Source organism: Bacteroides sp. DH3716P (genome assembly GCF_025914115.1).
GTDB lineage: Bacteria > Bacteroidota > Bacteroidia > Bacteroidales > Bacteroidaceae > Bacteroides > Bacteroides ovatus.
Genome location: NZ_CP083673.1, coordinates 5,709,415 through 5,767,085 on the forward strand (window position 1 = coordinate 5,709,415; position 57,671 = coordinate 5,767,085).

The 57,671-nt window shown below is 40.9% G+C and carries 43 protein-coding genes and 3 pseudogenes (1 of these 46 running past the window's edge); 29 read left to right on the plus strand and 17 right to left on the minus strand.

The window, feature by feature from the left end:
* Positions 1-424: 424 nt before the first annotated feature.
* The 5 genes from KQP79_RS21875 to KQP79_RS21895 all read left to right on the plus strand — a co-directional run bounded on the left by KQP79_RS21875 (position 425) and on the right by KQP79_RS21895 (position 4,276).
* Entirely contained in the window at positions 425-1,441 is a 1,017-nt protein-coding gene (locus KQP79_RS21875; protein ID WP_008646582.1) for a DUF3871 family protein, read from the plus strand.
* Positions 1,442-1,741: 300 nt separating this feature from the next.
* Positions 1,742-2,014 carry a hypothetical protein gene (locus tag KQP79_RS21880; RefSeq protein WP_008646583.1) on the plus strand — a complete coding sequence of 91 codons (273 nt, stop codon included), beginning with the start codon at positions 1,742-1,744 and terminating at the stop codon, positions 2,012-2,014.
* Positions 2,015-2,168: 154 nt separating this feature from the next.
* Positions 2,169-2,819: a tyrosine-type recombinase/integrase gene (locus tag KQP79_RS21885; RefSeq protein WP_264386563.1), complete on the plus strand. Its 651-nt coding sequence runs from the start codon at positions 2,169-2,171 to the stop codon at positions 2,817-2,819.
* A 468-nt stretch (positions 2,820-3,287) separates the two neighbouring features.
* Entirely contained in the window at positions 3,288-3,746 is a 459-nt protein-coding gene (locus KQP79_RS21890) for a lipocalin family protein (RefSeq protein WP_008646585.1), read from the plus strand.
* A 92-nt stretch (positions 3,747-3,838) separates the two neighbouring features.
* Positions 3,839-4,276, plus strand: a complete 438-nt coding sequence (locus KQP79_RS21895; RefSeq protein WP_229093013.1) for a hypothetical protein — start codon at positions 3,839-3,841, stop codon at positions 4,274-4,276.
* A gap of 730 nt (positions 4,277-5,006) precedes the next feature.
* Here the strand turns inward: KQP79_RS21895 and KQP79_RS21900 are convergent.
* On the minus strand, positions 5,007-5,960 hold the full coding sequence (locus KQP79_RS21900) for a hypothetical protein (protein WP_061448464.1): 954 nt from the start codon (positions 5,958-5,960) through the stop codon (positions 5,007-5,009).
* Positions 5,961-6,066: 106 nt separating this feature from the next.
* Between KQP79_RS21900 and KQP79_RS21905 the strand changes: the two genes are divergently transcribed.
* Genes KQP79_RS21905 through KQP79_RS21930 form a run of 6 tightly spaced genes read left to right on the plus strand, consistent with a single transcriptional unit; the run spans position 6,067 to position 13,229 of the window.
* On the plus strand, positions 6,067-6,294 hold the full coding sequence (locus KQP79_RS21905; protein WP_021980359.1) for a helix-turn-helix transcriptional regulator: 228 nt from the start codon (positions 6,067-6,069) through the stop codon (positions 6,292-6,294).
* Entirely contained in the window at positions 6,291-9,521 is a 3,231-nt protein-coding gene (locus KQP79_RS21910) for a type I restriction endonuclease subunit R (protein WP_032856133.1), read from the plus strand. Before KQP79_RS21905 ends, KQP79_RS21910 begins: the two co-directional genes overlap by 4 nt.
* Positions 9,522-9,533: 12 nt before the next feature.
* Positions 9,534-11,195 carry an N-6 DNA methylase gene (locus KQP79_RS21915; RefSeq protein ID WP_061448465.1) on the plus strand — a complete coding sequence of 554 codons (1,662 nt, stop codon included), beginning with the start codon at positions 9,534-9,536 and terminating at the stop codon, positions 11,193-11,195.
* Positions 11,188-12,321, plus strand: a complete 1,134-nt coding sequence (locus KQP79_RS21920; protein WP_032844358.1) for a PDDEXK nuclease domain-containing protein — start codon at positions 11,188-11,190, stop codon at positions 12,319-12,321. The genes KQP79_RS21915 and KQP79_RS21920 overlap by 8 nt, the downstream gene beginning before the upstream one ends.
* A 9-nt stretch (positions 12,322-12,330) precedes the next feature.
* The gene (locus KQP79_RS21925; RefSeq protein ID WP_061448466.1) at positions 12,331-12,630 is read left to right on the plus strand and encodes a hypothetical protein; all 300 of its coding nucleotides are present in this window, start codon (positions 12,331-12,333) and stop codon (positions 12,628-12,630) included.
* Entirely contained in the window at positions 12,627-13,229 is a 603-nt protein-coding gene (locus KQP79_RS21930; RefSeq protein WP_149963524.1) for a restriction endonuclease subunit S, read from the plus strand. The genes KQP79_RS21925 and KQP79_RS21930 overlap by 4 nt, the downstream gene beginning before the upstream one ends.
* Here KQP79_RS21930 and KQP79_RS21935 read toward each other — a convergent pair.
* Positions 13,153-14,427: a restriction endonuclease subunit S gene (locus KQP79_RS21935; RefSeq protein ID WP_225483800.1), complete on the minus strand. Its 1,275-nt coding sequence runs from the start codon at positions 14,425-14,427 to the stop codon at positions 13,153-13,155. The genes KQP79_RS21930 and KQP79_RS21935 overlap by 77 nt on opposite strands.
* Positions 14,428-14,484: 57 nt before the next feature.
* A complete protein-coding gene (gene xerA, locus KQP79_RS21940; RefSeq protein WP_061448467.1) occupies positions 14,485-15,477 on the minus strand; it encodes a site-specific tyrosine recombinase/integron integrase in 993 nt (330 codons plus the stop codon).
* A 283-nt stretch (positions 15,478-15,760) separates the two neighbouring features.
* On the opposite strand from xerA, the pseudogene KQP79_RS26050 reads away from it, so the two are divergent.
* Together KQP79_RS26050 and KQP79_RS26055 are read left to right on the plus strand one after the other, a co-directional pair.
* Positions 15,761-15,917: pseudogene (locus tag KQP79_RS26050) on the plus strand (restriction endonuclease subunit S); the annotation flags it as partial.
* Positions 15,890-16,252 (plus strand): annotated as a pseudogene (locus KQP79_RS26055) (restriction endonuclease subunit S); the annotation flags it as partial. The pseudogenes KQP79_RS26050 and KQP79_RS26055, both read left to right, overlap by 28 nt.
* A gap of 343 nt (positions 16,253-16,595) precedes the next feature.
* On the opposite strand, the gene KQP79_RS21950 reads toward KQP79_RS26055, so the two are convergent.
* From KQP79_RS21950 to KQP79_RS22005, 12 genes are all read right to left on the minus strand, one after another.
* Entirely contained in the window at positions 16,596-17,144 is a 549-nt protein-coding gene (locus tag KQP79_RS21950) for a hypothetical protein (protein WP_032844353.1), read from the minus strand.
* A gap of 24 nt (positions 17,145-17,168) precedes the next feature.
* The gene (locus tag KQP79_RS21955; RefSeq protein ID WP_061448468.1) at positions 17,169-18,362 is read right to left on the minus strand and encodes a relaxase/mobilization nuclease domain-containing protein; all 1,194 of its coding nucleotides are present in this window, start codon (positions 18,360-18,362) and stop codon (positions 17,169-17,171) included.
* 15 nt (positions 18,363-18,377) lie between these two features.
* Entirely contained in the window at positions 18,378-18,773 is a 396-nt protein-coding gene (locus KQP79_RS21960) for a plasmid mobilization protein (protein WP_055255791.1), read from the minus strand.
* Between the two features lie 173 nt (positions 18,774-18,946).
* Positions 18,947-19,621, minus strand: coding sequence for a hypothetical protein (locus KQP79_RS21965; RefSeq protein ID WP_061448469.1), 675 nt, complete (start codon positions 19,619-19,621; stop codon positions 18,947-18,949).
* 50 nt (positions 19,622-19,671) lie between these two features.
* Positions 19,672-20,019, minus strand: a complete 348-nt coding sequence (locus KQP79_RS21970) for a hypothetical protein (RefSeq protein ID WP_061448470.1) — start codon at positions 20,017-20,019, stop codon at positions 19,672-19,674.
* A 136-nt stretch (positions 20,020-20,155) separates the two neighbouring features.
* A complete protein-coding gene (locus tag KQP79_RS21975; RefSeq protein WP_061448471.1) occupies positions 20,156-21,541 on the minus strand; it encodes a virulence-associated E family protein in 1,386 nt (461 codons plus the stop codon).
* Positions 21,542-21,545: 4 nt separating this feature from the next.
* Entirely contained in the window at positions 21,546-21,863 is a 318-nt protein-coding gene (locus KQP79_RS21980) for a DUF3853 family protein (RefSeq protein ID WP_061448472.1), read from the minus strand.
* 178 nt (positions 21,864-22,041) lie between these two features.
* A complete protein-coding gene (locus KQP79_RS21985) occupies positions 22,042-23,286 on the minus strand; it encodes a DUF6043 family protein (RefSeq protein ID WP_061448473.1) in 1,245 nt (414 codons plus the stop codon).
* Between the two features lie 17 nt (positions 23,287-23,303).
* Positions 23,304-24,794: a tyrosine-type recombinase/integrase gene (locus KQP79_RS21990; protein WP_170267829.1), complete on the minus strand. Its 1,491-nt coding sequence runs from the start codon at positions 24,792-24,794 to the stop codon at positions 23,304-23,306.
* A gap of 436 nt (positions 24,795-25,230) precedes the next feature.
* On the minus strand, positions 25,231-26,271 hold the full coding sequence (locus tag KQP79_RS21995; protein WP_134978719.1) for an SIR2 family protein: 1,041 nt from the start codon (positions 26,269-26,271) through the stop codon (positions 25,231-25,233).
* A 539-nt stretch (positions 26,272-26,810) separates the two neighbouring features.
* Complete coding sequence (locus KQP79_RS22000) at positions 26,811-27,587, minus strand: Cof-type HAD-IIB family hydrolase (protein ID WP_004311110.1); 777 nt, start codon at positions 27,585-27,587, stop codon at positions 26,811-26,813.
* Between the two features lie 217 nt (positions 27,588-27,804).
* Positions 27,805-28,308 carry an RNA polymerase sigma factor gene (locus KQP79_RS22005; protein WP_004302598.1) on the minus strand — a complete coding sequence of 168 codons (504 nt, stop codon included), beginning with the start codon at positions 28,306-28,308 and terminating at the stop codon, positions 27,805-27,807.
* Positions 28,309-28,902: 594 nt separating this feature from the next.
* Here KQP79_RS22005 and KQP79_RS22010 point away from each other — a divergent pair.
* The 7 genes from KQP79_RS22010 (at position 28,903) to KQP79_RS22040 (ending at position 39,257) form a co-directional block, all read left to right on the plus strand.
* Positions 28,903-30,258 (plus strand): SWIM zinc finger family protein, encoded by a 1,356-nt coding sequence (locus KQP79_RS22010; protein WP_008775245.1) that lies wholly within the window; start codon positions 28,903-28,905, stop codon positions 30,256-30,258.
* Positions 30,246-33,107, plus strand: a complete 2,862-nt coding sequence (locus KQP79_RS22015) for a DUF6493 family protein (protein ID WP_061448476.1) — start codon at positions 30,246-30,248, stop codon at positions 33,105-33,107. Before KQP79_RS22010 ends, KQP79_RS22015 begins: the two co-directional genes overlap by 13 nt.
* A gap of 13 nt (positions 33,108-33,120) precedes the next feature.
* Positions 33,121-35,970: a DUF6493 family protein gene (locus KQP79_RS22020; RefSeq protein ID WP_022199458.1), complete on the plus strand. Its 2,850-nt coding sequence runs from the start codon at positions 33,121-33,123 to the stop codon at positions 35,968-35,970.
* A gap of 67 nt (positions 35,971-36,037) precedes the next feature.
* Positions 36,038-36,811, plus strand: a complete 774-nt coding sequence (locus tag KQP79_RS22025) for a M15 family metallopeptidase (RefSeq protein WP_008646623.1) — start codon at positions 36,038-36,040, stop codon at positions 36,809-36,811.
* Between the two features lie 68 nt (positions 36,812-36,879).
* Positions 36,880-38,070 carry a THUMP-like domain-containing protein gene (locus KQP79_RS22030; protein WP_008646625.1) on the plus strand — a complete coding sequence of 397 codons (1,191 nt, stop codon included), beginning with the start codon at positions 36,880-36,882 and terminating at the stop codon, positions 38,068-38,070.
* Between the two features lie 48 nt (positions 38,071-38,118).
* Positions 38,119-38,772 (plus strand): hypothetical protein, encoded by a 654-nt coding sequence (locus tag KQP79_RS22035; RefSeq protein WP_008775247.1) that lies wholly within the window; start codon positions 38,119-38,121, stop codon positions 38,770-38,772.
* 20 nt (positions 38,773-38,792) lie between these two features.
* The gene (locus KQP79_RS22040) at positions 38,793-39,257 is read left to right on the plus strand and encodes a hypothetical protein (RefSeq protein ID WP_008775248.1); all 465 of its coding nucleotides are present in this window, start codon (positions 38,793-38,795) and stop codon (positions 39,255-39,257) included.
* Positions 39,258-39,278: 21 nt separating this feature from the next.
* On the opposite strand, the gene KQP79_RS22045 is transcribed toward KQP79_RS22040, so the two are convergent.
* Positions 39,279-41,129 (minus strand): mechanosensitive ion channel family protein, encoded by a 1,851-nt coding sequence (locus KQP79_RS22045; protein ID WP_061448477.1) that lies wholly within the window; start codon positions 41,127-41,129, stop codon positions 39,279-39,281.
* A gap of 127 nt (positions 41,130-41,256) precedes the next feature.
* Between KQP79_RS22045 and KQP79_RS22050 the strand changes: the two genes are divergently transcribed.
* A complete protein-coding gene (locus KQP79_RS22050; protein WP_061448478.1) occupies positions 41,257-42,246 on the plus strand; it encodes a calcium/sodium antiporter in 990 nt (329 codons plus the stop codon).
* Between the two features lie 63 nt (positions 42,247-42,309).
* Here the strand turns inward: KQP79_RS22050 and KQP79_RS22055 are convergent, their stop codons facing one another.
* Positions 42,310-43,878, minus strand: a complete 1,569-nt coding sequence (locus KQP79_RS22055) for a DUF4832 domain-containing protein (protein ID WP_004311101.1) — start codon at positions 43,876-43,878, stop codon at positions 42,310-42,312.
* A 221-nt stretch (positions 43,879-44,099) separates the two neighbouring features.
* On the opposite strand from KQP79_RS22055, the gene KQP79_RS22060 reads away from it, so the two are divergent.
* From KQP79_RS22060 to KQP79_RS25930, 8 genes and pseudogenes are all read left to right on the plus strand, one after another.
* A complete protein-coding gene (locus tag KQP79_RS22060; protein ID WP_008775250.1) occupies positions 44,100-45,353 on the plus strand; it encodes a DUF2264 domain-containing protein in 1,254 nt (417 codons plus the stop codon).
* Between the two features lie 215 nt (positions 45,354-45,568).
* Positions 45,569-46,486: an alkaline phosphatase gene (locus KQP79_RS22065; protein ID WP_004311099.1), complete on the plus strand. Its 918-nt coding sequence runs from the start codon at positions 45,569-45,571 to the stop codon at positions 46,484-46,486.
* A 1,240-nt stretch (positions 46,487-47,726) separates the two neighbouring features.
* Positions 47,727-50,792: a SusC/RagA family TonB-linked outer membrane protein gene (locus tag KQP79_RS22070; RefSeq protein ID WP_008775253.1), complete on the plus strand. Its 3,066-nt coding sequence runs from the start codon at positions 47,727-47,729 to the stop codon at positions 50,790-50,792.
* A gap of 34 nt (positions 50,793-50,826) precedes the next feature.
* Positions 50,827-52,458, plus strand: a complete 1,632-nt coding sequence (locus KQP79_RS22075) for a RagB/SusD family nutrient uptake outer membrane protein (RefSeq protein WP_022200021.1) — start codon at positions 50,827-50,829, stop codon at positions 52,456-52,458.
* A 31-nt stretch (positions 52,459-52,489) separates the two neighbouring features.
* On the plus strand, positions 52,490-54,052 hold the full coding sequence (locus KQP79_RS22080) for a glycoside hydrolase (RefSeq protein ID WP_032856135.1): 1,563 nt from the start codon (positions 52,490-52,492) through the stop codon (positions 54,050-54,052).
* 23 nt (positions 54,053-54,075) lie between these two features.
* On the plus strand, positions 54,076-55,260 hold the full coding sequence (locus tag KQP79_RS22085) for a hypothetical protein (protein WP_004311095.1): 1,185 nt from the start codon (positions 54,076-54,078) through the stop codon (positions 55,258-55,260).
* A gap of 192 nt (positions 55,261-55,452) precedes the next feature.
* Positions 55,453-56,640 (plus strand): glycosidase, encoded by a 1,188-nt coding sequence (locus KQP79_RS22090; protein ID WP_032856131.1) that lies wholly within the window; start codon positions 55,453-55,455, stop codon positions 56,638-56,640.
* 635 nt (positions 56,641-57,275) lie between these two features.
* A pseudogene (locus KQP79_RS25930) lies at positions 57,276-57,671 on the plus strand (SusC/RagA family TonB-linked outer membrane protein); its annotated part runs 913 nt beyond the window's last position; the annotation flags it as partial.

A 57,671-nucleotide genomic window follows, 5' to 3' on the forward strand; every position in this document is an offset into this window, starting at 1 on the left:
ACCACTAATACGGTTTGGAGTTTCTTATTATATACCCCAACCCAAGAATAGGGTATCTAAAATCATACCCCCGCCCTTTAGATTTAGGTTGTGTTTCTATTTAGACTTTATGCAGTGATAGGGTGAAATATTTGATTCGTCAGTGAGCGTATCAGATGTATATCGTGCATAAGCCCCCTCTATTACCCCTAATACCCCTCACCAATCATTAGGAGAAATGAAAGGATAACATGAATCGCTATTCAGTCAACAAACGCTTTGAACTTCTGAAATATGCGGACTTATCAACGATTTGTATATGTCTACATATAAAGATGCACAAAGATAAGTGAATGAATAGAACTTCATGTTAAGCCCTCATTTNCTCATTTTGTCCTCAAATGCAGTATTTACTAATCATATTAACTTAATAATTTATCAGATTATGGAATCAACATTACAGATTATGCCAGTGCAGAGAATTAGTAGAAACTTTGGTGAATATGCAGAAGAAGCGGTAATAATTGAAGAGCCAATTATTAAGCAGAAACGCCCGTTATTTATTGAAGCCAATACGATTGAAGCCAGTTTGGAACATCTAAGGAATGATTGTATTATCCCTGTATTTGCCAAAGATAACGAAGCTACATTATCTCATGTGGCTTTTATCGAAGCGGTACAGGATGCAACCAATACATTCTTTAGCGGTGAACAAATTGAATCGCCAGATATTCGTGTTTCTCATGTAATCAAAGGCAGGATTCCCGAAGCAATTCATAAGCCAGCCAATCAGTTATTAGAGAGTGACAAGACTATCTACTATGAGAGGTGCGCTTTTGTTATTGAAGTTCCTACTATCTATGAGACAGTACACGGTAACAGGCTAACACTTACTATTGGTGGTGTCAGAGCTTATAACCACACCAATCTTTATTCAAAGAAGGGTGCGGAGCGGTTTAAAGTGTTTATTGGCTTCACCTGTAAGGTTTGCACAAATCTATGTGTATCTACAGACGGTTATCTTAGTTGTTTGGAAGTTACCAATACAAGGGATTTATATCAAGCGGTATTGGAAATGTTCCACAAATACGATGCAGCCAAACACATACATTTGATGCAGTCTTTAGGCAATACCTGTATGACAGAGCATCAATTCTGCCAACTATTAGGCAGAATGAGACTTTATCAATCATTACCACAGGGGTATCAAAAGGATATTCCTAAAATGTTGCTTACTGATACACAGGTTAACAATGTGGCTAAAGCGTATATCAATGACGAGAACTTTGGCAGCTTGGGAAATGACTTGTCTATGTGGAAGTTCTACAACTTGCTCACAGGCGCTAATAAGAGTAGCTATATAGATTCATTCTTGGATAGAGCCTATAATGCTACAGAACTTGCAACAGGTATATGTTCCGCTTTACACGGTGATGACAAATACCAATGGTTTCTTAGTTAGTGGTATTACACAGTATTTAACAGGGGCATCCATATAATAAGGGTGTCCCTTAATTTATTCATTACTTAATTAATAATTAAAGATTTATGTTACTAGCATTATTCGCTGTTATATTTTGGACTATTATGTTCTTTATTGCATGTGCAGTTTCGCCTATTGTATTCTTCTTCATGATTATTTGGGCTATATATCAATATTTCAAATTATTATGTTGAAGTAGTACATGAAGTACTAATAAGGGTATCTATATACTATATATAGGTACTCTTGCTATTTATAAACCTCTTAAATATTATAAATATGGTAATAGAAGGCAGTCGCGAATACAAGGCAGCGCAAGAACTTGAAAGAGCCTTGAATGATTATAGTTGGAATCCTAGAAGGTTTGCAGAGAGTACAAGGTGTTATCACCGTACACTACAGCAGGAATTAATAAAGACCATTGTGGAGATTATTCGCATGGTTGGCAGTAAGGACTATGGTACAGACCTTAGGAATCAGGCATCGCACGAACTTTGTCAACGGATAGTTGACAGTGGCGTGTTGGATGAAGCTCACCTACCTTTTATATAGGTTGAATGAAGTAAGGACATTATTTACTTAGTGTCCTTGCTTTATAATATTCACTTCTGTTATTAGTGAATGTTTAGCTAATAATCAGCAAGTTAGATATTCCAGTTTAAAATTAATATTCACTTATATTAGTTTCACTATAAAACAGAACGTTATGTCACTTAAATATTCAAGTACAACAGCAGATTATCTGCAATGGAGCGAAGCGATGAACTTAATAAGAAAATTGGCAAGGGATAGTAATTATAAGATGTCACTTCTTATTGCTTTAGGTTGCTTCACAGGTCTAAGAATTTCTGATATTCTTGCTTTGAGGTGGAATCAGATACTAGATGCAGAAGAGTTTACCATTACAGAGATTAAGACAGGGAAGCAAAGGACAATTAGGATTAACATGCAGCTACAACAACATATCAGAGATTGTTATGAGCATATAAATCCAGTTGGCATAAANAACATGCAGCTACAACAACATATCAGAGATTGTTATGAGCATATAAATCCAGTTGGCATAAATGCTCCTGTATTGATAAGTCAGAAGGGGACAGTGTATACAGTTCAGAGAATCAATGTCATGTTGAAGGAGATTAAGAAGAAGTACAGGTTACATATAGGCAATTTCAGTTGCCATTCTCTTAGGAAGACCTTTGGCAGACAGGTCTACAACATGAATAACGATAATTCGGAGCTTGCACTTGTCAAGCTCATGGAGCTATTCAATCATTCCAGTGTATCAATTACTAAGAGATACTTGGGATTAAGGCAAGAGGAACTACTTAATACCTATGATTGTCTTAGCTTCTGATAATTAGGTTGGTATGGAAGCTCAGAATTTCTACTTATATGGGGATTTGGCAAGTTTCATACCAACCTTGAATTATTGAGTAGAGACAGCTCTCAATGATTAATGAACAATAGTTCTTGCAAATATAAACATCTTTCGTAACTTTGTGGCAGTTTCAGCCTTTAGCGTTAAGGTTGACTTGTATTTATTACGAAAGGTGTTATTGATATTATCTTCTATTGACAAATTCTCGCAAGATTTGGAAGTAGTATGAAGATGATAGCAATAGCACCCATATCTGTTTGATTATGTTTCCCTTTATGGGATTTCATAGCTCTAAATAGGTGTGGGGTTGCTGTTGCTTTATCCATACTACAGGCAATGCGAGAAGCCAGTCAATAGGATGAAGTTAATAGTTCCCTGCACCTTCTTTATTTAATAATGCCTACCGTAGGGGAACAGGTTGGCAGAATTAAATTTATATCAATTATGAGAACATTGAGATTTATTGGAACGACCTTGTTAATGGTTGTGTTGTGTTTGAACTTTACCGCTTGTGGTGATGATGACGATGATGATACTCCTACTTCCGAGAAACTTGTAGGTCAGTGGATATTGGTTTATGAAGAAGGATATGAGAAGAATCCTGCATATCCCGAATATGATGAAGAGTGGTCGAGAGTCCCCGAAGGAGAATGTTATGATTATGGACATTTGACATTTAGAGCAGACGGAACATTCACTGAATATGAATTAGATAACTCTGTTATTGGTAATGGTAAATGGACATTAAGTAATGGTCTTCTATCTTTACGCTATGGTTCAGATACAGATGTGTATGATTTGAAAGTTACAGAGTTGACTTCTACCAAGTTGGTACTTGAATGTTATGAAGAGAAGTCAGATGGTGACAAGGAATATTCTAAAATGACATATCAGAGGAAATAACTACTATGAGAATCAGACTATTCACTATATTATTAACCTTCACTCTCTGTATTAGTAATGTGTACAGTGTTAATCCCGAAAGACAGAGAGGTATGAGGTACGCAGTAGAAGGACATTTCGCAGTCGGTGCATCAAGCGTAGAGAGTGCCATGAACTTTGGTTTCACAGCTTCCATAGGCTATCAACTTAATTCAAACATCTTCCTTGGTATAGGTGGAGGGTATATCAATTATCCGCAATACGCAGACGGCTATGTAGATAACGCCTTCCCTATTTATGCAGATGCCAAGTACAACTTCAATGACAAGAAGGTTTCACCGTTTGTACAGTTGAAAGCAGGATATGATGTTTCATGTAATAATGGCTTCTACACCAATCCAACCGTGGGAACAAGCTTTGCATTGGGACGTAATATGTTTCTTAATGTAGGACTTGGATATATCATAGACATAAACGAGGGGTATACAGGTTCAACCAAAGAGAACAAGACATGTGGTTCTGTCAATCTCAAGATTGGGTTTGAGTTTTAACAACAAAGAGAGGTCGTAGGTTTATTAACTTACTACCTCTCTTTACCTTCTAATTGCTGCCTTATTAATTACCTCCTTCTCTTCTTAACTAATTTATGCTTATCCTTCTTAGCTGAATTTGAGAATAGTTGTTCTAACATTTCCCTTGTAATAGGTAAATATGTAACCTCTGTTAATCTAGTCTCTCTAATCTCTTGTGGTAAATAATGAATTGTGTTAGTCTTCTTGGGTGTTACTTGCATATTTGTGTAGCAATAAATAGGTTGGTAATTGATTTATCTACAGTAAAGATACTAAGAAGCAGTGGAAGAATATAATACATGGAGCGAAGTTTTAAATATAGCATAGCAGGTACACATATATAAAAAATTCTGCATTTGGGTATAATAAGAAACAGTGATTTAATTCTTGATATGAGGAATTATTGCTAACTTTGCAGAGTAAGTTCAATGTTGACCTATTGTTGACCTCTGAACTTACATAGAGATAATTAATGTGTTGACAATCTGCCTTATACAAGGTTAGTATTAGAGTCTCATAATCTGGAGGTCCCTGGTTCAAGCCCAGGCTGGTCCACTTTAGAAATCAGCGACTTACGTTTGTGCGTAAATCGCTGATTTTCGTTTTGCGAAAACAATGCGAAAACAAAAGGTTTGAGTTTCACATTATTACAAATAGAATATTAGTTAATCTCTGTGATATTTTATTTGTTATTGGGTAGAATTTGATGTTATTCAAGTCCAAGTCGCTTTTCTAATTCTTGAATGTGATCATTCACTCTGCGTTTTCGTGTATCTTCCGAAACAAATTTATCACAATATACTTTTATGTTGCCACAAACAGAAAAGCAAACAGATGAAATGAAGAGTGTTATTGGTTTTACCAATTCTTGCTTTTCTTCATAAACAGCTCTTTTCGTTGCGTGTGACAATTCTCCGCGATAACAATACATTATGTCAATAAGAGAATCAAAATTCAGTTCTTTGTGTTTATCGGTGCATTCCTGTTTAATCTCTAAATACAAATCATAGTTCCGCTCTTTAATCATGCTTATTGTCGATAATACAGCATATTTAAGCATGTTAGATTTCTTAAAATTCTGTTTTTGCTCTCCAGAAAATTTACCCTTTGCAAAACAATATTCTAAAATCATGTAAAAATGAATATAAGCAGAAATATAATCTAGTTTGTCTAGATAGCTATTAGCTTCTCGAAAGAAATTATATGGAACTTTGGCTTCTGGTATAAATGTCTTATCAAGCATTAGTTTAGAGAAATTGTCACTAGTAATTAATACCTTTTTCTGTTTGTTTAATGATTTTCTCATAGAAAACAATAACTCGTTTTTAGCCTTGTCTGTCCATGATAAGTCTAAGTATTCATTATAATAGACTTTCATTATGCCATGTTGAAATCCACCATAAACTTCTATATTACGAAATATATCAAGCACCCTACTGTCAAGGTATTTGTCCACATTCATGGTAAATGATTTGTTTTCTCCATTTTTAGACAATTCGACTAAATCTGAATGCTCAATACTAATCTCTTTGGAAACAGATAACATGTACATTCCGCCCTCAAGATATAAACTAATTTTATGTAAACAATATAATATCTGTACTGGCTCTTTCAGTGCAAAGTTTCCATCAATAATTGTTTTGGCAGTAAATATAATATTCATATAGCCTATCTGATTTAAATATTCGAGTGTAAAGTTAATAAATTTATTTCCAAACAATAACGAAAATGAAAAATAATCATTATTTTTGCAATCAAAAGATGCAATAATGGAAGACGTAAACAGAATTAAACTCGTTTTAGTAGAGAAAAAACGTACCAGCAAATGGCTTTCAGAACAAATGGGGGTTAATCCATCAACTGTGTCAAAATGGTGTACAAACACATCGCAGCCAGATATAACCAGTTTGCTAAGGATTGCAGATTTGTTGGAAGTAGATATTAAAGAATTGATAGTTCGCGAGTATAAATCATATATATTGTCTCAAAAGGCATGAAGCAGTTTTCTGAAGCGACTCGGGTACAGATGCCTGCAATGGTTCATCTTACCCGAATAGGATATACTTACTTTGGTAAGCTGAGTGAAGATAAGAACGGCACAGTCTATGACGGTGACACGAATATTCTTTTACCTGTTTTTGAGCAACAGTTCAAAAAACTGAACCCTGGTCATGAGGGTGAATGGATGCAAGTGCTGAAAGACATCCGCAAAGAACTGAACGATGATGACCTTGGACGTGGCTTTTACAACCGCCTTAAAGTCGTATCTCCTGTAAAACTGATTGACTTTGACAATATCGAAAACAATACTTTCCATTTTACAGCTGAGTTTACTTGCAAGAATGGTCAGGATGAGTTCCGGCCAGACATCACCCTGTTTGTAAACGGACTGCCGCTTTGCTTCGTAGAAGTAAAGAAACCAAATAATCATGGTGGTATGCTGGCAGAAAGCGCACGGATGAACAAAGAGCGTTTCCCGAATAAGAAGTTCCGTCGCTTCATCAATATAACCCAACTGATGATTTTCAGTAATAATATGGAATACGATGCGTTGGGTGGTATCGTACCCATACAAGGGGCTTTCTATTGTACAGGCGCACGCACTTATTCTCCATTCAATTGCTTTCGTGAGGAAAACCCAAGCGGCCAGAAAATTGCTCCATACCATCATGATTATCCATATAAGGAGATTGACAGGGTAGCGGAAAAGAAAATACTGTCTGATTACAACTGTCAGGTAATCCATACCAGTCCCGAATATCAAACGAACCTCGATTTCAATACGCCCACCAACCGTATATTGACTTCCATGTGTTCGCCAGAACGCTTATTGTACATCATTAGATATGGTATCGCTTACGTCCGCATGGAGCGAGAGGTGGACGGCAAGATTGAATCTACCGACCAAAAGCATATCATGCGTTACCAGCAATTGTTTGCATCATTGGCTATTCGTAAGAAACTTGCCGAGGGAATAAAATCAGGAGTTGTTTGGCATACACAAGGTAGTGGAAAGACAGCTTTGTCTTATTATCTGACCTATATTCTCAATGACTTCTATTCTAAGCAGAACAAGGTCGCCAAATTCTATTTCATTGTTGACCGCCTTGATTTGTTGGAGCAAGCCACACAGGAATTTGAAGCCCGTGGACTGGTGGTTTCAACTGCTAACACAAGGGCGGAACTGATGGAGCAGTTCCGCAGCAACCAAGCACAACAAGGAACAAGCGGCCAAGCTGAGATTACAGTCGTGAATATACAACGCTTTGCAGAGGATAAGGAAAAAGTACGCATCAATGACTATGCTACAAATCTGCAACGTATCTTCATTCTCGATGAAGCACACCGTGGCTATAAACCCGGTGGATGTTTTCTTGCCAACCTTTTTGATGCGGACACTGATTCGATAAAGATAGCTCTCACGGGTACTCCGCTGTTAAAAGAGGAACGTGCAAGTTGCAAGGTCTTCGGCACTTACCTGCATACCTATTATTATGACAAGTCCATTGCAGACGGTTATACGCTGAAAATCATTCGTGAGGATATAGAAACATCCTACAAAGAGCGACTTTCGGACGTGTACGACAAGCTGGACACATTGGTGCAAAAGAAAGACATCCGCAAATCGGAAATCATAGAGCACCCCAGCTATGTGAACGAGCTGGCTCACTATATCATGCAGGACTTGAAAGAGTTCCGTAAGATACAAGGAGACGATACATTAGGCGGTATGGTCATCTGCGAAACCAGTGAACAAGCAAGACGGCTTTATGATGTATTCCAAGAGGAGTGGCAGAAATACCAACCAAAGCCTATCAAGATTAAGCTCCCTGACGGGACGTTTGTGGTAGGTGAACCCGAAGTGGATTACAAATCAAAGTATAGACCACTGAAAGCCGGAATCATTCTCCACGACACAGACGACAAGGAAACAAGAAAACAGACAGTCAAGGATTTCAAAAAGAATATGACCGTAGATATTCTTATTGTCTTCAACATGCTATTGACTGGTTTTGATGCACCTCGTTTGAAGCGTTTGTATTTCGGTCGTAAGCTGAAAGACCATAATCTACTTCAAGCCATTACCCGTGTAAATCGTCCATATCCGGGAATGCGTTACGGATTTGTCATTGACTTTGCCGACATTAAACGTAACTTCAAAGAAACAAACGAGGCTTATCTGCAAGAGTTGAATCGTTTTAACGATGTGGAAGAGACTGGTGACGGCAATGCCACAGACACTTTCACTCAAGTGATTGAGGACAAGGACGAGATTGTGGCACAAATGAAAAAAGTACGCCAGACCCTCTTCGATTATTCCTACGATAATGCGGAAGAGTTTTCTTCGGAGATTTCCACGGAAGAAGACAAGGCTGTTCTGCTTGACCTAAAACAGGCTTTGGAATCTGCGAAAAATATGGCAAACCTCGTGCGTACTTTCGGCGATGAGGACATGAAGGAACAATTCGCCAAACTTGAAATCACGAAGTTGCCTCAGTTGCTTTCCGAAGTACAAAGGCGTATTGGCATCATCAACCAAAAGGAAGCTTTTAGCATCGGTGATGAAACAAAGACACTAATCAATGAGGCGATGATGGATATAGAGTTCACCTTCTCTAAGATTGGACAGGAAGAAATGCGCCTTATTTCGGGTGGAGCGGAGCTGAAAGAGAAATGGCAACGCACCATTGCCTCGTTTACCCAGAACTTCGACCAAGACGATCCTGAATTTATGTCGCTGCGTGATGCTTTTATGGAACGCTTCAAGGAGCATGGCTTTGTGATTGACAGCATAGCCAAGTTCAACGAAGAGACTCAGGCTTTGGATGAAATCATAACCCGTTTGCAGGACTTGCAAAAACGAAATAATGCTTTGGTAAAGAAATATAAAGGGGATGAGAAGTTTGCCCGAGTACACAAGCGCATCCGTGAGGTCAACAAACAAAGAGAAGAGAAAGGGCAGAAGCCGATGTTCTCATTCCTTGATGATGAGATTGTAGCCATTCTCAATATTATCAAAGAGGATGTGGATGCCAAAGTATATGACCGTAACGATATTTTGAAAAAAGATGCATACTTCGGGCGCACGGTAATGGCTCTTATCAATGGGTGTTTGTATCATTTTCCACAAATAAGGCCGGAAATGGACGATTATAAGTTCATCCAGCAACGAATTTCACAACAATATATCAACCAATACAATGCCACATACGGCATGGCTTAAAAAGAAGGAATTATGTCAGATATAAAAGAAAAAACATTAAAGCTCATTGACGGACTGAAAGCGACATGCCAGTCTTACGGTATGGGCAACGATGGCAACGAATATAAGATAATCACTCAGGTGTTTCTCTATAAATTCTTGAACGACAAGTTTGGCTATGAGTTGAAAAACGCCAAAAGCGATATTGCCAAGAAACTGATAGGGGATGTGAAATGGGAAACGGCATACGAGAACCTTTCGGATGATGAGCGTATGCTTATCCAAAGTGCCATTTCGCCCGATGTTCCTATGCTTGAGCCTTATCACCTGATAGCTAACCTTTGGAACCAGCAAAGTAAAGGGGATTTCGATACAATCTTTGATTCCACGATGACAGACATTGCGGAGCAAAATGCGGATATTTTCTCTACGCAAACAACTGCCAACACAAAGATTCCTTTGTTTGAGGCTTTAACACCGTTTGTGACTGACACGGCACAACGTGCGCCATTCGCTCGTGCTTTGGTGGACAAGCTTGTGAACTTCTCTTTTGAAGAGGCATTTGCTCAAAACTACGATTTCTTCTCCAGTATATTTGAGTACCTGATAAAGGACTACAATACAGCCGGAGGTGGTAAGTACGCGGAATACTATACTCCTCATGCTATTGCCACGATTATGGCCCGTCTTTTGGTGGGTGACAATGCTGACCTTCATAGTATGGAATGTTATGATCCATCAGCAGGAACAGGAACCCTTCTTATGGCACTTAGTCACCAGATTGGTGAAGACCGTTGTACCATCTTCTCGCAAGATATTTCTCAACGAAGCAACAAGATGCTGAAGCTGAATCTGCTGCTTAATGGGCTTGTCTCTTCACTTGACAATGCTATTCAAGGTGATACCCTTGTTAATCCTTATCATAAGAGCGATGGCGGACAGCAACTGCGCCAATTCGACTTTGTTGTCAGCAATCCGCCCTTCAAGATGGATTTCTCAGATACAAGAGAAAAGATAGCTGCCATGCCTGCACGTTTCTGGGCAGGAGTGCCTAATGTGCCTGCTAAGAAAAAAGAATCAATGGCAATCTATACTTGCTTTATCCAGCATGTTATCAACTCGCTGAAAAAGACAGGCAAGGGTGCGATTGTTATCCCAACCGGATTTATCACAGCTAAAAGTGGTATTGAGAACAAGATACTTCATAAAATAGTAGATGATAAGATTGTATATGGCTGTGTTTCCATGCCAAGCAATGTATTTGCCAATACGGGTACGAATGTAAGTGTGTTATTCTTCGACAAGTCGGCAACCACAGATAAGGTAATTCTGATTGATGCCAGCAAATTGGGTGAGGAATACAAGGATGCCAACGGATTGAAGAAAGTACGTCTAAACGATGAGGAGATAGAAAAGATTGTCGGCACATTCCAACGCAAGGAGGCCGTAGATGATTTTTCTGTAGCCGTTACCTACGATGAGATTAAGGAAAAAGGATATTCGCTCTCAGCCGGACAATATTTCGACATCAAGATTGATTATGTAGATATTACCGAGGAGGAATTTAACCAACGTATGGCTAACTATAAGCAAACCCTTTCCGAACAATTTGCAGAAAGCCATCGGTTGGAAGAAGAAATCATGAAACAGTTGAATGCTTTGCAATTCAACGTAAATGTAGGCGACAATGAGTAAAGGATTGACCATCATAGACAAGGACTATACCCAGTGGGTAGAAAATCTTAGTGTGCGTTATCGGCAAAGTCAAATCAAAGCCGCCGTAAGAGTAAACCGAGAATTGCTCAAGTATTATTGGGAACTTGGTCGAGACATAGAAGAAATGCACGTTGAAGAGCGTTGGGGACAGAGTGTCATTAAGAATCTCTCTGTGGATTTACAACTCAAGAATCCGAATTCAACGGGGCTTTCTCGTACTAACATCTATTATGCAAAAAAATTCTATTTGCTTTATTCTCAACACCTAAAGGTTGTCCCACAAACTGTGGGACAATTAGAGGATGAAAATGGGCCACAATCTGCGGAAGACTCTTCTGAAGTTGTCCCACAGCCTGTGGGACAATTGAAAGAGATGCTTTTTTCAATACCTTGGGGACACCATCGTTATTTGATTGACAGATATGGAACTGAACCAGAAAAGGCTTTCTTTTATGTAAAAAAGACAATGAAAGAGGGGTGGAGTCGTGATGTGCTTCTCAACTTTATGGACTCAGGACTATATGAACGAGAGGGCAAGGCCCTGACAAACTTCACACGTACATTGCCAGACGAGGCAAGCGACCTCGCACAAGAACTGACGAAAGACCCTTACAATTTTGCCTTTACAGGAATAACGAAACCCTACAATGAGCAAATTCTCAAAGATGCATTGCTCGCCAACATATCCCAATTCCTGCTGGAACTCGGTACGGGATTTGCATACGTTGGCAAAGAATACCGACTTCAGATAGGACAAAAGGAAAAATTTATTGACTTGCTTTTCTACAACATAAATTTATCATGCTATGTGGTAATTGAGGTTAAGATTGGTGAGTTTGATTTTCAAGACTTGGGTCAGTTAAGTGGTTATGTGGTTGCATGCAATCATATCCTCAAGAAAGAGGGAAGAGATAATCCTACAATCGGTTTACTCATCTGTCGTCAAAAGGATTCATTACTTGCGCAATACGCATTGGAGGGAAGTAATCTTCCTTTAGGAATATCTGAATATGAGTTATCTAAACTCTATCCTAAAAAGGTGGATGGAACAATACCAACGATTGAAGAGATAGAAGCAAAATTGGGCAATAAAGATAAAAGTTGAAAGAAAAATATGATAGATTATGATAAAATAACCGAATATATGACCACTATGGGATTGAATGCGAATGGTGGTTTTCAGTTGTCTGCATTTGCGATAAATGAAATGTTAGACAATCATTACTCTATATCCGAAAAAGACTTGCACGATGGTGTAGAATGGCTAAAAGCTAAGATGAAAAAAGAAGTTGAAGAAAATCCATATTGGACTACAGAGCATAAAGAAGATGTAAAAAATGGACAAGAATACTTTTTGAATTGCTTTGAACATGAAGCCAAATCATATCTAAAAAATCAAAATAGATTATTATGATTTTGACGAAATATAAATTGGGAGAAATCCTTGATGTTACAAGAGGTGCAAGTCTCAGTGGCGAGTATTACGCCACTGAGGGTGAATATATCCGTCTGACTTGTGGCAATTTCGACTATCAGAACAACTGTTTTAAGGAGAACAAGTCCAAGGACAATCTTTATTATGTCGGAGACTTCAAATCTGAGTTTCTAATGGAAGAGGGAGATATTATTACCCCTTTGACAGAACAGGCAATAGGCTTGCTTGGTTCTACTGCCATTATTCCTGAAAGCGGCAAATACATACAAAGTCAAGATGTAGCAAAGATTATCTGCAAGGAAGACTTGTTAGATAAGGATTTCGCATTTTATCTCATATCCTCCGCCCTCGTTAAGCAACAGCTAAGTGCTGCTGCCCAACAGACTAAAATTCGTCACACTTCACCTGATAAAATCAAGGATTGCACAGTGTGGATTCCCGAATTATCTGAGCAAAAACGCATCGGTAAGTTATTGCGCTCCATTGACCGCAAGATAGAACTTAACCGAGCGATAAATCAGAATTTACCGATACTTGACCGTTCATCAGAAGTGGTAGAAGTTCGTCACGCTGCTTAATTAAATATGATATTTCCTCATGCAACTTCACTACCTGCTCAAAGATTGGTGATATCAGTTCCTCAAATCTAACCGCAATATCTTTATTATCAGGTATGGCAATTGTGCTTTGTTGTAAATGATCTTGCGTAATATGTCCCATCGTTGTTTTCCTTGCTTCTGCCACTTTCTTAAATACATCAATATAATCCAAAAGTTGAAAATAGTAAAATGACTTCGGGAAATCATTTGCAGAAGTAACCTTAAAGATATGCTGATTAAGTCCTCCAAGTCCATAAGCCCAAAGCATAACTTCCAGTGATGCCGACCATGAAAATAGCACATCACCATTATACACCTTTACTGACTCTGGTATATTTGACGTTACCTCTTCTGTGTCATCGGAAATACCATCGTGCATTTCTCGTATCTTAATAACAGGCAATGACTCTTCATCATCCTTTGGTCTGAATTTCTGACAAGCCAAACCATTTGTAAAAACAGCAATTTCAAAGAGGTTTCCACAATGCCAACCAACAGGAATGTTGCGTTTTAGTTTCTCATTCCAAACCATCTTACCACCACTTGATTTATAAGGTTTGCCCTCCTCATTCGGGAAGTCAAACTGCACGAACCAGTAATCGTAGAACTGCTTTGCCATTGCTTCTAAATTCTGATTTATCCGACGGTTGAGTTCAATTTTCTTGTCCAATGCAGAGAATATTTCGCCAATTCGCTCTTGATTACGTAATGGAATCATTGGAACTGGAAACGAATTGAGCGCTTCAACGGATAACGCATAGCGTTGTCCGCTTCCAGAAGCATTACAAGCGAAATATTTCTTTGCATAGTCAGTATGCAGAAGGGCGTTTAGGTAACGTCCATCTAAAATATCTTTGTTTGGAGTAATCAGGGCGCAATGGTACCCCAAGATAACATCATCAAAATCATCGGCAATATAAGTGGGAACACCAATGTCATCACGAGTCTCACTATCCTTGGTTAAAGCTACTTGACCTTTCTTTAATTGGAACTTGGAAATCTCATTGGGACGGGCAGTCGCAAACATAAAGCCATCATGCTGAGCTGTGGTTATAGCCCAGTTATAATAGACATCAACAAAGTTGCAAAGCCGGATTTCTTGTTCGCCGTCTTTTGTTTTCTTGTCAACCCCACTAATTTCTACAGTGGCAATATCTCCCAGTTTCTGTTTATCCATTTGCATCCTATTTGGATGCAAAGTTACACATTTTCAAGCAGAATCCAGCATGATTACTTATCCCAAGTATTTCTTATGGGCTAACTTTACATTGTTTTGGTTCACAATGGCATAATGCAAGGTAGTATCTATACGCACATGACCGAGCAGACGTTGCACCTGTTCAATGGGCATACCTTTGTCAATAGCCATTGTTGCAAGTGTACGACGAAACTTATGCGGATGAACCTTAGGCATAGAAAGGGACTTTCCTAATTCCCGGATTCTTACTTCTACACCGCTAATTGTTAGGCGAGTATGAGGTGAGTGGAGGGAAACGAATAAAGCAGGATTGTCATCTGTGCGTTCATCAAGGTATTGCTGCAAATGTAGTTTAGTTCGGGCATTGAAGTAAACAACACGTTCTTTGTTGCCCTTGCCAAATACCACGCACTGGCGTTCATGGAAGTCAATATCTTCACGATTCAACTTAACCAATTCACCCACACGAATGCCCGTGGAAGAAAGAATGTCTATAAGGGCAAGGTCTCGTTTGTTGGTGCAACTATCCCGCAGTTGCTCCAGCTGCTCGTCAGAAAGCACCTCCTTAACAAGCGAATCTGTCTTAACCTTGTGGATACGTCTAACGGGACTTTTGGCAATATAATCTTCATCTTCCAACCATGCAAAGAAGCTGGAGAAGATGCGTCTCATGTTGTCTATGGTCACTTTACTGGATTGGTGCTCTTCCTGATAACCGGATAGATAGGCTCGAATATCTGATGTTGTTATATGACAAATCGCTACTGAAAGCGTAAGTAATAATCGCTCAATAGTATTACGGTAATATGCCAATGTCTTCTCTGAGCACCCCTCTATCTTCTTTGCCGAAATAAACGAGCTTAGAAGATGCTCATTCTCTTGCGCTTGTTGTTTGGAACAATCTTCTTTTTCGACTATTTCTACATTATGTAACTCTGATGCAAGCACAGTTTTAAGCCGTGCCATTTGTCGGCAGTCCAAGTCACGCTGCATCTCCGCAACTATTGCCTGAATGATGTTTTCTTTCATAATTCTATAAAAATGATGTATTATAATATAGAATATAAGCAAGAGAGACCTGATAGCCTCTCTTGTGCATTTTTAATTAGTCTTCGTTCCAATGCCTTTCACATTCAGGACAGCAATTGACGCTAGATTCTGCATAGAACTCATGTCCACAACATTCACAAACGATTCTAAGGAATCTCTTTCGAATAATTCTATACCTCATAATGTAATTATTAAAGGTCATGTGGGAATATGCCCATGTATATATGAATAGTAATTTAGCAGCACAACGGGTTAAAAAGAGTCGATAAATCAGAATTTAGAGGCGATGGCAAAACAGCTTTACGATTACTGGTTTGTGCAATTTGACTTTCCGAATGAGGAGGGCAAACCATACAAGTCGAGCGGTGGTGAAATGGTTTGGAATGAAAAGTTGAAACGTAAGATACCAAATGAATGGGACAATTGCAAGCTAAAAGATTTTATCAATCTTTTTGATTCAAAACGCATTCCTTTATCAAGTAAAGATAGAGAGGAAAGAAAAGGCAACTATCCGTACTATGGTGCAACAGGTATTATGGACTATGTAAATGAATATATCTTTGATGGAGATTATATTCTGTTGGCAGAAGATGGTTCAACTTCTGATTCAAAAGGATTCCCTATCGTACAATATATATGGGGTAAGAATTGGGTGAACAATCACGCACATATAATTCTTCCCAAAAACGAACAATATTTAATGTTTACCTATCAAATGCTTAGGAGCATTCCTGCAAAGCAGATAGAAACTGGTTCTATTCAGAAAAAAATCAGTCAAGAAAACCTCTGTGAGTATAATATGGTATTACCTAATTCAATTTTGATTGAGAAATATGAAAGTATCATATCTCCATTATGGGAGAAACGCAAACTATGTATTGAAGAAATCAACGCTTTGATTAAGCAGCGAGACGAACTTCTTCCACTCTTGATGAACGGTCAGGCATCGGTAAATTCTGATTTATTGGCATGCATCTTATCCTATATCTTGATTTCGGTATACAGAAACTTAGGCATAATTTCATTTGCCGGCAATTTGCCGATAAACACAAAAACCACAATAAGTAGACTATAACAGGGGCGGAACACCGTCCCTGTTAGTTGTATGTTACATAATATACAACCAGCCCTAATCCCAACGTATAAACGAGTAAGAATATCACCAAGCCTCTCATCCAAAAATCCGAGAACCAAACGCCTTCATTCCGTCTGAGGATTTTACGCATGTTGGATTCATGTTCAGTAATAAGTTTCGATTGTTCGGCACGGTGATTTGCCAATACCGAAATCCAACTTTCTACAGAATGGTCTATCAGTTGCTTAAGCTTTGCAAGTTGGTCAGGGGTAATTGTTGTTTTGAATTTCGTGTCTCGTTCAGCTTTCACAATGGCATTGCAGATGCCATTGACAATATTATCGCAACTGCCAACTGCCGCTTTGAGCGCACCCTCAATGTGACATTCGGCAGCGATAGCTTTCTCCAAATCCTCATTGAACTTTATCAGCGTTTCTTTTGCCTCTCTGATTTCTACGAGAAGTTTATCAATTTCTTGCTTTTCTGACTCAATTTGTTGGTTCATTTCAACCTTCTCCAGCATGTCATTGACATTTATAGGCGATGTGCCTCTTGATTTTCCTATACCCATGTTCTTGTATTTATAAAAAGTGAATTATCTGTGCAGCCCTTTCCTGCGTTTGCACATGCTGTTTGCCATTCGTGCGCAACGGCGTGCCCATTCAAGTTCATCCTCATCCTTGTCTTTTCCCCAACCTCCAGTGTCAGAACCGCCACCGCCACTTGAAACAGCTATACTGGTAGCAGCATCCATATATCCTGCAAAGAGTAAAAGAGCCGTGTGTTGTATCTCTTTAATCTTAGCTAACGGATGAGCTTCCTTCAAAGAACAATCTTGCCGGATGATATTGTCAGCGGCTTCGGGTATCTCTACATGGTAGCTGTGATATTCGTCTGTCGCAATATCGTAATGCTTTATAACAGGCAGTAAAATAGGAGTCAAATCTGCTGTCCGTGTTTGTTGAGGAATAGATTTTGTTGGCTCGGATTTCCTTTCCTGCTGATGCAGTTTTGCCCAAGTAGCCTCTATCTTTGATGGAGTCAGATTTCTCCCGATACCCAACACGGATGATTTATAATTTGAGTTACCCCGTTTGATGGAATAACCATAAACTTTTCCCTTATCATTTTCTTGTATGTGTACTTTGTAACCTCGTTTTGTCAGTTCCATTTCATATTGTCGCCAACTGAATTTGTCCATTGTACGAAGTATCTCCATACAACAGTTTGAGATTTCCTGCTTGTGCCGTATACCTATTTCTTCAGACTGCACCCAGCCACGTCTCTCGTTGATGATATTCGCAGCCATGACTGCCCTCTCACCAATCTTATGGCTATCATTTATTTTCCCATTCATATCCACACGGTTGGCATCAATGTGCAGGTGTAGAATGCCACTCTTAGAATCACGATGCAGGGCGGCTATGTACTGCGAACCTTTGAGATTGGTTTGTTTTGAGGAAGCCCGTTTGGTCTTTTGGGAAAGGTCTATGGAATCGAATACCCGGATGAACTCATCTGCCCAACGAGCCCAGTCATCCATTGTCCAGTTTCGGCTCTCTTTTTCGGACGGGGAAATTTCAATTCTTATCACGTTTCTGCCAAGAGGTCTGCCCTTGTTGATTTTCTCGGTAAACATCTTCTGCACGAGCATCATCCGACCGTACATCGCTTCCGGTGAAATATCATCGGGCAACAGGTTGGCTTTGACTATATCCGCTCTGTCTTTATTGACGGAATATCTTATGGCATTTGCACCATGTGGAATGGTACTGGCTTTTGCTATCATAATAGGTAAGGATTTTTATTCTGTTAGGTAATTCTTTATCTGGCCCCAGCGGTTAATAAGCTGTGTAGCTGCTATCATCCATCGCTCTACAAAGCGTGTGTCGCGGAAGTATATGGCTCGTTTGTCCGCTTGGATGGATTTCACGGCTGCCGCAATACGGATAAGGTCGCCCCTTGCATCCGTCAGACTGCATAAGGCTTCTACCTCACGCTCAGACAACCGTTGCCGTGGATGCTGCCCTAAAGCAGTGCGGCGCACATAGTTGCTCATGGATAAACCGCAGGTCTTGGCAAGTTCTTTCGCTTTGGCGTATTCCTGTTCCGTTACTCTGGCTTCAAGTCGCAGGGTACGCTTTATAACTTTCTTGTCGTTTTCTTCGTCAGCTTCATTGTTGATATTCTTTTTCTTCATGTTTTGTTATGTTATGGGTGAGACATCAATCTAAAAAGGGACAGCAGGGTGGGAGCTTGCGACTGCCGGAATACGCCTATGTAGTACGGATGAGTGTAACGAATTTGTGCGACATAGGAACTTCTTGCAAGACCCCGCACAAAATATAGGCTCTACCGCCATATCCAATATGATTATGTCTGACCATCTGCTGAAACATCCTCGTTAGATTCTTCCTCTCTCGCAGGCGGTGGAGAAACCGAAGCAGAAGGGAAAGAAAAAGAGGACGAGAGTAGTTCCCCTTTGTCTGATATAACAGGTAATTTGTCTTCAAAGGAAAAATCAGTGTCAGAAATACAGCCCTCATTCATTACTTCTGATTGACTGTAATCATTAGAATTGGAAACGTTTTCCTCCAGCGGGGGTGTTGGTAAAAGAGGCTTCGCATCATTGGATAGTGCGCCTGTATTCTCTCCTTCCTCTTGTCGGTTTTTGATTCGAACATAGAAAGGATTGTCTATACGATTGCCATTTTCCATCCATGCCGATATACATTTCAGGGTATGAACGCTTGTTCGGTTGTTCTGCGTAGATGCGACAATTCCCAACTGGTTCATCTTGTTAAGTACGCGGGATATGGTCTTTTTGTCATAGCCTAACTTGCAGGACAAATCCACTTCCGAAAGGATGGCTTGCCCCACTTGTAAGGTTGTGGAAAATCCTTTTATGGCATAGTCGGTTTCTTCCAACACAGCCGCTTCAATAAGTCGGTGCAATATCTTCATACGGTCAATGCCGTATTTGCTTCCTGCCAGATACGCAAGTTGCTCTGACGAAAGCACTATACAATAGTTCAAATCTGTTTTCATCGTCTGTATAATTTGAGATGGTTTATAAATGGTGCAGCCAAAAGAGAAAGTCAGCGGTGCATACCGTAACCTCTCTCCGGCACATAATACTCCTTGTCGTATGCGATGTGGTCAAGCACGTCTTGAAGCCTGTCAAGTTGACGGCTGTCTAATATACGGATGGCGGCAATGGTAATGTTCTGTGAAGCGATACGGCGGTGTTCACAATTCCGTTCTGATATACTTCCGTCTCCATCGGCATGGACACTTCGTAGGTAATTGTTCACCGCCTCGGTCTGTTCCTTGCTTGGAAAGGTGGAGGGATAACGGTCTTGAACATACGTAACCATGTGGCTGACCGCATTTGCCAACAACGGGTCACATTCTTGTAGCTGTTTGATAAGTTCTTCTTTCCTCATATTGTTGGTTTATATTGTCCCGTGTCCCAAGCGTTTTTTATAATTTTCTATTTTGCTTACTTCCTGTTTTTATTCTTTTTCGAGGGCAAAAGGGGGACAAGGGGACATTGGTTTTTTCTTTTCCCTTATTTTGAAATTAAAATGGTAATTCCAGTTCACTTGGCAGCGTTGCGCAGGACTCTTCACTTGGAGCGTCCACCCTCACCCATGGGTATTTCGTCCGTCCCGTCTTATCGCAGTAGGCTGGATGCAGCCCCTTGACCTTCTCCTGTTCACTCCGTTTCCAATTGGGAAACATGGACATCAGGCGGTTGAGGTATTGCGAAGTGTATTTGGACGGATTTCGTCTGACTAAATCATTGGGCAGTTCCTCTATAATCTGCCGGGCACAAACCATATTGAGTGAGGTCATTGTGGAATTTGGTTCTGAGTATGCTCCTTTCTGATAAGCCAGTCGTGTCGGAATCATCCAATTTGCATACTGCACGGGAACCTCACGTTCCAGATACATTTCTATGTCCTCCATGATTGGGTCAACAAGAATGTTGGAATGTTGCATCTGCACCTCGTTGGCCTCATTCTCCATGTCCGGTGACAAGTAGAGTTTCATTCCTTGTCGATAATATGCGTATGCCTCTGCCCAAAGTTGAGGAACGGAACACTGCAAATCATCCAACCAATCTGACACATGACCGCTGCCTTTGACAGGGATAATCCACCATCGGCGGTTTCCATTGTCTCCTTGTAGGAAGTTCATTTCATTAGTAGTCGCAGCAAAAACATTATGCCGCATGAACTCCACCACCTTATGCCCATAAGCCGGACGCATATAATCACTGCAACGGCTTAGAAAAGCCTTGGCTGCTTCCGCGTCATTCGCCCGTTTTAAACCATTCAACTCACTGATTTCAATAATCCAACCGTTGGTTATGGTCTCCACTTTCTCCTTGTCACCACTGGCGAAAGAGAATGAATCGTTGAACCATCTCCCACTGATGGCTTTGAAGAAGGTGCTTTTACCAATACCTTGGGGACCGGGCAAGGTCAGTACGTTGTCAAACTTGCAACCTGGATTGAATACTCTTGCTACAGCCGCCACGAACCAAAGTTTTGTCTGTTCCCTAACAAGCGGAGTGTCATCCGCTCCAAGATAATCTATGATGGTTGTGGCTATGCGAGGTTGTCCGTCCCATGTCTCTTGTGCGATGAATCCCTGTACAGGATTGAAACTCCGTTCAGAAGAAGTGGTCTTCAATATCTCAAATACCTTATTCTGCGTCAGACGTATTCTGTATGTCCTTTCCAAATAATCCTGTATCTTTCCTGCCGACTCTTCATCTATCTTGTTTCCGTTGACATTGCGGAACAAAGGGCAGAAACATACATCGTCCTGACAGAAGGTATCGTACCTTATCTGACTAAGATTCTCATCCAGTGTGAAAATAAGCCGGAGATTACTGATGGAACGAGCAGGATTTCCGTAACTGTCTGTTGCCAGATTCTTTTTCCAATCATCTTCCATACACCTATTCTTTGATGCGAATGCCACCTGATTCCTTTGCCAAAGCCAACGCAAGGTCTGCATCCACTACGATTTTTCGTCCTATCTGTGTGATAGCTTTATCTATGATACCGCTTTTCTTAATGCGGTTGGCGGTGGGTACGCTACAACCGAATACACGGGCGATACCCTCTATACCATAGTAGTTGCCTTTGGATGCCACTTGGGGAATGGCCACTTCTGTACTTTCCACACTTTTAGTGATGAGAAAGCAAAGCTCCTCACCCGTCATCATGGCGATGGGCTTTTGGAGTAGTTGGGTAAAATTGAGTTTTTCTTCCATATCTTTACTTGTTTGATGATTAAATACTTTAAGCCTCGGTTCAACTCTGTGAAACCGATTTCGCAAGCAAAGGTAGTGTATGAAACTCTGTGTGTTGGTCGGTTTATTTATACCTTAATTTTACCGACCGAATTACAACAGATGTTTGCTGTAAAAAACGGATAGCTGGATTTCCCAACTACCCGTTATTGGCAAAATAGTCCGTCCATCGGTCTATTATCCGTTTTGCTTTGGTGTAACTGCTTCCTCTTTGAGGTGAGTTCAACGTAAGTTCTTTGATTTCCCAGTACCGCTTCTGTGGAATGTCGTGCCCGTAATGTCGTTGAGAGAACTGTTCTATGGCACGGTGGAATGTCATGTATCTTGTGGACGCTTTTATCTTGCCAGACTTTACCAATGATTTCAACAGATAGGCAAGACTTATGTCCTCTGTATTCTCTTCAAGAAACAAAAGGATACCCAGCTTGATACGTTCCTTGTCGCCCAAAAGAATATCATCCAATGATTGTATCACCTTTCTATTGCCTCGCCTGCCTTTTACTTTTCGTAAGGCAAACATCACCTCCTTCCAGATTTCTGGGTTACACTTCTCAACGGTGTTTTCCCAATCCGCTTTGGTTTCTGCGCCCATCTCTATACTTCCATTTACAAGCAGGGTAACGCATGACTTTACAAGAAGTATATCGCCATGGTCAACCTCTTCACTGTTCAACAGACGGTTAAGTAATTTGGCCATACGTGAAAGACCGTGGTCAAATACCACGAAATAATACATACAATAAGCCAAATCCTCTTTCTTTTCCATTACACGGTCATACAGGTTAGCCATGAACCCACCAATGAATACTGCATGAAAGAGGAAAACAATTTGAGAGATATAGGTCAGGAACTGATAAACCATTTTTCTTTCCAGTTTGCTCAACAGATAACATCCTTTGCTGTTTCTCATGAACATATCTAATTGCCCAATCAAGTAGGACCTTAACTCCTGCGGCAGACGATTCCATATTTCAATAGGTGTTTCAGAATGAACCATCAGTAGCCCTGACTTTGGAGAAGTGAGCAGTTCTACCGTACCTGTTTTCACATTGATGCCTATCCACAAACGCATGTTGGTGATACATCTGGCGATGGTCTCGGTATATTGGCCAGCCCATTGTTGGTTTGCAATGTCTGACACATCCTTGCCGTTTACAAAATCAGAGAGCCAGTTATACATCATCAGGGCTTCAGGTGGTACGCAATCCCGCATCATCAGATACATGTCCATCATAACTGATATGTTACCTTTAGCCACAGCATCTATGCGCTTACAAAAGTTGGCATACGCTTCCTCATTGGCCGATTTCCACGCACGAATAGCCATATCAGCAGTATCCTTTCTTTTGGAATAGGATTTTATCCTCTCTATGAAGTTTATCATTGTATTACTGATTAAGGTTATCTGAATAGTTTGAGCAATTCTTCTGTGGACATGCTTGCCAGCTTCGCTAACAGAGCATCCCTTTCAGAAGTGTTATCCAAGTTTAGCAGTTTTGAATTGTTTTGCATCTGTATATCGAGAGGATAATGCTCAATGTAGATTTGAGTAATGGCATGATCAGAAGTTGAATGCCCCATGCTTTCAGAGATATAATCCATATCCACTCCGGCATTATGCAGATTAGTAGCAAACGAGTGTCGGCACCATGTGCCGGACGGACAGATGGACTTATCCCAATTCAATGCCTCATGGCAAATCTTGATGACTCGGTCTTTCACGTTTGAGTTTTCTTGTACCGTGTATTTGCGGCGCAGTTCTTCTGTCTCCGATCCCTTTAATATGTCGGGGAACACCAAGCCATCACGAGTCGGAGGCGCAGCAATCTCATCCAAGATATATTGTAAGGGAGGGATAATAGGAACTATCACCTCGGAACCATCGGGGCATCTTCGGGAAGTCTTTTTGCGATTGAAGCGGAACGCCTTGCCTTCTGTCTGGTAATAATAACTGTTGTAAGTCAGACGTCCGGCATCAGCCATGTTGAAACCATTACACAGGTATTGCGCAAGGAACAGCCCTAATGAATAATGGGCACGTTTCATATAATCTTCCGTCCAATGTTCGGGGTATTGCTTTGAAACGAAAAGGTTATAAAGCTCTGTCATCTGGTTTACGTTCAGGAAACTCTGCTTGCGCTTTGCGCTCTTGGGAATGCTTACCAAGCCTTTCTCTTTCTTGTTAGAAAAGGGATAAGGAACATCTTTGAGGTAGCCCTCATGCACACACCTGTTCCATACGGCACGGCAACAACGCAAATAAATACCGGCCGTAGTGTCGCTGATTTTCCCGACAATCGCACCATTTTCATCTTTTACCCCATTGTGCATACCATCCTTCCACTTCTGAAGTTCTGCCGCACTGATACAAAAGCCTTTTATGGCATTCTCTCCAAGAATCTTTCTGAATGATTTGAGAGAACACTCGTAACTTTCGGCTGTGGTAAAGCGTACTCCGCCATCTTCTGTTCGGAGGTCATGGATGACTTGCTCCCAAATGCCAACAAAAGATTGAGAGACAGTAGCGTTGTCATCTATGGATGTTGCTTCTTCACCGTCTATTATACATCGACGTACCATTTCGTATGTGAGGATGCCTCCCTTGTTCAGATTCATCAAGATTTCCTTGTACTTGGGAATAAACGTGTCCTTCCATTCCTTTTGCAACTTGTAGTTCTCGCTCCTACATTTTACAGCACTACAAATGTCCGAAAACTCTTTTGCAGTATAAGACCCACCAACGGGATAATAAAAAGCTCTACGTTCTAATGTAAAACGCACAGATAAAGGGTACTCACTTGATTTCCTCCTGTTGGTTCGAATATCAAGGGCAAGTGAAACGGTACAACCACGCTCTTTGAAAAGAGATAAGGACTTAGTCAATTTTTCCATTGCATTCATTGTTTATGTTCAACATAACCTCTGAATACAGCCGCTTTGCGATGTGAGGCGTACATACACAAAACGCTGCATATAACCACAGAGTTCCTATCCTTAGAAGGATAAAAACATTGTCGTTATATGCAGCGGTGCAATCTCGTTGTCTCCTGTCGCTGACTGGTAACCGGGCTTCTGCTAATCGATCTCAACCCCTGAAGCAACTCTCGCGTTTCGTTTGTCATAGAGTGCCCTCCGACTAGCACTCCCTCTACGCTTCGATTCATCGGAATGGAATAACCTTCCCACGAAGGTTAGGCAAACTCACTTTTCCTTTCTAGGGAAAGAGCACATTTTGTGTCATGGCTCACCTTATATAATGATGCAAAGGTAATAAATTATTTTCACTATTGTACAATAAGAAGATTAAAAACTATAACTTATTACAATATCATGTACGTAAATTTTCAACCGATGTTCTAATTATAGAAGCAACCTCTGTCCACTCTGTTATCCAGATTAATCTTATACCTAGATGCGCAACCGAAGCTTCATACCATTTTTTCAATTGAGAAGATTCTGGAGATTTTTCAATCCAATAATGAGTGGTACTTTCATTTGCGCCGCCATATTTATTGATAGTATCAACTTTGGCCTTATGCAACCAGGAAAGCCACCTTCTGACATTTGCATCTCGAAATGACAAACCTATAAAAAAAACGGTATTAGTAGATAAGATATTATAAAAACTTATTGCCTGCCAGGAAAAAGCATTATTTGCAAGTTGTAAATACTCATTTTCTAGGAAAACCTGTTTATCAGAAGCATTCATCCATTTTTGCTTACTTCCTGGCAAAGGAACTAATCCATGACAAAAATAAAAAGGTATCCTACCGCGATAATGAGAAGTTGTAGGTTCTGTTATATAATCCAATATTTTGTCATTTTTCTTCAAGCTAATTTGGGCATAAGCATTTATAAGTGTAGGGAAAAGAGTTTCTGCATTAAAAGTAATTATACTATTTAAACCAGCATCTTTCTTATAGGCTTCTATAACTAATTGAGCTAAATCTATTGAGCTTACAGGTGATAGTTGTTTTATAAGTGTAAGAAATCTATTCCAATCCAAATTAGGGGAAGGTACTTGTGTTGATAAACATTTACACAACAAATCTCTATCTCTTTGGTTGACTGATTTTAATAAATCTTTATAAAGTAGTTCTGCTAGTATTTCAGGGAATTTTATATCTTTATTTTCCGATCTTAATTGTTCATAACAGGATTGTATTATGACTTCAGATGAAAAATAGCTATTTATCTCATTTATGATGTTAATAGAATTTGGAGAACTGTGTAAAATAATTCTTTCCGCTAAAGTATTCCATGATGGAAAAATCGGGAATGATATGCCAGCACCAACACATAATGCCCATGTTTTACCCGCAGGAACGAGCTGAGATATTGTTTTTTTATTTAATCCTTCTTTTGCCATATATTTTTGATATAGGTCGATATGTTGTCGCCTAATTATAATAGACAACTAATATAATTTACTTTTAAAATTCAAAGTTATAGATTTTTATTGTATAGTAGGATGTTTCTTGTGATTTTTTGTTACTAGAAAACAGCATTGTCTTGCCTATTTTATGTATTTCTCTACCATTTCTGCGAAAACAATGCGAAAACAAACGGTTCCAGTTAGGGGGATTTAGTGAGTTTTATAGGAAGTGGAGAAAATCGAACTAATTGATACACAATAGAATTTGATAAAATGGACTATCGCTGAATATCACTTTGCCGTTCTCATAATCTGGAGGTCCCTGGTTCAAGCCCAGGCTGGTCCACTGAAAATTCCTGTAAGTGCTTCACTTGCAGGAATTTTTCCTTTTTATAGCCATCCTCCAACTAGAATAAAAGATAACTAATTGTTCCCAAACAGGTAAAAACAACAGCAACGGACAAAGCAGAAATGGCGAAGAATAAGCAATAGGGGAATAACACCTATAATATTAAGCTATAGAGTACCCAATATTAAATAATTCCAAAATGTTTCAGCGCTTTACAAAGCCCGTCATTCTCCACCGTATCAGTAACAAAATTGGCTGAAGCCTTGACTATCTCCGATGCATTTCCCATAGCCACTCCGATTCCGGCAACTTTCAACATAGGAATATCATTACCACCATCGCCGCAAGCCATTATTTCCGTCATTCCGATCCCATAATAATCAGCAAATACCGAAAGGCCGGTTGCTTTACTTATTCCTGCCACATTTACGTCAGCAAATAAAGGATGCCAGCGCGACAAGGAAAGATTAGGCAGAAACGACATCACTTTTTGTTCCATCTCATCATCGATATAAAAACAAAGCTGACAACACTCTTTCTTTTCAAACAGGTTTTCAATGTCTACAACGGTCGGGATAGGGTGTTCCACGATTTTAGCAATCTGTTCGACAGTCGGAGTCAGACGATTAACAAACACACCTTCATCCAATTCAATAGCGACTGCAAAATCAAAGGTCTTTGCTATTTCCATGGCTTTCTTAAAATCATCTTTCGGAATAAGGTGCTTTCTTATCACGGTGCCATCCCGCAAAACACAGTCGGCACCATTCAATGCAATAATTCCGTCATACGGAACATCAGCTATTTCATGAAGGTCGCCTGCCGCTCTACCGGTAGCAATGACTATTCGAATTCCACCGTCATGAATCTTCCTAAGGGCATCAACAGAGGATGGCAACACTTTATGAGTTTCAAAACTTACCAATGTTCCATCCACATCGAGCATGATCGCTTTTATCATAACATTTATATCTTTATTCATTCTTCGACAATTTAGAGAAGCAAATCGACTATCCTTGACTGATAAGTCAGAGCAGTCAATTAAATAGTGACAAAGTTACTGAAAAAATTCCCATAACAAATACAAACCTCCAACACATAAAATAAAAAAGGCAAAAGGAAACGAGATCCTTTTGCCCTATACCTATTGATACCAACTGAAAATTGATAGTAAACGTTTAGCGGAAGTCCTTTAATTCTTCCTGCAATTTCTGACGGGTAAAGAATATGCGGCTCTTTACAGTACCTAACGGAAGATTCAGCTTTTCTGCAATCTCACGGTACTTGAATCCTGAAACATGCATAGCAAACGGAACTCTGTATTCTTTCGGCAGAGCATTGACTACGCGATGCATTTCTTTTAAATCGTAAGCTCTTTCCGTACTTTCAAAACCTGAATCTTGTGGCAGGTTAAGGTGATAGAGGTTTTCAGTCTGATCGACAAATGTCTGATCGCGCACTATTTTGCGGTAATTATTAATAAAGATGTTCCGCATTATAGTATACATCCATCCTTTGAAATTTGTGTCGGGGGTATATTTATCTTCGTTATCCAATGCTTTTAATGAGGTTTCCTGTAACAAATCGTTTGCTTCTTCACGATCGGTTGTCAGTTTATATGCAAAACGGAGTAATTCATCCTGTACTCCTATCAGATCTTTCCTGAAGCTTAAACTTTTCATATACGTTATTTTTAAATTGTGAGTATTCGTTATCATCATTTCGATGTTGCAAGTTTACGCGTTTTCAACAAATGTGGCAGGTGAAGAACAAACATTGTTTAGGGGAAAATCTATCAGTTGATAGAATTTAGGTCATTTCTGATAGTATTCAGGTGGTTTTGAGACTGTCCTTATAGCGAAAATCCCATTTTGAAGTCACACCTGACTCAAAATGGGATAACACAAACAAAACAAACAATATTAGCGATTTTCACAAACAGCTGTCTTTTTCATCTTTAAAAATTCATAAGACTTAATTTAGAATCTGTTACTAAAACATTCTAATTATGGGAACAAAAGTATTATTTTCCGGCAAAAAGGAACGTAGAAATTAAGAATAGTTATAAATAATAGTTGTTTTATGTATAAAAAATTGTGCCTGACTATAAAGAATTGTATTTAATATTTGCTGCCAAAAGAGGCATAAATGCTTCATTTGACGATATTTTATAATATCAGTATTCCAAAGCGATGTAAATTCTCCTACTTCTTTTTTTCACTAAGAATTAATTTCTATATTTGGAGAATATACAACCAAATTCAGATTTACTATCTATGACTGATACCATCTCTTACCAATATGCAGCTCCTTCCGCACTGCAACGGTCAGCCGATCAGGACGAACTGTTTCTTGCCAAATACAGCGAAATAGAAAAGAAAGAAGCACCCTGTTTCTTTTGGGGAAAGTTGACACAACCCTACATGACAGCACGCTGCCTCATCGCATTATCCAATGTTGTGCAGTCCAGTTTTAATCTGACACCGTCACAGCTTTCCATGCTGAAAGATCCGATTGTAACCGCAGGAAATGACCGCCTGCGTTTTGAAGGATTCTCTAATTGTGCAGGTGTATATGCCAGAGTCGACGTGCTTCCTGACGGACACGACGGAGAATTTCTGGAAAACGGGACAACAAACGTAGATTTTAATCCCGGAATGATTTCTGCCTTAGGAGGAATAGGCAGACAGGAGAATATGGTAATGTCGGTCGGTTCCAAAGAGGTGGGACTTTATCATAAAGGTGAGAAAGTGATAGAACGAAAAGTACCTCTTCCCGTGAAATGGATAAAAGGGCTGACTACAGTACAGATTTATCAATCCGTTGCGGAACAGCTCTACTCCTTCAATCGCATACAAACCTTGCAACTCTTCCAGACTCTTCCGAAAAGTAGTGTGAAATGCGACTATTATTTAGTGATGCGCGGTCAAAAACCCGCCTTTTCACCGGTGAAAAGCATGAATGCCGTCTGCATTGGAGGACTTCATCGCTTACGTCTACTCGAGCCCTTGCTTCCATTTGCCGATGAGCTGAAAGTCTTTGCGCATCCCACCATGCAATCTACCATTTGGCAACTTTATTTCGGTCCGGTACGCTTCAGCCTTTCTCTTTCCCGCGAATGTTGGAGAGGATTTTCCGGAGAAGGCGCCGCACTGGAATCTCTGCTCGAAGATGTCCCCGAAAGATGGATAGAAGCAATGGATAAATACAGTTATGCCAACCAACAGTTCAACCCCACTCTTTTTGCCATAGAGGAACATATTGACCTGGAGAAGGTAGATTCCCTCGCGGCACGGCTGGCAGCCATGGGGTTATTAGGATTCGATTTGGATGAAAACAGCTTCTTCTACCGTCGCCTGCCTTTCAAAACCGAACGTATTTTAAGTCTCAATCCTCGAATGATAGCTGCAGAAAAACTACTGGAAGAAGAAAAAGTAGAAATCATATCGAATGACGAGAAACGGACAGAAGCACGCGTGGCAGGAAGCGGAGGTGTCAGACATACGGTCATTCTCGACAGAGAAAGTGAGAAGGAGCGTTGCACTTGCACCTGGTTCAGCAGCAATCAAGGAGAACGGGGAGCTTGCAAACATATTCTGGCAGTAAAGAAACTAGTACAATGGAAGAACTAAAAAAAGAACTCGAGAAATTATCCAAGGCTTATGTGGATACTCCGGAGAATGAAGAGAAGATATTAATCCCTTTTGTCAAAAGATTACTGGAGTTACCAATGAAAGAAAGGCGGAAGCTGCTGCCGGTTATCCGGGATTTACAATGGATAAAAAGTAAGTTTGCCGGTTTCAGTAGTGAGACAACCTGCAGTGCGGCACGGGCACATTTTCTATCCGCTGTTCAGTTTGTCTGCGCCAACAAACGAGAGATGGATATGGCATATCATGTAAAGTTTGATATGCTTTGCAAACTACTCCCACTTTACTGCCCCACCTGGCTGATGGATTTTATCAATGATGACAAAACTTGGTTTAATTTCAATCTCAATTACGAACAGCTGATGCAGCTCATGGATATGGGATACCTCAAAGAAATTGCTCCAAGCCGCATTGCACATGTACTCTCCTGGATTACCCGCATCAGAAATAAGGAACCCAAAGGAAACGATACTTTCAACAGTGAGTTATTACTCAAGCGGGACATCACCCTGAAAGAACATATCTGGACGATTTTCGAATACGAATCGTCCATCGGCTATCAAGATGATTGCGCCAAAGAGGCTTATAAAAAAGGAGTTACCGCACGGGATGAAAGTATCAGTGCCGCTCTCTACCGCTTTTCGCTGGACGGCCATCTGGATAGAGAACGCCTATTAAAAGCCACACTCACCACCTTCCACCGGAGTTTCAAAAAAGATATGGCAGGATGGTTTGCCGGATTCTTCGAAACTCTGCAACCAACTACCGGAGAACTGTTATCCTTGCAAGAAGAGATGATGCAAATATTCACCTCTTCCTATACCAAACCGGTGAACGTAATGTTGCAACAGTTGAAAAATATTGCATCCGAAGAAGGATTCCTTTATCAGGAATTCATCGAACGTGCAACCACCCTTTTCTTCTCCAGCCCCAAAAACTCGCTGCTTACCATTTACGCCCTCTTTGAAAAGATCGTCGCACAACATCCCGAGATGAAAGAGCCCTGCTGCATCACTCTCTGCCAACTCTTCTTGAAGAAAGACGAAAGCCTTCAAAAGAAAGCCGCTAATTTTATATCAAAACATGGAGACGCCTCTTCATTCAATCTCCAGGAAACACTGCAATCTTGTCAACCGGAGATGTTTCAAAGCGTGCATGCGATACTCTCTTCTTTCAAACCGCAGCCTACAGAAGAAACCCATGAGCCCGATGCAAGTGTGGGAGAAACGGTACACATCTGCAGGGAAGACAACCCTATTTCCTTCCCCGCCAACAAAGAAGATTTCCTGTTCCAGCTTAGTCGTTTGTTCGACATGGAGGAAAGTTGGGAGATAGAAACAACCATCGCCGCCATCATTGCTTTCCATCCCCAATTGGACAAAGAAGATCTCAACCGGATGGAACCTGTTTTCCAACGGGCTGCCACTATCGTTGCCAATAGCTGGGAGCCATACGAAGATCTTCTCGCTACCTTCCTACTGGAATATCAACGTTTATGGGCACAGAAAGATACCTCCAACACAGGATTTTTGAGAAATATGTTCACCCGACTGGAAGAAAGGCTGAAAGGAATAGATGAAAACAGAGGAGCTTATGACGAGCGCTCTTTCAAACGACTTGCCGACTGGAAACCCGGCTACAGCAACGCAACCTGTTTCACACCCATCAAACATTTATGGCTAAATGTGATCCGTAAAATAAAAGGAGGCAATGCCTTCCCCCTACTTTCTACTCCCACCCATACCCCGGCATACGTACAGGCTACCGAACTGGTACGCCGGCTTGCCGTATATCAGAAAGCAGAAACGAAACCCTGTCCATGGGATTTCCAGCTAGCTATTGCCCGATGTGCTATGGAAGACAAAGAAGAAGCCATCGCCACCGCCCGGCAACTGTTGCAAGATGAATACCTGCATCTCTCTCTGTTCCTGTTGGATGAAAACACGCTACCCGAACCGCCCTACAATCATCCAACCGCCTGGATGGCCGCCGGACTGGTAAAAGCACCGGAGACGGAATTCGAAGCATTCAAATCTTTCGCCTGTAACACATTACCACACAACTATCTGACAGGAGACTACGAGTGGAAAGAGGTGAAACCCAAAGAGAAATCATACGAAACTGACAGGCGTCTGCTCCAACTCGAGTTCTACAAATGGCATACATATACTGAATACAACAGCCGCCAGTTATGGCAGGAACATCTGATTATCAACAGTAAATATAACATGGATGATTCCCGTTACATGGAACCTCTGCTATGCTGTTTCCCCAACCGCCCGGAACCATTGATAGCCCAGATTATCACTTGCTACATGACTTTCGGCACTCCGCAGGAAGACAGCAAACGCACCCTCGCCTGTGCCTTGCGCATGCTGTTGTCTTTCCACTGCCCGCTCAAAGAGATGAGTTTGCTCCTACTAAGTGGTTCGCTGCTTTTTGTAGACAAAACAGTCCGTTCCTATGCAGCCGAATTATGGGTAGAAGGAGTATCCACAGGAAGAATAAACAATCACCGGATAGGAGAAATCCTGGCCCGCCTCATCCAGATGGAACTTGCTCCGCTAAAACGCTTCACCACCCAAGTGTACGAAAGCATGTACAAACGAAGTACTTTCCACAACCAGCAACTGGAAGCACTGCTCACAGAATTTATAGGCGGATTGCCCGACAAACCCGTTACCGGACTCAAACAACTGCTCGAACTTTATCTGGAGCTATTGACCATCAACCACAGCAAGGTTGCAGACGAACAACTCCTGCAACGCCTGCAAGAATGGGGCACAAACAGCAACCTGAAAAAAGTGACGACTTCACTCAACAACCTATAACAAATTCATGATTATGACCATAGAAGAACGCCTCAACGAGATAGTAGAAAAAGGACAAGGCGATGCCATCATCCCTTTTCTGCAAGGATTAACGCAGGAAGAACGAAAAACACTTGTTCCCTGCCTTAACAAATTGGAAGAGCACTACAATAAGTTCGTACAACTTAACGAGAACACATACGGTACACGCGGAACTCCCGAACAGCATCGTATCATCAATCTTACCGCCCTCGTCATCTATTCGCTAAAAGAATTCCGCAAACACGAATGGGGAATCTATACGGAACAGCTGAACGAATTGATTCCGTGGTGTATTCCTTCCTGGCTCGACAGTTTCTTCAAAGAGGGTGAAAGCAGGGAATTTGGCGGTTTCTATGGAATGAATTACGAAACTCTGATGGATTGGATAGAACAGGGAGTACTCACCCTAACACCCTCTCCGCAAACCATCGCCGGTTATCTGGTGAACTACATGAACAATACCGATTTCCTGCAAAAGCGGGCAATCACACTCAAAGAACATATCTGGTATCTGTTCCAATACGATTGCGGACAAAACTGGACGGATAATCGTACAGGCGGACAGCCTTATTTCTCTTTCAGATACTTCGTAGAACACGGTCAACTAGATCGTATGCGTGTATTAAAAGAATCTCTGCTTGCCGTCAACCGGAATCTGAACAAAAACCTAAGCAGTTGGTTTGCAGGCATGTTTACAGCACTTAACCCCAGCACAGAAGAACAACTGACACTACAACCGGAAATATTTGCCGTTCTGTCCGCCCCTCACAGCCGTCCGGTAAATATCATACTCGGACTGCTGAAGAACTTATGCACTCACCCACAATTCCAGGCTGAAGAGTTTCTAAGTCAGACTTCCGTGCTTTTTGCTTCGGACGTGAAAGCGATTCACCAAAACACACTGGCAGTACTCCATAAGCTGGCAAAAGAAAGAAAAGAACATCGCGACACTATCTGTTGTGCAGCCGCACAAGGACTGATGAGCCGGGAAGAATCCACCCAAAGTAAGATAGTCAAACTGATTCAGACGTATGGAGAGACGGCATCTACCACATTAAAAGAGATACTTTCCATATATACGGAAACCATGTTGGCTAATACTAAAAAGGAGCTGAAAGCGTATTTGGAGAATAACGAGCCGGAAGATTCCGCCTCTTTCACGTATGAGCCAATACTCCCTATCATCCGTGAAGACAACCGGATACAGGAAATCACTTCCACTGAAGACCTGATATTTCTAGCCAGCCAAGTGCTCGACGTGAACGAGATCTATCACTTCGACCTGTTACTCGGAGCCTTAGTGGAATGGGACCGGCAACAGGAAGTAAAACAAATCTCTCAATGGACCCCTATTCTCCAACGTGCCTACAAATTGCTGATGAGCGGAGGAAGTTCCCGAAACGGTATATTAGACCAGTTAATGGCCACCTTCCTCCTTGACTATGCCAAACTGCTGATTAAACGTTTCCCGGAAGAAGCCCAAGAGCTAAGCGACTTACATCAGAAAATGGTACAAAAAGACGAACTTCAAAAAGGCAAATGGGGGTATCGTAATCTGCAAAAACTCACCATTCGTGAAAAAACGAACAAAAAAATAAAGTTCCCCGTTCATAAGCAACTGTTATGCCGGACATTAGACCTTCTGGAAAGCAAAGAGAAACCTTTGCCCCTATTGTCCACTCCCACTCACACACCGATGTTTATCGCTCCGGCAACCCTGATAGAAAGGTTAAAACAATATCAACAAGCAAATGTCGAACCGGACGATATGGATATGCAAACATCACTATCACGAGTGGCACTGGGAAGTTCGTCGCAAGAGCTTCCTCTGCTCCTCCAAAGTTTGAAAGGAGAATACCGACACCTACTCACTTTTTTGCTGGGAGAAAAAGATGTACTCCCCCAACCACCTTTCAATCATCCTTCCTGGTGGATGATGGCAGGATTAATGAAATCACCGGAAACAATCTATTCTGAATTTAAAGACTTCTCTTACAATAAAAGTCCACGTGAATTTCTGACTGGAAACTTTAAATGGAGAACCTATCAGTATACTGACTCGTACACGGATTATAACAAGAAAACAGTAGAATGGCTTTGTTCAAATCTTACTTTCGATATTCCGGAAAGCGAGAACTCTCATATCATCAATAAAGACAAATATAATGAAAGAGTCAGTTACTATTCATACGATCCGCATCCGTTACTGGTTGAAATGTACCCACAGATAGAACGTTTTGACGACATACAGAACGACTTACCACGTTTGGCATGGTTAACTCCCAATATACCGGAGCCACTATTGGTATGGTGCATCCGCAGTGCCATATACGCCCCGACGTTAAATGAGGTAAGGGAAGCAGGTATCACCCAAGCTGCTATTGAAGCGCTTCATCAGTTAAGGCATACATGGCACGAAGTGTCTTATCTGCTGGAAGCCACTTGCATGCTGGTATCCGATAAAACTTCCCGTTCCTATGCTGCCGAAATCTGGATAGAGCGTGTAGGTCAAGGCTGCATAAACAGTGGACGCATAGGCAGCATCTTAAGCTCGCATCAACATACCGGCTGGGGACCGCTGAAAAGACTCACTGACCTGATACAGCAACAAATGATAAACGTCAGTCCGCTGCATAACCGGGAATTGGAGAAACTAATCGTGGCAATGTTGGCCGGACTTCCAGAAAAGCCTGTCAAAGACTTAAAGAAATTACTGGAAATATATGCGGAGCTGTTATCCATCAACCATAGCAAAGCCGAAGACAAACACGTTTTGCACCTGCTTGACGCATGGAAAGGAGTGCCCAATCTGAAGAAAGCAGTGGCTAATATCCAACGGTAAGAGAGGTAGCTTATTGGAGCTAAAACCAAAAAGAAGTATCTTTGGCACACTAAAAACAAAAGGTTGAATGATTATTCTAAAATATAGTTTAGCTATTTTCTGTTTACTGCTGACAGGATGCTCCTTCTTTTCCAGTCATAAGGAAAAGGAGAGCACTCCCCTCATGGAATACGAACAAACGACGGAGGATATACAACCACGCGAAGAATGTTCCACCGTTTCACCACCGGAGCGAAGCGAAATGGCTCTCTACATGGACTCATTAGGACTCGTCAATATAGCTGACCTGGATAGCAGTCTCGTTGTAAAACTGATGTATACACAGGCTGATAATTTCACAGGCGAAGTGCTTTACGACAACTTAACGGAAGCCTACCTACATCCGGATGCGGCATACGCTCTGATAGAAGCACAAAAAGCCTTAAAGAAACTACACCCGTCTTATAGTCTTATCATTTACGATGCGGCGCGTCCAATGTCGGTACAGAAAAAGATGTGGAACGTAGTGAAAGGAACGTCCAAATATAAATATGTCTCCAACCCCAACCGTGGAGGCGGGTTACACAACTACGGACTGGCAGTAGACATCAGTATCCAAGACTCTCTGGGACAGCCCCTACCGATGGGAACCAAAGTAGACCACTTAGGCATGGAAGCACACATCACAGACGAGATCGGATTGGTACATAATGGAAAAATGAGTGAAACAGAGCGTCAGAACCGGTTACTGCTACGAAAAGTGATGAAAGAGGCCGGATTCCGTGCATTACCCAGCGAATGGTGGCATTTCAATTTTTGCAGCCGGGACGTAGCCAAACAGAAGTATAAGTTAATACCATAACCGACACTCAACAACCCCATAATCAGAGCTCGACGATTCATTGTAATATCCTATAACACAATAACACCATGATGCAAATCTCTCCTGAAACCCAACTTTTTATTCGCGAACATTCATCGGACGATGTACGTGTGCTGGCTTTACAAGCTAAAAAGTACCCGGATATAGATATGCCAACTGCCATCACCCAAATTGCAGGAAGGAAGGTAGCAGCCGAAAAGATTCCCTCATGGTGGGAGATCGAAAAGATATGGTATCCGAAACATCTGTCGCTGGAACAATGCTCTTCAGAAATCACCGCCCGCTACAAAGCACGTCTTTTGCAGGGAGATTCTCTGACCGACCTCACCGGCGGATTCGGCATTGACTGTTCTTTTCTTGCCACCGGATTCAAGTCCGCCACTTACGTAGAACGTCAGGAGGAACTCTGCGAAATAGCAGCACATAACTTTCCCGTACTGAATCTAAACCATATAAACATAAAAAACGAAGATGGAGTAACCTACCTGCAAGCAATGTCCCCCGTAGACTGCCTTTTCCTCGACCCCGCGCGTCGCAATGAGCACGGCGGAAAAACGGTTGCCATCTCCGACTGCGAACCAAACGTAGCCGAACTGGAAGAGCTTTTACTTCAAAAAGCCAACCGGGTAATGATAAAACTCTCCCCCATGCTCGATCTTTCATTGGCACTGAAGGAGTTGAAACAGACACAGGAAGTTCACATTCTGTCTGTCAACAACGAATGTAAGGAACTACTTATCCTACTCGGACAAACATCACCGACAGAAATCTCCATTCATTGCGTGAACCTCTCCACGAAAGGGACTCAAGAAGAACAACACTTTGTATTCACCCGCGAACAGGAGCAATGCAGTGAATGTACATATACGGATTCTTTAGAAACCTATCTTTACGAACCGAATGCCTCCCTTCTGAAAGCCGGTGCTTTCCGTAGCATTGCAGCAGCTTACCCTGTCCGCAAACTGCATCCCAATAGCCATCTTTATACTTCCGATACTTTCATTGAAAACTTCCCCGGAAGAATATTCCGTATTGTCAACCAGTGCAGTTTCAATAAAAAAGAAGTAAAGGAGAATCTGGCAGACCTGAAAAAAGCAAATGTAACTGTCCGTAACTTCCCCGCCACAGTAGCCGAACTCCGCAAACGAATCCATTTGGCTGAAGGAGGAGATACCTACTTATTTGCCAGTACATTAAATAATGGGCAAAAAGTTCTGATTCGCTGTGAGAAAGTCTGAACTATTTTCTATTTTTGCAAAAAAGAAACACAATCTAAACTAATCCAGATGAATCAAACACTCATAAAAGCCATTCTATTACTAATCGCATTCACCTTGTCCTGTCACACTCCACTTTTCTCACAGAGAGATTTTGAGCGACACGAGTTCTCTTTTCACGCGGGCTACGGTGTTATGTTCCATCACCCTCCTACACTCACGTTAAGTACCCATAGTTACCAACGTACACTCGCACAAGGCGTAAGCTGGGATGGACAATATAATTTCCGCCCTCTCAAACGTTTTGTCTTTGGAGGAATCTACTCCGGATTTTCTTCCAAAGGAAGTCATCCGGAAGGGAAGGACCATTTATGGGTTCATTTCATTGGTACTCAAATCGGAATGTGTAATGCCAACACCAAACATTGGCAAATCCGCGTAACAACTGGTCCCGGTGGAGTCATTCTACGGAACAACAGTGAGGTGTTCGGCAAAACACGGAAAGTGAAAGCCTTCACTATTGGTCTCCTGACCAATGCCAATCTTACCTATAAACTGAATCCCAATCTGGGAGTCAGTCTAGGAGTACAATATATGTATAGCGAACTGCTTAGAATGAGAACCCACTATCACGGAGAAAGGGTTATTGTAAAACTCGATGGCAATGATGATACCAACCTCACACGAATAAATTTCACTACGGGATTATCCTATTACTTCTAACATTCACTAAAAAAAGCACTATGAAGAAATATATACTCATTCTTTTTTCCATCATCAGCTTTTGGAGCTGTACGGAAGATGAATCGATTGACATCACAGTTTTACCTTCTGCCACCACTACAGGTGCCAACACCTTTGGCTGTCTGATGGACGGATGGATTTATGTGGGAGGACGATACCTGAATTGGGGGCACTCGTATGTCTGGACGTATGATTCATTCCACTACTATCCGGAGGAGGACAAACTATCCGTCAATGTTTCCGTCAAACCTGACATCAACATACACTTCATCATTTTATCTCCCCAGGAAGGCAAAGAAGCAACTCTCACCGATATACGGTTCAGAGGAGAAGAACTGGAAGACGGAACAGCTTTTATAAGCCATTTCGACCCAGAATTGAATATTATCAGTGCAACCTTCGGCAACGGCAAACGTCTGACTAACGGACGTTTTGATATCCATTATACAACACAACAGCAATAATAACGGCGGTGACAGTAATAACTATTCAGATTTACTTTCTTCTCCCGCCTTATTGGAAGGATTGTTACTTTTCTGATATTCTTTGGGAGTGGTTGTCTCATTTCCATCCCGTACAGCCATATAGTGCGGCGACATAATTTCAATGCCGGCTTCATTAAATTTATCCTGAATATTCTGATGCAAATCCGAATAAATCTGTGCCATTTTATCTGCCTGTTTGATATAAGCATTAATTTGATAGACCGGATACCAATCGCTCAACGAAGTTTCCAACACAAACGGACGCGGATCGTCCACCACACCGGGAGTGTTCAACGCAGCATCAATCAGTATCTGATTAACCTGCCGCCAGGGAACATCATAACCGATAGATACTTCCGAGTGAATAATCAATCCATATTCACGGGCTGAAGTACTGTAGTTTACTGTATGAGACGACATGATAAATGAATTGGGAACAGTCACAACCTCATTTTTAGGAGTCCGGATACGGGTGACAAGAGGAGTTTTTTCGATGATATCACCTGTGGTATCATTCAATTTGATCCGGTCGCCCATCTTGAACGGACGCATATAAGTAATCACCAGTCCGGCAATAATATTACCGATAACCGTACTTGATCCGAGCGAAACGATCAATCCGACAAATACCGAAATACCTTGGAACACACCGGAATCGGAGCCCGGGAGATAAGGATAAATCATCGCAATCATAAATGCATAAAGCAGGAAACGGGCGATATGGAAAGTCGGCATCGCCCAGTCCGGGTAGAAGCCGTTGATTTTGAGTCGTCCTGCTTCCACTTCACGTGCCAGATACAAGACGAGACGTACCAGATACCTCACAGCATACCAAATAACGATAATGGTAAACAACTTAGGAATATAGTCAATGATACCCACAAAGATAGCGCGAATCGGATTCCATATATATCCTAACAGTTGATATGCCAGTCCTTCTGTCTGTGGGAAGATGATGAAAATCAACGGTACGGTAAACAGTAGCTGCAACCCCATCAGTATATACCGCCCGATACTGGACAGGAATACTAACAGGTTTGCCTGTTTCTGCGCATCCAGCAATTCATACCCCTGGATGGATACCGGTTTTATCTTCGTGTCTTTCAGACGCAAAATACGCGCTTTCAGTTTACGGAACAACCAGTTGGTCAAGCGGAACAGAAAATACTGTCCTACAATTACCAACACAAAATAGAGCACACGCTTTGCCATTCGCCAAAGTCCGTGCTCCGCCTTCATCTCATGCAGTTTGGTAATGACATTTTGTTGTCTTTCCTTAGCCAGCGAATCACGGGAGACTCCTTCCCACAAAGCGTCCTGATCGGTAAGAGAAAGCAGTACTTTGCTGCCGTACATCAAATCGGAAACAATGTCCGAATGGTCAATAGCAACAGAATCAGGTTTCAAATTAAAACGTCTTCCTATTTCTTCGATCGCTGCACCGGTCATCTGTGCACGTTGCTGGGGAGTATATCCGCCACGTTTGGTGAAAAGGTAAAATAAGGTATCACCGTCCGCCACTACCGGCATGCCCTTAGTGAACTGCCGCAGGGAGTCGATACGCTGACGCTGCTGTGCATATTTTACGGAGTCGGCGGTAGCCATCTGGAGCTTCATCTGCTCCATTTCCATCCGCATATTCGCCTCGTTGAGCCGGGCTTCTTCCAATGATTTCCGCATATTCACCAGATGGATAGAATCCGAATCCCGCTTCAAAGGAACATGTCTGCCCGTTATTGTATCTCCGGCAAATATCTTCTTAACCGCCTGTTCCAACTGTGCTTGCGCCCCGATTGCCAGGAAAGAAAAGAACAACACCAGTAACGACCGTTTTATTTTATTTATTTCCATACCTTATATTCCTTGATTATAATTAAGGTTAATCTAACATTTCATTAAAAACAGAGCAAACATACGGATTGTTTTTGACATTACCATTTACAAATTGATTATCTTTGCCACTAAAAGAGAAAAAAATATGAATATATTATTACTTATCGGGGGATTAATCCTCATTCTTCTAGGAGCTAACGGATTAACAGACGGTGCCGCCTCGGTAGCCAAGCGCTTTCACATCCCTCCCATCGTGATCGGACTTACCATCGTTGCATTCGGCACTTCTGCCCCGGAACTGACGGTCAGTGTATCTTCTGCTCTCAAAGGAAGCGCGGATATTGCCATAGGCAACGTGGTGGGAAGTAACATTTTCAATACGTTGATGATTGTGGGCTGCACGGCCTTATTCGCCCCGATTGTCATCACCCGCAATACACTTAGAAAAGAGATACCGCTCTGCATACTTTCTTCTATTGTCTTGCTGATTTGTGCCAATGATGTATTTCTAGATAAAGCTCCGGAGAATATCCTGAACAGAGTAGACGGCTTATTATTACTTTGTTTCTTTGTCATCTTCATGGGTTATACCTTTGCCATCGCCTCCAAGCCGGGCACAACGGAACAGGCGGGACAGATAGAAGCTCCGACCATAGAAGAGGAGACAGAAATCAAATCACTCCCCTGGTGGAAATCCATTCTTTATATCATCGGAGGCTTGGCTGCCCTTATTTTTGGAGGTCAGTTGTTTGTTGACGGCGCCACGGGCATCGCCCGCAACCTGGGTGTCAGCGAATCGATTATCGGACTGACACTGGTTGCAGGAGGTACTTCTCTTCCTGAACTGGCTACGTCTATCGTTGCCGCATTAAAGAAGAATCCGGAAATTGCCATTGGAAATGTGATCGGTAGTAACCTCTTCAATATATTCTTTGTACTGGGATGTAGCGCCAGCATCACTCCTCTCCATCTTAGCGGAATTACCAACTTCGACCTGTTTACGCTAGTAGGTTCCGGTATCCTGCTCTGGTTATTCGGGCTGTTCTTTGCCAAAAGGACTATCACGAGAATCGAAGGAGGGATTATGATACTTTGTTATGTGGCGTACACGGTGGTATTGATTTATAACACTTGAGAATAATAAAGAGGCTGTGTCAAAACTCTCCTTTCATTCATGCTGGTAAATTAAAACTAATCGTTATTTCACCTCAACAGTTGTCAATACATTAACGCCATATTTTCCGTCTTCAGACACCCACCAGGTGGTATTACCATTCGCACAGCGCAGGGCGTAACGAGGATTATATTTCAACCGTTCCGAACCATCGGGTATCCACAGACCCAGTCTGTATTCTCCGGCGGGCATTGAGCCTTGTAATTGAAGAGACTGATTTACAGAATGTACCAATGGCGTATATGCCGCGTCTCCCGGTTGGAACGGTTGCCAATCCAACGGGTTGGCTTTCGTCAGGAACTCGGTGACTTTCCCTTTGTCGTCAATCAACACAAAGTAGACAGGATGCTCCCCAAAGACAGTGGCAAAACCTCTGTTTACCAAGCCTAATTTCAGTCGGTTTTCCTTACCAGACTGTAACTTTTCCGGTAGTTGAAGCGACTGCAATTCAATCCGATAGCCAAGATGGTCGCGTATATAATCGAACATATTACGTTGTACCTTCGTTCCGTCCTGCTTCTGAAAATAGCTGTCGGATACAGGCATATGATGCTGACGAAGTGAATCTTCCGTTATCATTGTTTTCTTCCACACAATCATGGAGTATTCGGGAGGATTGTTCTCATCAAACCTGTTATTAGGATGCTGCTCTTTATAATTATGTATAATACTCAATGAAGTATAATGCTGGAGAAACAGGCGTCTCGCCGTTTGCATACCATCGATAATCCATCCTGCTGAAGGACTGTCCGGATCGGCACCTACACTCCAAAATCCCCAGGGAAGTTCACCGTCTACCACCAAATAAGGCGATTCTTTCACAATCTGGTCGAATTTGACAGTTCCTTCGTGCATATCAGCATCCCACCTGTCAGGCCGTATGACAATAAAGTCATCGTGGAACGAGAGTCTTTTATACAGTTCCGGTTTATCTTTCAACAGGTTCTTAAATTCCGGTAGTCTCACTTGTACATTTCTCTCTACGGGAACCACCGAAAGCAATTTTTCCAACACGGCTGCTTTTGTTTCTTCCGAGTTCTCCAAACCCTGAATAGAACTATGCCATTCTCCCCATGCACCGATCATGCCGGCTTGCACTACCAAAATCAGGTCTTTATTTTTCTCCAGGAAAGGTTTCAACTGGTCCAAATGTTCCAAAATCTGCTCTCCGGTAGGACCGACGGCGGCTCTCCCCATAAAGTCCCGCTCATAAGCAAAACGCAACACCGCTTTCTTACCCAACTTCTGTAGTTCATCAAAATAGGTTTGCATAGTTTGGAAGTTTTCCTCCGATAGTTTTTCACCTATTAAATAGGTAAGATAGAAATAGCTTTGAGCGAGTGACACACTGTCTGCTACATACTTTTCCGATAGTTCCAACAATTCCGTTGTCGGACGATCTTTCTCGTGCAACACATCCACCGCCGTCTCCAACCGGAATCCTCTTCCGGGATTATAGAGTCCATTTTCACCATGCAGATCATCCACACAAATTCCGCGAAACTCAAGAGTCCGTTGAGAATCACCACAGCCGCTTACCAGCAGGGCCAATAAAGCAGTCATCACACTGCCATACATCCAATTCTTCTTCATAGTAATATTTTGTTTGCAGGCAAATATATAACAAATCAAAACACGAACACAGATCACAACCCATTTCGCACAGGAAAGTATCAGTTTGGGATAAAAAAAGCAAAAGTATTAGTTAATGCTAAGATTGTATTTGTCTCGCAAGTTGAATAACCCTACCTTTGTCACAGCAGTCAGTAACAGTTAACTGACCATTAAAATAATCCTTAAACAGTAAATAATACATGAATAGATTAAATTGGTTCTTCTTACTAATAGTTACCGTTCTGTTGATTCCGGCAGAAAAGGCCACCGCAAAAAAGAAAACAGAAAAGTGTGACAGAGAAATATGGTGCGAAGTGATGTACCGGATGGCTGCTCCCGTATTAAGTAATATGAGCGAAGGAGCACTAAAACAAAATATGCTTGTCGAATTAAGCCCGACATGGGACGGCCGCAACAAAGATGTCACTTATATGGAATGTTTCGGACGACTGATGGCGGGACTGGCTCCCTGGTTGTCACTGCCGGATGATAACACCACAGAAGGCCCCCACCGTAAACAGCTCCGCGAATGGGCACTGAAAAGCTATGCCAATGCCGTAGACCCGAAAAGTCCGGACTATCTGTTATGGCGCCAGGAGGGTCAGACACTGGTAGACGCAGCCTATATCGCCGAAAGTTTTCTACGAGGCTATGATGCTTTATGGACACCGTTGGATAGCCTCACTAAACAACGTTACATCAATGAATTCACTCAACTCAGACGAGTTGATCCGTCATACAGCAACTGGTTATTGTTCAGTGCAACTGTTGAATCGTTTCTTCGAAAAGCAGGCGCACCCAGCGACACCTACCGTATAAGTTCTTCCTTACGGAAGATAGAAGAATGGTACGTAGGTGACGGCTGGTATTCGGACGGCCCCAACTTCGCATTCGATTATTACAATAGTTTCGTGATACATCCTATGTATATAGAATCACTGGAAATAATCACCGAAGCCGGCAAACACAAAAATATATGGAATATGCCCGGCTGCGATTATCAGAAAGCAATCACACGGGCACAACGATTCGGCATGATTCTCGAGCGGCTTATTTCTCCGGAAGGAACACTACCCGTTGTCGGACGTTCCATCACTTACCGCACCGGTTCCCTGCAAACTTTAGCCTTACTCGCCTGGCGAAAATGGCTTCCCAAAGAATTAACAAACGGACAAGTACGTGCCGGCATGACTGCTGTTATCGAGCGTATGTTTGGCAACGACCGCAACTTCAATGAAAAAGGTTTTCTAACACTGGGCTTCAACGGTTCACAACCCGGCATCTCCGATTATTACACCAATAACGGCAGCTTATATATGGCGTCACTTGCCTTCCTGCCGTTAGGTCTTCCCGCAGATGATCCGTTCTGGACAGATGCCGCACAGCCTTGGACTTCGAAAAAAGCATGGGATGGAGATGATTTTCCAAGAGATCATTCTTATCACGAGAAATAAGTGATAATCAGCATCATATAATAGTTTCCAGTTGTACTGGAAACTATTATCCATTCACACTGAAAAAACAAATAAAAAGCAATTTGTATAAAAGTATTGGTATATGCTAATATTATATTTGTCTCCTTTTCACAATAGCCCTACCTTTGCTTATCGTCAATGATGACGGCTCATTAAACAACGAATAAAACATTAACCATTTAAATAAAAGTATCATGAATAGACAAAACCTTTTAACATTGCTCGCTACATTCGCATTACTCTTCTGTTTCACATATTTTTGTAATGCCAAAGGAAAAGACAAGGCCAAACACGTTGTTTTCATCGGTTTAGATGGCTGGGGCGCATATAGCCTACCCAAAGCAGATATGCCTAATGTCAAAAAATTAATGGAAGACGGTTCTTATACATTAAAGAAACGTTCGGCACTTCCTTCTTCCAGCGCCATCAACTGGGCATCCATGTTTATGGGAGCCGGACCGGAACTTCACGGATATACCGAATGGGGATCCAAAACACCTGAACTTCCGTCGCGTGTATTGAACAAGAACGGAATCTTCCCGACTGTATTCCAATTGCTGCGCGACGCCCGTCCGGAAGCAGAAATCGGTTGCCTCTACGAATGGGAAGGTATCAAATATTTAGTGGACACCCTTTCTCTGAACTATCATTATCATGTTGCCGATTGCAACAAAACTCCCAAAGAATTAGGCAATATGGCATCAGCCTATATAAAAGAGAAACATCCGGCCCTTGTTGCCATCTGCTACGACGGCCCCGACCATACCGGACATACTGAAGGACATGATACTCCCGCCTATTATGAAAAACTCAAAGAGTTGGATATATATGTCGGTCAAATTGTCCAGGCTGTAAAAGACGCAGGAATCCTTGATGATACTATTTTTATATTAACTTCCGACCACGGCGGCATTGACAAAGGACACGGTGGCAAGACAATGCAAGAAATGGAAACAGCTTTCATCATTTCCGGCAAGAATATTAAAAAAGGACTTCGTTTTGATGACGTAAGCATGATGCAATATGATGTAGCTTCTACCATAGCATCTATTTTCAATCTCGAACAACCACAAGTCTGGATAGGCAGACCGATGAAGATTGTTTTCAAATAATCACTCTTTTCTCCATACTCATCTTATTTACTGAAACAAATACAGCAATAATCTTTCAATATACTGAAAGATTATTGCTGAAATATAGTCATTATACAAAAAGTCTACTCACTGAAAAAATGACTCTTCTTAAAAAAAGAATATCTAAACAGTCTGGAAAGGCATTAATTACATCCACCGTTTGAAAAGAATAGAAAAGCGCCGGCATTTACAAGTACAAAAATCTTTTTTATTATTATTTAAATGATTCCCCAATCAAATCGCAACATTTTTCCTTCTTTACCTACCATTTAAAAGGAATAAATTCGAATATTACACATTCCTGTCACTGTCTTGTTCTCAACATTTATAATAAACCAGAGGGAAAACAAGCACTCAATACCCCCTTCACATCTTCCTCACCGAGAAACAATAGCTTCTCCGGTGAGAAACAAACCGATGCACACCGAGGAACACCTCATTGGTTTTAAAGTAACAAGTGCTTTACGAACAGGAAAAGATGCATATTCCGTATAGTTTTATACAATATCAGCTTATATTTTCGTATATACATGCAGCTATTTATGCAATATCTTCTATAGTTCATCAATTTTAGCATAATCACTTTTCAACAAAATCTTAAAAATAGCACATTAATAGAGAAAAGATATGCAACTTTCAACTATGGTATCAGCCAAATTCCGGAATTATTAAAACGAGAAAAAGGCACAACCATTTGCTGCCTGCAAACAGCAAATGATTATATACCCAATTTTGAAGATGAAGTTTATCGCAGATCCAATGGAACCAAATAGTAAATCAAAGCCATTCATTCTTTATTTCATTTATCTTCTGCCGGAAATTTTTATATATCCCAGAGGGCATTATATAAATCAGGCTTTAATATTCATACCAATAAATTCGTCAATTAATGGTATTTAAGTATCACATTAAAGAAATTATATTGTCTTTTTTACTCATATTTATGCTTTTTGTTAATATTGTATTAGTATTTGATAAAATTATATTTGTCCCTCGTACTAAACCACCCTACCTTTGCTCCCAGATTCAAACAATATAAAATTATATATGCAATGAAAAACAAATTATTTTATCTTATTGGAGTAGCACATCTATTAAGTTACATCAGTAAATAGACTTCCAGTGTAAGCAATGTTGATGGAAAATATTCCCTATTGCCACTCACAATTAACAAAACGAATTATACGTCTAAGAGTTTATAAATCTAATGCAATAAATCATGAGTAAAAAAATTCATTTCTTACTTTTCTTCTTTCTCTGCCTAGCCAGTATTCCATTGGTAGCCCAGAATATTGAAGTTAAAGGAGTCGTAACAGAAGCTACGACTAACGAGCCCTTACCAGGAGTCACAGTAAAAGTTAAAGGAAAAGACACTGGTACAGTTACAAATATGGACGGTAAATATACCGTTAAAGCCAATAAAGGCGACATACTGGTATTCTCTACAATAGGTATGAAAAGTATAGAGCATACAATATCATCTAACGCTCCGATTAATGTCAGTATGGAAGAAGACAATGTGGCTCTCGAACAAGTAGTTGTCATCGGATATGGTACAGCAAAGAAAAGTCACCTTTCCGGAGCTGTAAGTTCAGTAGGCGCAAAAGAACTGAATGGTGCCGTTGCCACAAATGCAGGTACAGCACTCCAAGGTAAAATTGCAGGTGTATCCGTAACAAGTACTAGCGGTGACCCGAATGAAGGAATGACCATTAACGTACGTGGTATCAGTTCTCTCTCTAGCAATGATCCACTTTACGTCATTGACGGTTCTTTCGGAGACCTTAGCATGGTAGATCCATCAGATATTGCTTCCATTGAAGTGTTGAAGGATGCGGCTGCCGCCGCTATTTATGGTTCTCGTGCAGCCGGTGGCGTTGTATTAGTAACTACTAAAAGCGGTCGTAAAGACATGCCTACAAAGCTTGAGGTAAACTTTTTCACAGGTTTCAGCCAGACACCGAAAAAACTGAAAGTATTTAATGGTGAAGAATACAGCCGCTTCGCACGTTATTATAAACTGTCTGCTGATGGTTACGGTAACGAGGTCGGTGCTGTTCCCTTTGTAGGTGAAGGTACTGATTGGCAAGAGGTAATGCTTCGCACCGCAATGACATACAAAGCAAACGCAAACATCAGCGGAGGTTCCAAGACAAGTTCATATAGTGCGTCCGCAAGCTATTTAAATAAGGAAGGAATTCTCCGTAACACTAGCCACGAATCTTACAATATTCGTTTGAAAAGTGACTATTCTTTTCTGGATAATAGGTTGGTTATCGGTGAGTCGCTGATTGTTCGCTTATCTAAAGGAGAAGGAAACATCAATCAAGATACAATGGGAGAAATCTTGCGTTTTCCCTCAGTCGTACCGGTATTTGATCCGACAAACTCTACAGGATGGGGAACTTCGGCCGATATCAATCTCCCGAACCCGTATGCATATTACTCAACGGTGAACAAAAACAATGAGAAAACTCAAATTTTCCTCAACGCTTATTTACAAGCTGAAATAATTAAAGGTTTAAAGTATAAGTTGAATCTCGGACTTAGAAAGGATCATAACAGGAGCCGCACATATACAGGCATTTACGATTTGGGATCTGCTGGTAAAAACGATGCTCCAGACCTAAGTGAGGGATCATCCGATTACGAATCGTGGGTTTTGGAGAATACGTTGAACTATGACAAGGTATTCGGTAAGCATAATATTTCTGCATTGGTTGGTTATTCTGCACAAAAAGACAAGAGCTATGGATTGAACGGTAGCAACACGGATATTCCAGAGTTCATCTACACTATGACAGGTAACGTTAAGACAATGACAGCCTCTAGTTCATTGAAGGAATTAACTCTCGTGTCGCTCTTCGGACGTGTGATGTATACTTATGACGACCGCTACCTGTTTTCAGCTTCTATCCGTCGTGACGGTTCTTCACGCTTCCAAAAAAGACATCGATTCGGCAGCTTCCCTTCAGCATCCATCGGGTGGAATATCAATCGTGAAAAATTCTTCAAACCGCTGGAAAATATATTTGACCAATTCAAATTCCGTTTCAGCTATGGTAAACTAGGCAATCAGCAAATGGACAACTACTATCCCACTATTAGCATAGTATCCGATGGCATGAATTACCTTCAAGGAAATAATATATGGTTCGGTCAGTTACCCAACGTTACCGCAGTCTCACCTACCAACCTGACTTGGGAAAGTACGGAAACTTTTAACGTGGGACTTGATTTAAGCATGCTGAACGGTAAATTGACATTGACCGCCGATGCTTATGTAAAAAACACAAATGACGTATTACTACCCATTCCTGTTTCAGGTTCAGCTGGTATCAGCGGACTTCCTATCCTAAACGCTGGACAAGTACGCAATAAAGGATTTGAACTATCTGTAAACTGGCGCAGCAATATCGGCGATAATTTCAACTATTATATAGGTGCAAACGTCACTACAGAGAAAAATAAAGTAACGAAGATTACGGCTGGAGGCGACGATATGGGTATTTCAGGTTATTCCGCTCACGCCGCTGCCAAAAATGGTATCAACAGATTTGAAAAAGGGCATCCTATGTCTTACTTCTATCTAGTTGAAAGTGATGGAATTTTCCGCACTCAAGAAGAAATTGACAATTACAAGAATAAGGATGGCAGACAAATACAACCGGGTGCACAACCGGGAGACGTTCGTTACAAAGACTGGAATGGTGATGGTATGATTGATGAAAATGACCAACATGATGTAGGCAATCCGTTCCCGGATTTCTCATTCGGTCTGCGCATGGGAGGCGAATGGAAAGGATTTGACTTCAATCTTTTCTTTGATGGTATGACTGGTAACAAAATATATAATTATCAACGTTATTGCCTCGAATCTGGCAAGTTCAATGGCAACTACAGCACGAAGTTGGCTAACTCATGGAGACCGGACAATCAGAACACAGACATTCCTCGTTTCTCTAAAACAGATGGGATAGACAATGGTTTAGCCTTTACCGACAGATGGCTGGAAGATGGTTCTTACTTCCGGCTGAAAACACTAGATATCGGTTATTCCCTTCCTAAGAGCCTGTTAAAGAAGGTAAAACTGGAAAATGTAAGAATCTATACATCAATGGAAAACCTGTTCACATTAAGTAAATATTCCGGCTATTCCCCTGACCTCGGTCAAAGTGGCAGCGTAGATATCGGAGTGGGTTACAACGTATTCTCAAGAGGAGTAGACCAAGGACGCTATCCACTCCCGCGTACTATCTCATTTGGTATTCAGGTTAGTTTATGATACAATGATAAAATCCACTAATTGAATTAATAACATGAAAAAGAATTGGTTATCATATATATGCATGGCAACTCTCTTATCCGGAGCACTGACTTCATGCAACGAAAATAAATTTCTGGATCTGAAAGATCCTAATCATTTCACGGAAGAAAACTTCTGGAGAAATAAAGCGGATGTAGAAAGCGGTCTTGCCGCTGCTTATTCCCCCATAAAATATCAAATGTACGGTTATTACGGAGCATTTGACGGATGGTTAAATTTAAATAGTCGTGGTGATGATATTTTTACGGTTCTGAATGAAGAACCTTCTATGTGGACCATCGCAACATTTCAAAACTCAACTACTACCGGATATGATCCGTATGGAGCGCTTTATGCTGGTATCCAACGTGCCAATCTTGTAATAAAAAACATCGATAAAATTCCAGCGGCAGGAATTAGTGAGGAAGACCGATCCATGATTAAAGGAGAGGCACTCTTTTTAAGAGGATTCCAATATTTCCTATTAGTTCATAATTATAAAGAAGTTCCTCTACGTTTAATTCCGTCTAACGAAGACGAAAGCAATAAACCCGCGGCTAAAGAAGAACAAATTTGGAAACAAGCAGAGGATGATTTAAAAAATGCTATAAATAGCAATATTCCCGTCACTCGTTCCGGTGACGAGAAAGGACGTATTGAGAAAGGAGCAGCCATCGCTATGCTTGGAAAAGTATATTTATACCAGCACAAGTATCCAGAAGCAAAAGCCCAACTGGAACTATTGACGAAAGCCCCTTATTATCCAGGACGTTACGACTTAATTGAAAACTTTGCCGAGAATTTTACTACAGCGAATGAGAACAATAAGGAATCTGTTTTCGAATTGCAATATAGTAGTGATGGTGAATTGACATGGGGTAACGAAAGCGGTATCAACCTAGGTAACTCACTTCCAACATTTGTAGGTCCGGTTGCCGCCGGTGGTTGGGCTAAGCTTATGCCTTCCAGCTTTGCCGTCGGCCAGTTTGTGAAAGAAGAACGTCCTGCCGGTTCGGATACGAAGTATGACAAACGCATGTATGCAAGCTTATTTTTCAATCCCGAAGCTATGGGAGATGTAGTGAAGAACGAGAAATGGTATGGAGGAAGCCGTTCTATGGAACAACTTTGGGATGGCAATAGCGGTAAAATGAGTGGTGGTGCTCCATCTTACAGTCAAGGTGACGGTAAGTTTTTGCTAAAAAAATACACTGCATATTTTGTAAATGCTTCTGATGCTGATATTATGGGTCATAAGGAAGGGAAAGCAAACAATTTACGAGCTATGCGATTCTCAGAAGTGCTGTTAATGTACGCCGAAGCTTGTGCCAAAACAAACGATGTAAACGGGGCAAACACCGCATTGAAGCTCGTTCGCAAAAGAGCAGGATTAGCTGATAAGACATTTGCCCAATCGGACTTGATGTTAGAAATAGAGCACCAATGCTTGCTCGAGTTCTTTGGTGAAGGACATCGTTTTGACGACCTAAAACGCTGGTATACCACTGAAGAGATTAAAAATATTTTCACTGAAAATGAAAAACAGGGAGCAGAATACTTTCAAGAAAAACATAAATATTACCCTATTCCTTCCGGAGAGTTGAACAACAATGATGCCATGGTACAAACTGAACTATGGAGATAATATTTTTACAACCAATTTATACTTAGAATATATGAAGAAGATATACTCATTATTATTTGTAGCATTATTCCTATTCTTAGGATATTCATGTGACGATGGAAGTTTAGACCATAGTGATGTTTTTATCCCGGAACCAGTTGAAGAAAATTTTGACGATGACGGAATTGCACCAGAACCTACAACTACCGCTGTTGTAAGAATGAAAATCAGAGAAGAAAACAAACATCAAGTAATTGATGGCTTCGGCTGTGCCTTCTGCGGATGGTCACATCGTATTTGGAATACGATGCAGCGTGACGCAGTGATAGAAGACCTGTTTAGTGAAAACGGTTTGGATTTAAATATTTTCCGGGGCGAAATATTCCCGTCTTACGGTAATCCAACTACAGGAGACATTGAATTCAAGATGGATCGCAATTTTATGTTGCAACCCGATGATCCTTCTATGATTAATAACTACTGGCGAAACTACAATGGTGAAGAGTGCGGAGAACAATGTCAACTTGGCCAAATGTGGTTAGTTGACCTTATAAGTAGAAAATATAAAGATGTCAATTTCTTCTTTTCAGTTTGGTGTCCTCCTATCAAATGGAAAAGCAATAACAAACTTAATGGTGGAAGCCTCAAGTCGGAATATTACGATGAATATGCCCAATATCTATTGGATTTCGTCGATGCATATGAACAAAAATTCGGCATTGACATATATGCATTATCAGGATGGAATGAACCGGATAAACTTGCTAGTTTAGGTGGTTGGGCAACCTGTGCATGGTCTGAAGAAGAAATGGCTAAATTTGTCCTCGAAAAACTTCGTCCAGCGATGGAGAAAAGAGGCCACAGTGATATGAAACTTGTTTATGCAGAAAATGCCCAGTGGAAATGGGCGGTCGATTTTATCAATAATAGTTTAAAAAAATATCCGGAACTGGTAGATCCAAATTTCATTGTAGCCGGTCATGGATATTCTACAAGAGATGAAAATGTCATTCCTTTTGAAGAGGCAGAAAAGCGCAATGTCCACATGTGGCAAACAGAACTTAGTGATGATAAAGGTCGCCAAGAGACATGGCCGGATGCAATGAAATGGGCTAAAACTTTTCATGCTTATATGGCAAATGCCAATATGAGTGCCTTTGTATGGTGGTCAGGTGCACGTCCTTGCAGCACTACGGGCGAAAACCTAATTCAATTAGAAGAGGCATTACCTAGTACATACTATTACAGAGTTCCACGCTACTATACTTTTGGACAGTTCAGCAAATTTATTGAGCAAAATGCCGTACGTGTAGACGTAGAAGCTATTTCTTCAGAAACAGATAAACTCCCCGAAGACTTGTTGGTTTCTGCTTATGTGAAAGATGACACCTACACTATTGTACTAATCAATTTATCTCAAAAAGAATCATTCTCTACATTGATTGAGATTGAAGGAGTGGAATTCCAAAATATGAGAACATATACTTCCAGTGAATATGTGAAGTGGAAACACAAAAAGATCAATCCGTCTCAAAGCGGTTTACGTTCTATTACCGTTCCCAAATATAGTGTTGTAACTGTGACTGGTAAAATGAAAAACCATGAAGTTGAATAACGAATTATAAATTAGAGAATATCATGAAAAGAAATATAATACACTTAACAGGAATCGCACTTTGTGCAATCGGATTATTTTCCGGTTGTAATGAAGACTTACCTAGTTACACAAGTCTGACTGTGGATGCAGAGACATTGACAATTAATTTAGATGAGACAACCGAAGGGAGTTTTAATATTACTGGGGGCAATAGCGGATACAAAGTGTCTAGTTCAAATGCTGCAGTAGCGACAGCAGTTATTTCGGGCAATGAGGTGATTGTAACAGGTTTGAAATATGGTACTGCAACGTTAACCGTTATCGACTGGACTAAGAATTCGGCAAATGTGAAAGTAGTGGTAGCTCAAGAACAGGAGTTAGCAGTAAAAACAAGTTCCACGACTATGTTCTTTGAAGAACACAAAACGCTCGAAATATATACTGGAAATGGAGGATATAGCATAACATCTTCCAATGAGTCAGTAGCAACAGCAAAAATCAGTGAAGATGGAAAAATAGAAATCACTTCTTCTATCGTTCCGGGTACTGCAATACTAACCGTGAAAGACAGTCACAACAAAACAGCCGAGATTGCTGTGAAAGTAATAAAGAGGCTGGTAGTAGATAATAGTGAAGATATTACTTATCTAATAACAAGCGAACCCGTTACGATTAAAATTTTGGATGGAAATGGTGAATATACTTGCACTCCCCCCAACTACTCCTCATCCTATCTCAAATGTACGATGGCAGAAAATGGAACAGAAGTTATTATTGAAGGATTGAAAAGAAACTATTTCAATAAAGCAATCACCATCAAGGACAAAGAAGGACAATCCATTGACATTCATATCAAGACTATTGATGAACCTTATTGGGAAAATCCAAGTTATCGTTACTTAATAGCTGGTTCTTATGCTTATCAGTATCTTTCTACAGCAAAAGTTGGTGAAGCTATTTATTCTGAAGAACTTAATATTTCGCTACTAACAATAAAGAGTACAGGAAGTTATGCTTCCGGATTTGCAGTCCAATTTACCGGTAATCTTGAAGAAGGAGCAAAGACCAATGCTGTACTTTATAAAGTTGCTAAAAATGCAATAGATAAAAATGTTGCCTATTCAATAGAAGACTGTAAAATAGATAAAGTAGAAGATGGCTGGTATTGGGTTAGCTTCTTGGAACCCGGTTACACCGTTCGTTCTTACTTTATCACTAAGCAATAATTTATAAACTTGACATATCCGTTTAAAAGCACCCCCATACTTTTAGAATGATAAAACATAAAAAGAAACTGTTCGTACAACACAGTATGCATTTCATGTCTATCTGCATTGTGAACAGTTTCTTTTTATCTTGTCAAGAAGATGCAAGGGAAATGGACTGCAAATCTTTATCTCTTAATATGTTGAATTGATATGAATAGATACAATAATAGACTTCATATTCTAAAAAAAGAACATGAGTCACTTATCTCACGTAAAAATAAGATGATATTTTCCGAAAATGGAATATTCGAGCGCTATAAATATCCTATCCTGACAGCTGCTCATACTCCCTTGGAATGGCGTTATGATTTGAATCCGGAAACAAATCCATACCTAATGGAACGAATCGGAGTAAATGCCACCATGAATTCGGGAGCTATCAAATGGAATGGAAAGTATCTAATAATAGTACGTGTAGAAGGAAACGACCGAAAATCATTCTTCGCCATTGCCGAAAGTCCGAATGGCATAGACAACTTCCGTTTTTGGGAATACCCGATACATTTGCCGGACACAGACCCAAGTGAAACAAACGTCTACGACATACGTTTGACGACCCATGAAGATGGCTGGATTTATGGAATCTTCTGTAGCGAGAGTCTTGACCCGAACGCTGCACCAGGCGACCTGTCTTCCGCCATAGCCAAAGCAGGCATCGTGCGTACTAAAGACTTAAAAAGCTGGGAACGGCTGCCAAACCTGATTTCCCAAAGTCAGCAACGCAATGTTGTATTACATCCGGAATTTGTTAATGGCAAATATGCACTGTACACCCGTCCACAGGATAACTTTATCGACGCCGGCAACGGAGGAGGTATTGGCTGGGCGCTTATAGATGACATTACCCATGCAGAAGTGAAAGAAGAAATCATTATAAACCACCGTCATTACCATACAATAAAAGAGGTAAAGAATGGCGAAGGTCCCCATCCTATCAAAACCCCCAAAGGATGGTTGCACCTCGCCCACGGTGTACGTGCTTGCGCTGCCGGACTGCGTTATGTGCTCTATCTGTATATGACATCTCTGGAAGATCCGACAAAGATAATCGCTGAGCCGGGTGGATACTTAATAGCTCCGGTAGATGAGGAAAGAATAGGTGATGTCTCCAATGTGCTCTTCTCGAATGGGTGGATTGCAGACGAGGACGGAACAGTGTATATCTATTACGCATCTTCCGATACCCGCATGCACGTAGCAACTTCCACCGTAGACAGGCTGATAGATTATTGTCTTCACACCCCGGCAGACGGTTTACGCTCTGCTGCTTCTGTAGAAAACATTTGCAAGCTCATAGAAGCTAACAAATATGTAATGGCAGAACAGGTTTATTTTTAAGGTAATGTGAGCTCAATACTTGAGCAGTATTAGTTGCCCGTCATTGACAAATTCCACGTCAATGACGGGCTTCTTATAAAGCAGGACACAAACCGACATAGATAAGTGCGTATTGCAGGTGAAATAACGCTTATCAAAAGTGCGCATTGCAGGGTATAAATAGGGAATTATTTCCTCTCTTTTTTATTTCTTATAAGTTATAGAATAAACCAATATAGCTATCTTATTTCTTATACGAAACAGAACAATAGAAGTAATATTCAAACAATCGATAGCAAAATAGTATCATTTATTCAAATATAATAATACCATATTTCTTTCTTATAATACCACAATTCCTTTTTTAAATATAATAAAAAAGACAGAAATATACAATATACTGGTTGCACAAACATAATAAGCAAAGCCTATATAGCTTATAAACAGAATATTTGGGCTTCACTTACAAGGTATGAGTTCTTAATCAACAATTAATTACACAAGAAAACAAGAAGCAAAATTGTATCAGAAGCGGCTAAAATAATATTTGCCATACATGCCATTATCCTCTACTTTTGCATCAGACGATTATCAGTTGAAATTTCCATGGATCGATTGATAATTGAACTAGAGTTATAAATCTAATGCAATAAATTATGAGAAGAAAAATTCATTTCTTACTATTCTTATTTCTCTGCATGGCTAGTATTCCACTAGCAGCCCAAGACATTGAAGTGAAAGGAGTAGTAACAGAAGCTACGACAAATGAACCTTTACCTGGAGTCACGGTAAGAGTTAAAGACAAAGACACCGGCACAATAACAGATGCAGATGGTAAATACTCCATCAAAGCAGGCAAAGGGAATACACTAGTATTCTCAACAATAGGTATGAAACAAATAGAAAGAGCTGTTACATCCGGAGCCCCAATCAATGTCACAATGGAAGAAGACAATATCGCTCTTGAGCAGGTGGTAGTGATCGGTTATGGTACAGTAAAGAAAAGTCATCTTTCGGGTGCTGTAGGCTCAGTCAGCGCAAAAGAGCTTAAC

Bases quoted from the DNA above. Each gene is read 5' to 3' on its own strand.
- KQP79_RS21995 (WP_134978719.1), bottom strand. From the start codon at position 26,271: ATGGCAAAAGAAGGATTAAATAAAAAAACAATATCTCAGCTCGTTCCT.
- KQP79_RS22000 (WP_004311110.1), bottom strand. From the start codon at position 27,587: ATGATAAAAGCGATCATGCTCGATGTGGATGGAACATTGGTAAGTTTT.
- KQP79_RS21990 (WP_170267829.1), bottom strand. From the start codon at position 24,794: ATGGAAAAATTGACTAAGTCCTTATCTCTTTTCAAAGAGCGTGGTTGT.
- KQP79_RS21930 (WP_149963524.1), top strand. From the start codon at position 12,627: ATGATTTTGACGAAATATAAATTGGGAGAAATCCTTGATGTTACAAGA.
- KQP79_RS21925 (WP_061448466.1), top strand. From the start codon at position 12,331: ATGATAGATTATGATAAAATAACCGAATATATGACCACTATGGGATTG.
- KQP79_RS21960 (WP_055255791.1), bottom strand. From the start codon at position 18,773: ATGAAGAAAAAGAATATCAACAATGAAGCTGACGAAGAAAACGACAAG.
- KQP79_RS21915 (WP_061448465.1), top strand. From the start codon at position 9,534: ATGTCAGATATAAAAGAAAAAACATTAAAGCTCATTGACGGACTGAAA.
- KQP79_RS22060 (WP_008775250.1), top strand. From the start codon at position 44,100: ATGAATAGATTAAATTGGTTCTTCTTACTAATAGTTACCGTTCTGTTG.
- xerA (WP_061448467.1), bottom strand. From the start codon at position 15,477: ATGAAAGAAAACATCATTCAGGCAATAGTTGCGGAGATGCAGCGTGAC.
- KQP79_RS21905 (WP_021980359.1), top strand. From the start codon at position 6,067: ATGGAAGACGTAAACAGAATTAAACTCGTTTTAGTAGAGAAAAAACGT.
- KQP79_RS21880 (WP_008646583.1), top strand. From the start codon at position 1,742: ATGGTAATAGAAGGCAGTCGCGAATACAAGGCAGCGCAAGAACTTGAA.
- KQP79_RS22005 (WP_004302598.1), bottom strand. From the start codon at position 28,308: ATGAAAAGTTTAAGCTTCAGGAAAGATCTGATAGGAGTACAGGATGAA.
- KQP79_RS22030 (WP_008646625.1), top strand. From the start codon at position 36,880: ATGATGCAAATCTCTCCTGAAACCCAACTTTTTATTCGCGAACATTCA.
- KQP79_RS21955 (WP_061448468.1), bottom strand. From the start codon at position 18,362: ATGATAGCAAAAGCCAGTACCATTCCACATGGTGCAAATGCCATAAGA.
- KQP79_RS21900 (WP_061448464.1), bottom strand. From the start codon at position 5,960: ATGAATATTATATTTACTGCCAAAACAATTATTGATGGAAACTTTGCA.
- KQP79_RS21895 (WP_229093013.1), top strand. From the start codon at position 3,839: ATGAGGTACGCAGTAGAAGGACATTTCGCAGTCGGTGCATCAAGCGTA.
- KQP79_RS21985 (WP_061448473.1), bottom strand. From the start codon at position 23,286: ATGATAAACTTCATAGAGAGGATAAAATCCTATTCCAAAAGAAAGGAT.
- KQP79_RS21965 (WP_061448469.1), bottom strand. From the start codon at position 19,621: ATGAAAACAGATTTGAACTATTGTATAGTGCTTTCGTCAGAGCAACTT.
- KQP79_RS22010 (WP_008775245.1), top strand. From the start codon at position 28,903: ATGACTGATACCATCTCTTACCAATATGCAGCTCCTTCCGCACTGCAA.
- KQP79_RS22055 (WP_004311101.1), bottom strand. From the start codon at position 43,878: ATGAAGAAGAATTGGATGTATGGCAGTGTGATGACTGCTTTATTGGCC.
- KQP79_RS21935 (WP_225483800.1), bottom strand. From the start codon at position 14,427: ATGGATAAACAGAAACTGGGAGATATTGCCACTGTAGAAATTAGTGGG.
- KQP79_RS22045 (WP_061448477.1), bottom strand. From the start codon at position 41,129: ATGGAAATAAATAAAATAAAACGGTCGTTACTGGTGTTGTTCTTTTCT.
- KQP79_RS22080 (WP_032856135.1), top strand. From the start codon at position 52,490: ATGAAGAAGATATACTCATTATTATTTGTAGCATTATTCCTATTCTTA.
- KQP79_RS22040 (WP_008775248.1), top strand. From the start codon at position 38,793: ATGAAGAAATATATACTCATTCTTTTTTCCATCATCAGCTTTTGGAGC.
- KQP79_RS21920 (WP_032844358.1), top strand. From the start codon at position 11,188: ATGAGTAAAGGATTGACCATCATAGACAAGGACTATACCCAGTGGGTA.
- KQP79_RS22075 (WP_022200021.1), top strand. From the start codon at position 50,827: ATGAAAAAGAATTGGTTATCATATATATGCATGGCAACTCTCTTATCC.
- KQP79_RS22090 (WP_032856131.1), top strand. From the start codon at position 55,453: ATGAATAGATACAATAATAGACTTCATATTCTAAAAAAAGAACATGAG.
- KQP79_RS22065 (WP_004311099.1), top strand. From the start codon at position 45,569: ATGAATAGACAAAACCTTTTAACATTGCTCGCTACATTCGCATTACTC.
- KQP79_RS21890 (WP_008646585.1), top strand. From the start codon at position 3,288: ATGAGAACATTGAGATTTATTGGAACGACCTTGTTAATGGTTGTGTTG.
- KQP79_RS21950 (WP_032844353.1), bottom strand. From the start codon at position 17,144: ATGGGTATAGGAAAATCAAGAGGCACATCGCCTATAAATGTCAATGAC.
- KQP79_RS21980 (WP_061448472.1), bottom strand. From the start codon at position 21,863: ATGGAAGAAAAACTCAATTTTACCCAACTACTCCAAAAGCCCATCGCC.
- KQP79_RS21970 (WP_061448470.1), bottom strand. From the start codon at position 20,019: ATGAGGAAAGAAGAACTTATCAAACAGCTACAAGAATGTGACCCGTTG.
- KQP79_RS22020 (WP_022199458.1), top strand. From the start codon at position 33,121: ATGACCATAGAAGAACGCCTCAACGAGATAGTAGAAAAAGGACAAGGC.
- KQP79_RS22025 (WP_008646623.1), top strand. From the start codon at position 36,038: ATGATTATTCTAAAATATAGTTTAGCTATTTTCTGTTTACTGCTGACA.
- KQP79_RS21875 (WP_008646582.1), top strand. From the start codon at position 425: ATGGAATCAACATTACAGATTATGCCAGTGCAGAGAATTAGTAGAAAC.
- KQP79_RS22070 (WP_008775253.1), top strand. From the start codon at position 47,727: ATGAGTAAAAAAATTCATTTCTTACTTTTCTTCTTTCTCTGCCTAGCC.
- KQP79_RS22015 (WP_061448476.1), top strand. From the start codon at position 30,246: ATGGAAGAACTAAAAAAAGAACTCGAGAAATTATCCAAGGCTTATGTG.
- KQP79_RS22035 (WP_008775247.1), top strand. From the start codon at position 38,119: ATGAATCAAACACTCATAAAAGCCATTCTATTACTAATCGCATTCACC.
- KQP79_RS22050 (WP_061448478.1), top strand. From the start codon at position 41,257: ATGAATATATTATTACTTATCGGGGGATTAATCCTCATTCTTCTAGGA.
- KQP79_RS21975 (WP_061448471.1), bottom strand. From the start codon at position 21,541: ATGGAAGATGATTGGAAAAAGAATCTGGCAACAGACAGTTACGGAAAT.
- KQP79_RS21910 (WP_032856133.1), top strand. From the start codon at position 6,291: ATGAAGCAGTTTTCTGAAGCGACTCGGGTACAGATGCCTGCAATGGTT.
- KQP79_RS22085 (WP_004311095.1), top strand. From the start codon at position 54,076: ATGAAAAGAAATATAATACACTTAACAGGAATCGCACTTTGTGCAATC.